Annotated in this window: 45 protein-coding genes and 1 pseudogene (1 of these 46 cut by a window edge); 20 read left to right on the forward strand and 26 right to left on the reverse strand. The window is 73.8% G+C overall.

Annotated features, from left to right (window positions below):
• Nucleotides 1–542 (reverse strand): annotated as a pseudogene (locus O4J56_RS11605) (HNH endonuclease); the annotation flags it as partial.
• 1561 nt (nucleotides 543–2103) lie between these two features.
• On the opposite strand from O4J56_RS11605, the gene O4J56_RS11610 reads away from it, so the two are divergent.
• Complete coding sequence (locus O4J56_RS11610; RefSeq protein ID WP_270685787.1) at nucleotides 2104–4137, forward strand: FUSC family protein; 2034 nt, start codon at nucleotides 2104–2106, stop codon at nucleotides 4135–4137.
• A 39-nt stretch (nucleotides 4138–4176) separates the two neighbouring features.
• On the opposite strand, the gene O4J56_RS11615 is transcribed toward O4J56_RS11610, so the two are convergent.
• Nucleotides 4177–4842 (reverse strand): cyclase family protein, encoded by a 666-nt coding sequence (locus tag O4J56_RS11615; RefSeq protein ID WP_270685737.1) that lies wholly within the window; start codon nucleotides 4840–4842, stop codon nucleotides 4177–4179.
• Nucleotides 4843–5096: 254 nt separating this feature from the next.
• On the opposite strand from O4J56_RS11615, the gene O4J56_RS11620 reads away from it, so the two are divergent.
• The 4 genes from O4J56_RS11620 (at nucleotide 5097) to O4J56_RS11635 (ending at nucleotide 11570) form a co-directional block, all read left to right on the forward strand.
• Nucleotides 5097–5852 carry a lysophospholipid acyltransferase family protein gene (locus O4J56_RS11620; protein ID WP_270685738.1) on the forward strand — a complete coding sequence of 252 codons (756 nt, stop codon included), beginning with the start codon at nucleotides 5097–5099 and terminating at the stop codon, nucleotides 5850–5852.
• A 170-nt stretch (nucleotides 5853–6022) separates the two neighbouring features.
• Nucleotides 6023–6601: a hypothetical protein gene (locus O4J56_RS11625; RefSeq protein ID WP_270685739.1), complete on the forward strand. Its 579-nt coding sequence runs from the start codon at nucleotides 6023–6025 to the stop codon at nucleotides 6599–6601.
• A gap of 284 nt (nucleotides 6602–6885) precedes the next feature.
• Nucleotides 6886–8235 carry an FAD-dependent oxidoreductase gene (locus tag O4J56_RS11630; RefSeq protein ID WP_270685788.1) on the forward strand — a complete coding sequence of 450 codons (1350 nt, stop codon included), beginning with the start codon at nucleotides 6886–6888 and terminating at the stop codon, nucleotides 8233–8235.
• Between the two features lie 662 nt (nucleotides 8236–8897).
• Complete coding sequence (locus O4J56_RS11635) at nucleotides 8898–11570, forward strand: penicillin-binding transpeptidase domain-containing protein (protein WP_270685740.1); 2673 nt, start codon at nucleotides 8898–8900, stop codon at nucleotides 11568–11570.
• 86 nt (nucleotides 11571–11656) lie between these two features.
• Here the strand turns inward: O4J56_RS11635 and O4J56_RS11640 are convergent, their stop codons facing one another.
• Both O4J56_RS11640 and O4J56_RS11645 read right to left on the reverse strand, forming a co-directional pair.
• A complete protein-coding gene (locus tag O4J56_RS11640) occupies nucleotides 11657–11989 on the reverse strand; it encodes a DUF3040 domain-containing protein (RefSeq protein WP_270685741.1) in 333 nt (110 codons plus the stop codon).
• Nucleotides 11990–12154: 165 nt separating this feature from the next.
• Nucleotides 12155–13777, reverse strand: coding sequence for a glycoside hydrolase family 10 protein (locus O4J56_RS11645; RefSeq protein WP_270685742.1), 1623 nt, complete (start codon nucleotides 13775–13777; stop codon nucleotides 12155–12157).
• A gap of 141 nt (nucleotides 13778–13918) precedes the next feature.
• Between O4J56_RS11645 and O4J56_RS11650 the strand changes: the two genes are divergently transcribed.
• Nucleotides 13919–15190, forward strand: a complete 1272-nt coding sequence (locus tag O4J56_RS11650) for an isochorismate synthase (RefSeq protein ID WP_270685743.1) — start codon at nucleotides 13919–13921, stop codon at nucleotides 15188–15190.
• 31 nt (nucleotides 15191–15221) lie between these two features.
• On the opposite strand, the gene O4J56_RS11655 is transcribed toward O4J56_RS11650, so the two are convergent.
• Nucleotides 15222–16004, reverse strand: coding sequence for a cupin domain-containing protein (locus O4J56_RS11655; protein WP_270685744.1), 783 nt, complete (start codon nucleotides 16002–16004; stop codon nucleotides 15222–15224).
• Nucleotides 16005–16212: 208 nt separating this feature from the next.
• Between O4J56_RS11655 and lpdA the strand changes: the two genes are divergently transcribed.
• Nucleotides 16213–17613 (forward strand): dihydrolipoyl dehydrogenase, encoded by a 1401-nt coding sequence (gene lpdA, locus O4J56_RS11660; RefSeq protein ID WP_270685745.1) that lies wholly within the window; start codon nucleotides 16213–16215, stop codon nucleotides 17611–17613.
• 29 nt (nucleotides 17614–17642) lie between these two features.
• Here lpdA and O4J56_RS11665 read toward each other — a convergent pair whose 3' ends face one another.
• The 4 genes from O4J56_RS11665 to menB all read right to left on the reverse strand — a co-directional run bounded on the left by O4J56_RS11665 (nucleotide 17643) and on the right by menB (nucleotide 22379).
• A complete protein-coding gene (locus O4J56_RS11665) occupies nucleotides 17643–18548 on the reverse strand; it encodes a tetratricopeptide repeat protein (protein WP_270685746.1) in 906 nt (301 codons plus the stop codon).
• 36 nt (nucleotides 18549–18584) lie between these two features.
• Nucleotides 18585–20255, reverse strand: a complete 1671-nt coding sequence (menD, locus tag O4J56_RS11670; protein ID WP_270685747.1) for a 2-succinyl-5-enolpyruvyl-6-hydroxy-3-cyclohexene-1-carboxylic-acid synthase — start codon at nucleotides 20253–20255, stop codon at nucleotides 18585–18587.
• Nucleotides 20256–20560: 305 nt separating this feature from the next.
• The gene (locus O4J56_RS11675; protein ID WP_270685748.1) at nucleotides 20561–21514 is read right to left on the reverse strand and encodes an o-succinylbenzoate synthase; all 954 of its coding nucleotides are present in this window, start codon (nucleotides 21512–21514) and stop codon (nucleotides 20561–20563) included.
• Nucleotides 21515–21539: 25 nt separating this feature from the next.
• The gene (gene menB / locus O4J56_RS11680) at nucleotides 21540–22379 is read right to left on the reverse strand and encodes a 1,4-dihydroxy-2-naphthoyl-CoA synthase (protein WP_026123462.1); all 840 of its coding nucleotides are present in this window, start codon (nucleotides 22377–22379) and stop codon (nucleotides 21540–21542) included.
• A gap of 145 nt (nucleotides 22380–22524) precedes the next feature.
• Between menB and O4J56_RS11685 the strand changes: the two genes are divergently transcribed.
• The 4 genes from O4J56_RS11685 (at nucleotide 22525) to O4J56_RS11700 (ending at nucleotide 26721) form a co-directional block, all read left to right on the forward strand.
• Complete coding sequence (locus O4J56_RS11685; protein ID WP_270685749.1) at nucleotides 22525–23721, forward strand: AMP-binding protein; 1197 nt, start codon at nucleotides 22525–22527, stop codon at nucleotides 23719–23721.
• Nucleotides 23722–24113: 392 nt separating this feature from the next.
• Complete coding sequence (locus O4J56_RS11690; RefSeq protein ID WP_270685750.1) at nucleotides 24114–25436, forward strand: RNA polymerase sigma factor; 1323 nt, start codon at nucleotides 24114–24116, stop codon at nucleotides 25434–25436.
• A gap of 177 nt (nucleotides 25437–25613) precedes the next feature.
• A complete protein-coding gene (locus tag O4J56_RS11695; protein ID WP_270685751.1) occupies nucleotides 25614–25988 on the forward strand; it encodes a hypothetical protein in 375 nt (124 codons plus the stop codon).
• A gap of 100 nt (nucleotides 25989–26088) precedes the next feature.
• On the forward strand, nucleotides 26089–26721 hold the full coding sequence (locus O4J56_RS11700; RefSeq protein ID WP_270685752.1) for a TetR/AcrR family transcriptional regulator: 633 nt from the start codon (nucleotides 26089–26091) through the stop codon (nucleotides 26719–26721).
• A 30-nt stretch (nucleotides 26722–26751) separates the two neighbouring features.
• On the opposite strand, the gene O4J56_RS11705 is transcribed toward O4J56_RS11700, so the two are convergent.
• Nucleotides 26752–27141, reverse strand: coding sequence for a GntR family transcriptional regulator (locus tag O4J56_RS11705; protein ID WP_270685753.1), 390 nt, complete (start codon nucleotides 27139–27141; stop codon nucleotides 26752–26754).
• Between the two features lie 137 nt (nucleotides 27142–27278).
• Nucleotides 27279–27674, reverse strand: a complete 396-nt coding sequence (locus O4J56_RS11710) for a hypothetical protein (protein WP_270685754.1) — start codon at nucleotides 27672–27674, stop codon at nucleotides 27279–27281.
• Nucleotides 27675–27790: 116 nt separating this feature from the next.
• Between O4J56_RS11710 and O4J56_RS11715 the strand changes: the two genes are divergently transcribed.
• Nucleotides 27791–28492, forward strand: a complete 702-nt coding sequence (locus O4J56_RS11715; protein ID WP_270685755.1) for a TetR/AcrR family transcriptional regulator — start codon at nucleotides 27791–27793, stop codon at nucleotides 28490–28492.
• Between the two features lie 427 nt (nucleotides 28493–28919).
• Here the strand turns inward: O4J56_RS11715 and O4J56_RS11720 are convergent, their stop codons facing one another.
• Complete coding sequence (locus tag O4J56_RS11720; RefSeq protein ID WP_270685756.1) at nucleotides 28920–29591, reverse strand: response regulator; 672 nt, start codon at nucleotides 29589–29591, stop codon at nucleotides 28920–28922.
• Complete coding sequence (locus O4J56_RS11725; protein ID WP_270685757.1) at nucleotides 29588–30910, reverse strand: sensor histidine kinase; 1323 nt, start codon at nucleotides 30908–30910, stop codon at nucleotides 29588–29590. The genes O4J56_RS11720 and O4J56_RS11725 overlap by 4 nt, the downstream gene beginning before the upstream one ends.
• Before the next feature lie 132 nt (nucleotides 30911–31042).
• On the opposite strand from O4J56_RS11725, the gene O4J56_RS11730 reads away from it, so the two are divergent.
• The gene (locus O4J56_RS11730) at nucleotides 31043–31876 is read left to right on the forward strand and encodes a hypothetical protein (protein ID WP_270685758.1); all 834 of its coding nucleotides are present in this window, start codon (nucleotides 31043–31045) and stop codon (nucleotides 31874–31876) included.
• A 26-nt stretch (nucleotides 31877–31902) separates the two neighbouring features.
• Here the strand turns inward: O4J56_RS11730 and O4J56_RS11735 are convergent, their stop codons facing one another.
• The 6 genes from O4J56_RS11735 to O4J56_RS11760 form a co-directional block, all read right to left on the reverse strand.
• Nucleotides 31903–33765, reverse strand: a complete 1863-nt coding sequence (locus O4J56_RS11735; RefSeq protein WP_270685759.1) for an ABC transporter ATP-binding protein — start codon at nucleotides 33763–33765, stop codon at nucleotides 31903–31905.
• Nucleotides 33766–33838: 73 nt separating this feature from the next.
• Nucleotides 33839–34852, reverse strand: coding sequence for an ABC transporter permease (locus tag O4J56_RS11740; RefSeq protein ID WP_270685760.1), 1014 nt, complete (start codon nucleotides 34850–34852; stop codon nucleotides 33839–33841).
• A 104-nt stretch (nucleotides 34853–34956) separates the two neighbouring features.
• Nucleotides 34957–36711 (reverse strand): ABC transporter substrate-binding protein, encoded by a 1755-nt coding sequence (locus O4J56_RS11745; RefSeq protein ID WP_270685761.1) that lies wholly within the window; start codon nucleotides 36709–36711, stop codon nucleotides 34957–34959.
• A gap of 74 nt (nucleotides 36712–36785) precedes the next feature.
• Nucleotides 36786–37817, reverse strand: a complete 1032-nt coding sequence (locus O4J56_RS11750) for an ABC transporter permease (protein ID WP_270685762.1) — start codon at nucleotides 37815–37817, stop codon at nucleotides 36786–36788.
• A gap of 569 nt (nucleotides 37818–38386) precedes the next feature.
• Nucleotides 38387–38830 carry a cellulose synthase gene (locus O4J56_RS11755; RefSeq protein WP_270685789.1) on the reverse strand — a complete coding sequence of 148 codons (444 nt, stop codon included), beginning with the start codon at nucleotides 38828–38830 and terminating at the stop codon, nucleotides 38387–38389.
• Between the two features lie 152 nt (nucleotides 38831–38982).
• Complete coding sequence (locus O4J56_RS11760) at nucleotides 38983–40752, reverse strand: ABC transporter substrate-binding protein (protein ID WP_270685763.1); 1770 nt, start codon at nucleotides 40750–40752, stop codon at nucleotides 38983–38985.
• A gap of 410 nt (nucleotides 40753–41162) precedes the next feature.
• On the opposite strand from O4J56_RS11760, the gene O4J56_RS11765 reads away from it, so the two are divergent.
• The 5 genes from O4J56_RS11765 to O4J56_RS11785 all read left to right on the forward strand — a co-directional run bounded on the left by O4J56_RS11765 (nucleotide 41163) and on the right by O4J56_RS11785 (nucleotide 45032).
• On the forward strand, nucleotides 41163–41960 hold the full coding sequence (locus O4J56_RS11765) for an SDR family oxidoreductase (protein WP_270685764.1): 798 nt from the start codon (nucleotides 41163–41165) through the stop codon (nucleotides 41958–41960).
• Between the two features lie 83 nt (nucleotides 41961–42043).
• Nucleotides 42044–42445 (forward strand): MerR family transcriptional regulator, encoded by a 402-nt coding sequence (locus tag O4J56_RS11770; RefSeq protein WP_270685765.1) that lies wholly within the window; start codon nucleotides 42044–42046, stop codon nucleotides 42443–42445.
• Between the two features lie 100 nt (nucleotides 42446–42545).
• A complete protein-coding gene (locus O4J56_RS11775) occupies nucleotides 42546–43520 on the forward strand; it encodes a TIGR03557 family F420-dependent LLM class oxidoreductase (RefSeq protein WP_270685766.1) in 975 nt (324 codons plus the stop codon).
• Between the two features lie 192 nt (nucleotides 43521–43712).
• A complete protein-coding gene (locus tag O4J56_RS11780) occupies nucleotides 43713–44564 on the forward strand; it encodes a metallophosphoesterase family protein (protein WP_270685767.1) in 852 nt (283 codons plus the stop codon).
• A gap of 237 nt (nucleotides 44565–44801) precedes the next feature.
• Complete coding sequence (locus tag O4J56_RS11785; RefSeq protein ID WP_270685768.1) at nucleotides 44802–45032, forward strand: hypothetical protein; 231 nt, start codon at nucleotides 44802–44804, stop codon at nucleotides 45030–45032.
• A gap of 112 nt (nucleotides 45033–45144) precedes the next feature.
• On the opposite strand, the gene O4J56_RS11790 is transcribed toward O4J56_RS11785, so the two are convergent.
• Together O4J56_RS11790 and metH are read right to left on the reverse strand one after the other, a co-directional pair.
• Nucleotides 45145–45840 (reverse strand): HAD family hydrolase, encoded by a 696-nt coding sequence (locus O4J56_RS11790; protein WP_270685769.1) that lies wholly within the window; start codon nucleotides 45838–45840, stop codon nucleotides 45145–45147.
• A gap of 85 nt (nucleotides 45841–45925) precedes the next feature.
• Entirely contained in the window at nucleotides 45926–49399 is a 3474-nt protein-coding gene (gene metH / locus O4J56_RS11795) for a methionine synthase (RefSeq protein ID WP_270685770.1), read from the reverse strand.
• Nucleotides 49400–49657: 258 nt separating this feature from the next.
• On the opposite strand from metH, the gene O4J56_RS11800 reads away from it, so the two are divergent.
• Nucleotides 49658–50500 carry a PAC2 family protein gene (locus tag O4J56_RS11800; RefSeq protein WP_270685771.1) on the forward strand — a complete coding sequence of 281 codons (843 nt, stop codon included), beginning with the start codon at nucleotides 49658–49660 and terminating at the stop codon, nucleotides 50498–50500.
• Nucleotides 50501–50521: 21 nt separating this feature from the next.
• Here O4J56_RS11800 and O4J56_RS11805 read toward each other — a convergent pair whose 3' ends face one another.
• From O4J56_RS11805 to O4J56_RS11820, 4 genes are all read right to left on the reverse strand, one after another.
• On the reverse strand, nucleotides 50522–50935 hold the full coding sequence (locus O4J56_RS11805) for an ABATE domain-containing protein (RefSeq protein ID WP_270685772.1): 414 nt from the start codon (nucleotides 50933–50935) through the stop codon (nucleotides 50522–50524).
• 186 nt (nucleotides 50936–51121) lie between these two features.
• Nucleotides 51122–52348 (reverse strand): cysteine--1-D-myo-inosityl 2-amino-2-deoxy-alpha-D-glucopyranoside ligase, encoded by a 1227-nt coding sequence (gene mshC / locus O4J56_RS11810; RefSeq protein WP_270685773.1) that lies wholly within the window; start codon nucleotides 52346–52348, stop codon nucleotides 51122–51124.
• A gap of 91 nt (nucleotides 52349–52439) precedes the next feature.
• Nucleotides 52440–52727 carry a hypothetical protein gene (locus O4J56_RS11815; protein WP_270685774.1) on the reverse strand — a complete coding sequence of 96 codons (288 nt, stop codon included), beginning with the start codon at nucleotides 52725–52727 and terminating at the stop codon, nucleotides 52440–52442.
• Nucleotides 52728–52853: 126 nt separating this feature from the next.
• Entirely contained in the window at nucleotides 52854–53672 is an 819-nt protein-coding gene (locus O4J56_RS11820; RefSeq protein ID WP_270685775.1) for an NRDE family protein, read from the reverse strand.
• 225 nt (nucleotides 53673–53897) lie between these two features.
• Here O4J56_RS11820 and O4J56_RS11825 point away from each other — a divergent pair, with 225 nt between their 5' ends.
• Nucleotides 53898–56390, forward strand: a complete 2493-nt coding sequence (locus O4J56_RS11825) for an HAD-IC family P-type ATPase (protein ID WP_270685776.1) — start codon at nucleotides 53898–53900, stop codon at nucleotides 56388–56390.
• Here O4J56_RS11825 and O4J56_RS11830 read toward each other — a convergent pair.
• A protein-coding gene (locus O4J56_RS11830; protein WP_270685777.1) for a cytochrome P450 crosses the window boundary here: on the reverse strand, nucleotides 56380–57388 show its 3' portion. It continues 191 nt past the right edge of the window; the window shows 1009 of its 1200 coding nt (coding positions 192–1200); the start codon falls outside the window, past its right edge; it ends in the stop codon at nucleotides 56380–56382. The two genes, O4J56_RS11825 and O4J56_RS11830, sit on opposite strands and share 11 nt — an antisense overlap.

The raw sequence follows: 57388 nt of genomic DNA on the forward strand, positions 1-57388 counted from the left end.
TCGATGGCGGTGCGGATGATCTCCTCGGACGCCGCATCGCCCCAGGCCTGGAAGGTGAACCCGAAGGCGGACGAGGCGATCTCGGCGCCCCGGTCGGCGTAGGCCTCGCGGTGGCGCTCCTCGTGCCCGGCGAGGTCCAGGCGCTGGGGAAGCTCCCTGCCGATCCGCTTGAGAGCACGGTCGGCCACACCGGACTGGGCGGCGGTGACCATGATGTGCTCGGCCCGGCCCCGGTAGTCGGCCGCGTCCGGGTGCCGGTCGGCATCGCGCCCGGCCACGGCCTTCTCGACCATTTCCATGATCTGGGCGAGCTGGGCGAAGCCGATGCGCCCCTCCTCGGCCGCCGCGACGGCGTCGGGGTAGTCGTCCAGGTGGTCGGCCACGGTCATGATGGCGGCGGCCTGGGCGGTGGAGCGGCCGTGCTCGCGCAGGAGCCCGGCCACGGTGGCGTGGCCGGTCCCGGCGAGGGCGCCGGTGGTGCGGATGCGGGCGGCCAGGCGGGCCAGGGCCAGGTCGAGGGCGCCGAGCCCGGCGGCCAGCACCGCGAGCAGGTCGCACAGCAGGTGCTGGGCCCCGGAGGGGAAGTCCTCGGCAAGGGCCCCGCGGGCCTTCTCAGCACGCCGGCCAGGCCGGCCTGGATGCGCTGGGCGCGCGATCCGGGCGGGGGCCCGCTGGTGTGCTCCTGGCTTGCCATACCACCAACGTTAGAACAGGGGTACGACAATTCGGGGGTTGTTTTCGAGCCTGTGGGAAAACCTCGTAACCCCAGGCCATGGGCGCCAAGATCATCCCGGGGCGAGGCGCGGGGAGGCGGCCGGGGAGGCGGCCCGGGTGGTGGCGCGGGGCCCTCACACCACCCAGGGCCCCGCCCCGCCCCCGCCCGCTGCCTTCCGGGCCCGGCCCTGGGCTCGGGGCCTCCGGGAGCAATCCTGCGTGGTGAAATCGACGCCCGATCTGCCTGAAAGCGTCGATTCCACGACGCGGGTTGCCCGGACCCTTCTCCGGCTGTCCGGTATGTCCCCCTTCGCGATGATCTCGGGGAAGTCGGGGTTATCGTGTCCGGTTCAACCCCGACTTCCCCGAGATCAACACCGGCGCGCCCCGCACCGCCGTTCCCTTGTTGATCTCGGGGGAATGGACGCTAAAACCGGCCCGGTAGCGTCGTTTTCCCCGAGATCATCGCGAAGGGGGCACCGGGTCGGTGGCCGCCGCGAACACGGGCGGCCACCCGCCCACCGAGCCGCGCCGCCCTCCCAAACCGCGAGGAGCCCGCCGCCCGGCAGGCAGGGCCGGGGAACCACCCGGCTTGCTCCGTCGCCGCCATCGACGGCGACCACGCACACGCGCCGCGGCCGACAGCGCTGCGACGAGGGCCGCCGACCTGTCCTCGTCGCTGCTCTCCTCGCCACACTCCGGCGGTCCGCCGCCCGGCTGGGGCCCTGAAGCGGGGTACCAGCCCAGCCGCCCCGCTGGCCCCGACCGCGAGGGGCCCACCGCTCGGCTGGCGGGGCCGGGGAACCGCCCCGCTCGCTCCGTCGCCGCCCGCTCCGGTGACCATGCACGCGCCGGACGGCCGACAGCGCTGCCGCAAGGGCTGCCGACCTCTTCTCGTTGCCGCCCTCCACCCCACACCCCGGCGGCCCTCTGCCCGGCCGGGGCCATGTAGCGGGGTACCAGCCCAGCCGCCGCCCACCCGCACCACCAGGACGTCCCTCTCCTCCTACTCGCGGTATCTGATGATCACGGCGGTCGGTGAATGCTGTTGGAGTGCGGTACCCATCACCTCGGGGGGTGGTCCGTGCCTCGTTGTCCAGTTCACTCTCCGCAAGGCCTCCGGTGGTGTGTGCTCGCGGATGAAGCGGCGCTTCACCTGGGCGGTCATGGCCGACCCCGACCGGGGCCCGGTGGCGGAGCGGCGCTGCCACCGCCCGCCGCACCCGGCCCCGGCACCCGCCCCCACCGGCCGCTCCCCGGTGTCCGCTCGCGAAACGTCCCCGCATCGCTCTTAACATTGGTTGCGTGACGGACCAGGGGACTTCGGGCAGCGATACGGCCGATCCGGCGTCGGAGGCCGACGGCGCCGACTGGAATCCCCCCGCCCGGATGCGCGCACAGGTGTCGGCGCGCCCGCGGCCGCGGGTCGACCTCACCGCCCTCTTCGGGTTCGCCTCGGGCGGCTGGGCCTGGACGACGGCGGCCAAGGCCGCCATCGCCATGTCCTCCTCCTTCGCCCTCGCGACCCTCCTTCTGGGCCCCCAGGTCGGCACGCTCGCCGCCCTGGGGTCGATGACCGTCCTCTACGAGAAGAACACCCCCTACGCCTACCGGGCCGTCGCCCTGGGCATGGTGGGGCTCGGGTTCGTCGCCGCCGTCGCCGCCGGCTCGCTGGCCTCCCTCAACGCCTACGCCTCCGCCCTGGCCATCGGCGCCGTCGCCGGGGTCGCCACCTGGCTCTGCCAGGCCCTGCGGGTCGACAAGCCCGGCCCGCTCTTCTTCGTGCTGGTGTGCGCCATCTCCACGATCGCCCCCGGCGGGCTCGCCGAGGTGCCCCTGCACGCCGGGGTCGCCGCGCTCGGCGCCGCCGTGGGGTGGGCCGTGTCCATGGCCGGCGCCCCCGTCCGCAGCCGCCACCCCGAGAACCGCGCCGTGGCCGACGCCTTCCGGCAGCTCGCCGCGCTGCTGCGGGCCGTGGGGACGCGGGAGCTCGACCACGTCCAGCACGAGGCCTCACTGGCCGTCGCCGAGGCCTGGCGCATCGTCCTGCTGGGGCAGACGCGCGGCTACCGGGACACCGCCCAGGCCGCCCGTCTGCGCGCGCTGCTGCGCTGGGTGTCCGACATCCACCTCGCCGCCACCGACGTCTGCCTGGCCCGCACCGACCCCCTCCCCGAGGAGGCCGCGCGGTTCGCCGACCGGATCGCCGACGCCGTCGGCAGGCCCGAGCTCTGCCCTTCCCCCGCCGAACTCGACGAGGTGCGCAAGGGCCTGCGCCCGCGCTCCCTGGAATCGCGCCTGTACTCGCGCCTCGCGCGCGCCGCCCAGGCCGCCCGCAAGCCCACCCACGAGGACGACAGCCGCGGCCTCGAGCTCTACGACCAGCGCCACCCGCCGCTGCACAGCCTGCTGCGCTCCAGCCTCGACAAGGACTCGCTGATCGTCCCGACCGCGCTGCGCATGGGCATCACCGTCGCCGTCGTGGGCCTGGCAGCCCTGCTCATGGGCTTCGACCGGTTCTACTGGGTCTCCATCACCGCCACCTCGGTGCTGCAGGCGGGCAACGTCGTCCTGACGGTGAACCGCGGCATGCAGCGCGCGCTGGGGACCCTGATCGGCGTCGTCATCGCGATCGGCATCCTGCTGCTCGACCCGTCCCTGCCGGTCGTCATCGCCCTGGCCGCACTGTTCCAGGGGCTCACGCAGCTCGTGGTGGCGCGCAACTTCTTCTACGCCAGCATCCTGCTCACCCCCATGGCCCTCCTGCTGGCGCACACGGCCGCCCCCCATCCGGTGGACGAGCTGGCGCAGGCGCGGGTCGTCGACACCGTCCTGGGCGCGGTCGCCGGGATGCTGGGGTCGGTGCTGCTGTGGCGGAAGGCCTCGGCGTCGCGCCTGCCCCAGATGATCGTCGACGTGCTCGACCAGACCCGCGCCTCGGTACTGGCCGTGCTCGACCCCGACGTGCGCATCACCCCCGAGCGCCGCTACGAGCTCCGCCGGGACCTGCGCGCCGCGCTGATCGGCCTGCGCGGCGTCTACGACAGCGCCATCGGGGACGTCCCCCGCGCGACCACCACACAACCCCTGTGGCCGGTGGTGGTGGCCGCCCAGCGCGCGGGCTACCTCGCGCTGTCCACGCTCGCCCTGGAGAACCCGCCGACGGCCTCGCAGATCACCCTGCAGCGGCTGGACCTGGCGTTCAACGAGCTGATGGCCGCGATGCGCGAGCGGCGCACCCCGCGCCTGGGCGCCCTGCCCCGGCTGGTCGACTACCCGCGCATCAACATGGAGCTGCGCATGCTGTCCTCGTCCATGCGCACCGCCGTGGCCGAGGACGAGCGCGCCGCCGAACAGGAGCAGGAGCGCCGCGCCCAGCGCGAGCACCGCCGCGCGCGCGAGGAGGCCGACGCCGATCTCTAGCGCGGCCTCCCCGGATGCGCGCCGCCGACTCCGCCGCGGCTAGCCGTCGATGATGGCGAACGCCCGCACCGGGAAGGTCCCCATGCCGCGGACCTTGGCCGGGACCGCGAAGAAGCGGAAGCCCTCGGCGGGCAGCCGGTTGAGCATGCACATGTGCTCCACCACCGGCACGCCCGCGGCCAGCAGCACCGAGTGGGCCGGGCGCGCCCCCTGGGCCGCCTCGGAGGTGTCGTCGATGTTGACCGAGTCGATGCCGACCATGCGCGCCCCCTGGTCGGCCAGCAGCCGCGCCCCCTCCTCGGTCAGGAACGGGTGCTCGGGGTCCCCGTACTTGTCCGTGCGCCAGTGGCGGTCCCAGCCGGTGCGGATGAGCACCGCCCTGCCCTGCACCGGGACGTCCGCGAAGGCCTCGGGCCCGACCTCGCGCGCGGGCGCGTCGACGACCGTCCCGGGCACGTCGGCGACCTTCTCCAGGTCCAGGTCGGCCAGGTCGGCGCCGTCCCGGTAGCGGTGGGCGGGCATGTCGATGTAGGTGCCGGTGTTGGCGACCATGGAGATGCGGGTGATGCTGAACTCGGTCCCCGGGGCGTAGCTGCGCTGCGAGGCGTCGAAGGTGACGTGGTCCTCGATCTGCGGGCCCGGCAGCCCGGGATAGGTGGTCATGTCGTGGGTGATCTGGTGGCTGACGTCGACGAACCGTCCCATGTACGCCCTCTTCCCTCGGTCTGCGGCCGGGGCGGCCCGGCCGGGTCGTGACCGCTCCCTACCCCGGGCCACCGCGCCCGCCTCATAGGTCTAGACCAACACTAGCGCCCGGGGCCGCCCGGCGCCCGGCGGTCCTCCCGGTGCGCGCCCCGCCCCGCGGCGCCGTTAAGGTTCCATATCGTCCGTACCGGCGCCGACCGGCCCGGACACCCGCCGTTCCCGCCCGCACCGACGACCAAGAGAGGGGCACCCGAGTGTCGCTGTACGGGGCCGCCAAGGCGGTCATCGCCCCCGCCACACGGACCCTGTGGCCGATCGAGACCGAAGGGGTCGACCACATCCCCGCCCGGGGCCCGGTCATCCTGGCCTCCAACCACCTGTCCAACATCGACCCCCTGTTCATCGGGGTCGCCGTTCCCCGGCCGGTGGTCTTCATCGCCAAGGAGGAGCTGTTCGCCGAGGGCAACGCGGCGCAGCGCACCTTCACGCGCGCGCTGCGCGCGATCGGCCAGCTGTCGGTGGACCGCAAGCCGGGCCAGAGCTCGCAGGAGGCGATGGAGAACAGCCTCGACGTGCTCCGCGAAGGCAGCGTGTTCGGCATCTTCCCGGAGGGCACCCGCTCCCCTGACGGGCGCCTGTACCGCGGCCAGACGGGTCTGGCGTGGCTGGCGCTGTCGTCGGGCGCCCCGGTGGTCCCGGTCGCCCTGTACGGCACCGACCGCATCCTGCCGCACGGCCGCACCGTGCCCGTCCTGCGCAGGGTCGGCATGCGCTTCGGTGCGCCGGTCGACCTGTCCCCCTGGGAGGGCGAGGCGGCCAAGGCGCGCTCCCGGCGCGCGGCGACCGACGCCATCATGGCCGCGATCCAGCGCCTGTCCGGCCAGGAGCAGGTGCCGCGCTTCGCCGCCACGGTCAAGGCCGAGCTCCAGGAGCAGCAGGAGCGCACGCGCGCGGAGTCCGCGGGCCGCCCCGCCCTGAAGGACCGCCTCCGGCTCGGGCGGCGGGGCTGAGGCCGGGCCTCAGCAGGGGGATTCGCCCGTTCCGCCCACGCACACGCGTGCTCCGGTCTAGAGTGTGGCCACAGAAGACCGGTCCCCTCGCTCTTCCGGTCGCAGCGGGCCCGGCCGCGTCGTGCGGCCGGTTCGGCGGTTGCACGCGTGAGCGCGGAGGTGGATCGAAGGTGGCCCGGTTGAGCCGTTCGCTCTTCCCTGTCCTGCCCGAGGACGGCGTGTTCCGTGTCTACGGCCAGGGCGCCCGGCCCGACGCGCCCGGCACCCCCGCACCGCCGGGCGGGGAGCTCCTCGCCTGCGGGGACGACCACATGGAGCTGCGCACCCTGCAGGGGCGCGTCCCGGTCGGCGTGACCGTCGAGGAGTGGGACGGCCCACCGCGCTCCGACGTGCTGGACGCCGACGAGGGCGGCCCCTGGGAGGAGCGCGCGCTGGGTTCACTGCTGTTGCGCGGCCAGATCTCGGTGCGGGGCGGCGTCAACGGCAGCCCGGTGCGGATCCGCCTGGCCGGGGGCTCCGGCAGGTACGCGGCCGAGGTGCGGGCCCGCCACCGGCGGTCGGTCGCCGAGGACTGCGTGCGGCTGCTGCGCCGCCATCCCGACCCGCGCTGTGAGGGCTTCCTGGCCGCGGCGCGTATGCTCGGCGGTCGGGAGGCGTTCCTGATCCGCCTGTGGCCGCTGTCGGCCGCTGCGGACCAGCGCGCTTCGCGCGCGGTGGCGGTGAGGTACCCCACAGTCGTTTCGGGCTGAGTCCCGCCCCGTCGGCGCGTTCTTTCGTGCAGGGGCCGCGTGCGCGCCGCTGACGTGCGCCGACGCCCCGCGCTCCGGTCGCCGGACCCCGAGCGGCCGAGCGGAGAGGGCAATGCCTATCTTGGAGATAGGGTTTATAGGAAACCGATCCCTCCTATAAATTAGGTTAGCCTCGCCTGATTCACCGCGCCCTGGGGGCGTGGACGGCGGCCCGCGCGCCCGGCGGGACCGCGGACGACCCGGCGCGACGAATGGAGAAGGAACAGATGACGCGACCACTGCGCGTGGGAATCGTGGGGGCCGGCCCCGCGGGGATCTACGCGGCGGACCTGCTCACCAAGGACGAGACCCTCGCCGCGGCCGGGGTCGAGGTCAGCATCGACGTGCTCGACCGGCTGCCCGCGCCCTACGGCCTGGTCCGCTACGGCGTCGCCCCCGACCACCCCCGCATCAAGCAGATCCAGTCGGCCCTGCACAAGATCCTCGACAAGCCGCAGGTCCGCTTCCTGGGCAACGTCGCCTACGGGATCGACCTCAAGCTCGAGGACCTGCACCGGCACTACGACGCCGTCATCTTCGCCACCGGCTCCGACCGCGACCGCCCCCTGGACGTCCCCGGCATCGACCTGCCCGGCAGCCACGGCGCCGCCGACTTCGTCTTCTGGTACGACAGCCACCCCGACGTCGCGCCGCAGTGGCGGGTCGAGGGCTCCAGCATCGCCGTGATCGGCGCCGGGAACGTCGCGGTCGACGTCGCCCGCATCCTCGCCAAGGACGCCGACGACCTGCTGTCCACCGACATCACCGACAACGTGCACCAGGGCCTGCGGGCCAAGGGCGTCACCGACGTGCACGTGTTCGCCCGGCGCGGCATCGCCCAGGCCAAGTTCACCCCCATGGAGCTGCGCGAGCTGGACAAGCAGCCCGGCGTCGAGGTGATCGTCTACCCCGAGGACTTCGAGATGTGCGACGCCTCCGTCGCCGCCGCCGAGGAGTCCAACCAGGTCAAGACCAACGTCAAGGTCCTGCAGAACTGGGCCATCCGGGACCCCCGCGGCGAGCCGCGCCGCCTGCACCTGCACTTCCTGCACCGCCCCGCCGAGGTGCTCGGCGAGGACCGCGTCACCGGCCTGCGCACCGAGCGCATGGAGCTGACCGGCGACGGCGGCGTCCGCGGCACCGGCGAGTTCGTCGACCACGAGGTGCAGGCCGTCTACCGCGCGGTGGGCTACCTCGGGTCGCCGCTGGCCGACCTGCCCTTCGACGAGGAGCGCGGCACCGTCCCGAACGCCGGCGGCCGGGTGCTCGACATGGACGAGCGGCACATGCCCGGCGTCTACGCGACCGGCTGGATCAAGCGCGGCCCGGTCGGCCTCATCGGCCACACCAAGGGCGACGCCCTGGAGACCGTCACCAACCTGGTGGAGGACCGGTCCTCGCTGCCCGAGGCCGAGGCGCCCGAGCCGGAGGCCTTCGTGCGGCTGCTCGAGGAGCGCGGTGTGCCCTACACCACGTTCGAGGGGTGGAAGCGCCTGGAGACGCACGAGGAGTCCCTGGGCGAGGCCGAGGGCCGCAAGCGCGTCAAGGTGCGCGAGCGCGACGCCATGACCCGCATCGCCCGCGGGGAGGACTAGGGCGGTCCCCGGGCCGGACCGCCTTCGACACGGCCGCCGCCCCCTGCTGCGCCGACTCCGCCATGTCGGCACGGTAGGGGCGGCGGCCGTTCGCCGTCGTGTTGCGTAAGTCACGCCCCGCCATGCGGCCTCAGAGCACCTCTCCGACCCGTTCGGCCGATGGCGGCCACGGCCCGCCCACCTCGTGCCCCGGATCCCGGACACCGCCCCTTCCACCGGCCGCTATCGTCGTTGATGGCTCAGACACACACGGCGAGGCGATCGGCCGGACCGGATCGCGCGGGCGGCGGTGGCCGTCGGCTCCGCGCACCCGGCACAGCCCGCTCCCCCTTCGGCGCCGATGCCGAGCCGTGACCCCTGCGCGCGCGGGGGCGGCGCACCCCGGGAAGGACGAATCAGGCGTGGACGACAGGTGGACACCGGGAGAGGACGACGACGCGTTCCCCCGGCGCGACCAGGAGAGCGGTGAAGGAGGGGCCCCTCCCCCGCCGCCCGCCGGCGCACGGGAGGAGGCGGAGTCCGCCCAGGCCCGCAACCCCTATGTTCTGCCGACGGCACCCGCTGGAGGGGACGGGGCGGGGCCGCCCGGCGGAGGCATCGACTGGAAGGCGCCGCCGCGCCCGTCCGGTGAGGGTGCCCCCCGGGTGCCTCAGGCTCCTGAGGTGCCTCAGGCGGCCGAGGAGCGCCCGTTCCCCGAAAGGGCCGCCTCCGACCCCCAGGCGTCCGCCGCTCCCGCTTCTCAGCCGTCTGAGGCCCCCGAGGCCCCGGCGGCGGACCAGACCATCCCCACCGCTCAGGGCGGCGGCTTCGGCGATGAGGCGGGCCACGTGTCCGCCGCCGAGCAGACCCTCCCCACCGGTGAAGGCCTGCCCTGGCGGACGGACGGTACCGACCGGTCCGGCCCCCCTGGCGCCGACGCGCCGGGAGACCACGGGTTCTCGTGGCAGACGCCTTCGGCTCCTGCGGACAACCCCTTCGAGGACCAGCCCCCGCAGGCCTCCGACCCGACCTCTGAGCCGGGGGCGTCCGACCGCCGGGCCCCCTGGGGGGCGTCCGCCTTCGACCTCCAGGACTCCGGGCCGCAGGAGCCCTACGGGGCTCATGGGGCCGAGCGCCCCGGCATGCCCGGGTCGGACGGGTCGGCCATGGGAGCCCCGCACACGCCTGAAGGCGCGCCCGTGCCTCCGGGCCCCTCGGAGCCGTCGGAGACCATCGCCCACCGGTTCGACACCCCGAACGGCCCTGACACCGGCGGCGCCCCCTCCACCCCGCCCGGCGGGTTCGGCGCGGCTCCGGCGGGGCTGTCCTACCTGGACGAGACCTCCAACCCGGCCTTCCCGAACGCCGAGCGCTCGCCGTTCCCCGAGTCCGACGAGATCCCTGCGGAAGCGCCCTCAGGCGGCGACGCCGGTCCCGGCACACAGACCTTCGCCGTGCCCTCCGACCTGTCCGCGGCGTCCTCCGACCCGTCCGGTCCGGCAGGAGGCGCGGACGATCCGGCCGGGCACGGCGACTCCGGAGGGTTCCCGCCTCCGCCGGTCCCGCCCGGCTCCGGGGGCGCCCCGAACGCGTTCGGTCCCGACTGGCAGCGCGGCTCCGCAGCGTCCGGCGGGGCCGGGGGCTACGGCGGGCCTGGTGGGCCCGGCGGGCCGAACGGCCCCTTCGGCGACGACCCGGCGCCGAAGCCGAAGAAGCGGTCCCGCAAGGGCCTGTTCATCGGCATCGCCGCCGCCGTGCTGGCGGTCGTCCTCGGCGGCGGCGTCACCGCCTGGTTCGTGCTCGGCCGGGGGGCGGGCCCCGAGGGTGCCGCCGACTCCTACACCGCCGCGTGGGCCGAGCGGGACTACGCGGCCATGGCCGGTCTGACCACCGGCGGCGACGCCGAGAAGGTGCTCACCGCCATCGACGAGAACCTCGGCGTGGAGAAGGCCGCGGTGGAGCTCGGCGAGGTCGCCGAGGGCGACGGCGGAACCGCCACCGCGCCCTTCACCGCCACGCTCACCCTGAGCGGGGTCGGCGACTGGTCCTATGAGGGCCAGTTGCCGCTGGTGCAGCAGGACGGGGAGTGGAAGGTCGACTTCAGCCCCTCCGCGGTGCACCCCGAGCTCGAGGAGGGCACCACGCTCGTCCGCGCCAACGTGCGCGGGGAGCGCGGGAAGATCCTCGCCGCCGACGGCTCGCGGCTGGACACCGACGACGCCTCCGGCTCCATCAAGATGCTGACCGGGGCCGTGGGCGCCGCCACCGCCGAGGACGTGGAGCGGCTCGGCGCCGGGTACAAGGAGGGCGACCCGGTCGGCCAGGGCGGCATCCAGCAGGAGTACGAGGAGCGCTTGGCCGGCGCGTCGTCCGCCTCCATCCGCATCGCCGAGGACGGCAAGGAGGAGGAGACGATCGAGGACCCCGACGCCCCCGTGGTGGCCACCATCGAGGGCGAGGGCGGCCAGGACGTCACCACCGCCATCGACCCGGCCATGCAGGACGCCGCCGCGGCGGCGGTGACCTCCCAGGGCAAGCCGACGTCGCTGGTGGCGGTGCGCGCGTCCACCGGCGAGGTGCTGGCCGTCGCCAACAACGCGGCCGGGTTCAACCGCGCCTTCGACGGGCAGTACGCCCCCGGGTCCTCGCTGAAGATCATCAGTTACGAGTCGCTGCTGGAGAACGGCATGGCGACCACGGACCAGTTCAACTGCCCGAAGGAGGCGCTCGGCTTCAAGAACGCCGGGGACGCCGCCTACGGCGCCCAGACGATGAGCGAGGCGTTCGCGACCTCCTGCAACACCGCGCTGGTGCAGGAGGTGGTGCAGCGGCTCAGCGGTGAGCAGCTCACCGCCACGGCCGAGGAGTTCGGCATGAACGCCGAACTCAACGTCGGCATCCCGGCGCGCAAGCCGTCGTTCCCGCAGCCCGACGGCGAGGGCATGCTGGCCGCGCAGAGCATCGGCCAGGGGCAGGTCATCTCCACGCCGCTGCACATGGCGACGGTCCCCGCCGCCATCGCGGACGGGTCGTGGCGGTCCCCGTCGCTGGTGACCGAACCGGCGCTGGAGGACAAGCCCGAGCCCAAGCCGATCGCGCACGCCGAGCAGATCCGCCCGATGATGCGGGCGGTCGTCACCGACGGCACGGCGAAGAACTCCGGGTTCGAGGGCGAGGTCTACGCCAAGACCGGCTCGGCCGAGTTCGGCACCGCCAGCGGCGACGAGGAACTGGAGACCCACGCGTGGGTCGTCGGCTACAAGGGCGACGTCGCCTTCGCCGCGGTGGTCGAGGGCGGCGGAGGCGGCGGCTCGGTCGCCGGCCCGGTCGCGGCGAAGTTCGCCAACGCGATCTAGAAGACCGAGGACGAGACGCCGAGGGCCGCCCGGACACGATCCCGGGCGGCCCTTCGCCACGTCGGCGGCAGGACGCGCCCGCCTTCTCAGACGCTCGGGCGGTCCATGGCGGTGGCGGTGGTGTCCTGCCCGTCGCCCGTCCGGTCGACCTGTTCCTGCTCGGGGGCCATCTCCCCGGACGGGGCCTCGGCAGGGGGCGCCAGGAGGATCAGGGCCAGCATCACCAGCAGCACCATCGATCCCACGATCGCGCAGACCAGCCACGCCCGCCACCGGACGTCGCCGTCGGCGGGCGCGTCCGAGAGCCCGGGGTCGCACTCGCCGAACGACTGGAGGCGCCCCGCCAGGACCGGATCGTCCTCGGTGAGGCGGTGCTCGATCGCGGCCAGGATCCGCTCCTCGTACTCGCGCAGAGCCATGGCGCCACCTTTCGCATCGGCACAGGGGGCGCGGAGACATATACGGCGGTCCCGCCCCCGATACCCGCCTTTCTATCCGGGCAGAGGGGCGCTGTCATCCGGTTCCGGAAATTCGCTCCCACGCCGGACGCGCCGGACGCCCTCAGGCCCGGCGGCGGGGGTGCCTCAGTCCTCCCGGAGGTCGACCTCCGTCCCCTCCCCCGGTGCGCCCTCGGTGCGGTAGCGGTCCAACGCGGTGACGAAGTACCGGGGCCACGCGCCGTCGCCGTCCTTGCCCACGTCCTCACCCGTACCGCTGTCACTGAACGACGGCTCGTCCTCCGCGCCCACGACGCCGACCAGGTTCTCCCGCCCGCCCAGCGCACACGGGTCGTCGGCCTCCTCCTCGGACACCCGGTAGACGGCGTAGGACCGCGCCCCTTCGACGGGGTCCCACGACACCCGCACCTCGCCGCCCTTGCCGAGCGCGGCCTGCAGCCCCCCGACCGGGTCGGGGCGCCCCTCCCCGCCCTGGGCCTCCGGCGGCAGGGCCGGAAGGGCGTAGTGGTCCTCCCGGAGCCGCTCCATCGCCCCTTCGGCGCGCCCGCGCATGTCCTGCATGGAGAAGAACACGTCGCCGCCCACCTCGGGCAGCTCCCCGCTGTAGTCGAGCTGGCGGGCGAGGACGCCGTCACCCTTCCAGGCCTTCTCCCCGTCCTCGCCGACCCGGTAGGCGGCCTGCCCGATGTACAGGTCGACGCCGGTGCCGCGCACCTCCTCGGCCCACCACGGCGCCAGCACCTCGTAGTCGGCGGTGGAGAACCCGCGCTCCCAGTACAGCTGCGGCACGAGGTAGTCGACGGAGCCCTCGCGGATCCACTCACGGGTGTCGGCGTACTGGGCGGAGTACGACTCCAGCCCCTCGGTGTCCGACCCGTCGGCGTCGCTGTCGCTGTTGCGCCAGATCCCGAACGGGCTCACCCCGAAGCGCACCCACGGCTTCGACTCGCCGATCGCCGTGTGCACGTCGGCGATGAGCGCGTCGACGTTGGACCGCCGCCAGGCGTCGCGGCTGTCGGCGTCGCCGCCGTGCTCCTTCCAGCTCGCGTCGTCGTCGAACTCCTCGCCGTCGGCCGGGTAGGGGTAGAAGTAGTCGTCGAAGTGCACCCCGTCCACGTCGTAGCGGTCGACGACGTCCATGACCACCCCGGTGACCCATTCGCGCACCTCGGGCAGACCGGGGTCGAGCCACCCCTGGTCGTCGTACTCCACCAGCCAGTCCGGGTGCTCCACGGCGGGGTGGTCGTCGGCCAGCCCCTCCAGGTCGGGGTCGTCCCAGCCGACGCGGTAGGGGTTGAACCAGGCGTGCAGCTCCAGCCCGCGGGCGTGCGCCTCCTCGACGGCGAACTCCAGCGGGTCGTACCCGGGGTCGCCGCCCTGCTCGCCGGTGAGGTAGCGGGCCCAGGGCTCCTTGTCTGAGGCGTAGACGGCGTCGGCGGTGGGCCGCACGTGGAAGAAGACCGCGTTGAGGCCCAGGTCCCGGGCGTCGTCGAGCTGCGCGCGCAGCTCGTCCCTCTGCTCCTCGGCGTCCAGGCCCGGCTCGGACGGCCAGTCGATGTTGCGGACGGTGGTGAGCCACACCCCGCGCATCTGCCGCTTGGGCACGTCGGCGGTCTCCTCGCACTCGGCGGGGATGGGGCGGGCGTCCGCCGCGCCCGTGTCGGGCTCGGCGCCGTCCTGGGCCCCCGTGCAGGCCGCCAGGACCGGAAGGATCGCGGCCGTCGCCGCCCAACTCAGCAGCCTCCGCATGTCCCCCGTGTCCGCCTTTCCCGCGTATGTCCCGCATCGCCGCCGATTCCCGGGACAGCCTAGCGGCGCCCGCGCGGCGCCCGCGCACGGTTCCGCGCGCTTGGGCACGCCGCCCCCGCCGACTCCCTAGACTCGAATGTCGTGAGTGTCGCCTTTGCTTCTCCGCCCCGTCTGGCCGTGCGCACCGTCGAGCTGCGCGACCGGCGCCCGCTGCTGTCCCACCTGCCCGCCGCCGCGCCCCTGTGCTGGCTCCGCGGCGGCGACGGACTGGTCGCCTGGGGCGAGGCCGCCCGTGTGGAGCTGCCCGCGGAGGAGGACCCCCAGGGGGCGCGGCGCTTCTCCGAGGCCGCGCGCCTGCTGCGCGACCTGTTCGCCGACGCCGAGGTGGACGACGCGGTGGACCTGCCGGGCACCGGCCCGGTGGCCTTCGCCTCCTTCACCTTCGACGCGCGCTCGAACGGGTCCGTGCTGGTGGTGCCCAGCGTGGTGGCCGGCCGCCGCGGCGGGCGCACCTGGCTGACCACGATCGGCGGCCACCGCCCGGGGTCCCACCCGGGCGCGCTCACCGTCCCGGGGGCGCCGCTGCGCCCGGTGGGGCCGCTGACGTGGGGGCCGGGCTCGCTGACCGCCGAGCAGTGGTGCGGGGCGGTCGGCGCCGCGGTCGACCGGATCCGGGGCGGCGGCCTGGCCAAGGCGGTGCTGGCACGCGACGCGTTCGCCGACGCCGAGCGGGCCATCGACCCGCGCACGCTGCTGGGGCGGCTCGCCGCCGCCCACCCCGAGTGCTACACCTTCGCCGTCGACGGCCTGCTGGGCGCCACCCCGGAGCTGCTGCTGCGCCGCGACGGCGACCGGGTGGAGTCGCTGGTGCTGGCGGGCACCCGCCGCCGGGGCGCCACCGAGGAGGAGGACGCCGCGCTGGCCGAGGACCTGCTCTCCTCGGACAAGGACGGCGAGGAGCACCGGTACGCCGTCGAGTCGCTGCGCGCGGCGCTGGGCCCGCTGGCGACGGAGGTGGCGGCGCCGCCCGAGCCCGAGCTGCTGCGCCTGGCCAACGTCCAGCACCTGGCGTCCCCGGCCTCGGCGGGGCTGCGCCCGGGGGTGTCGACGCTGGACGCGGTGGCGGCGCTGCACCCGACGGCCGCGGTCGGGGGCACCCCCACGGCGGAGGCGGTGGAGCTCATCCGTGAGCTGGAGGGGATGGACCGGGGGCGCTACGCGGGCCCGGTCGGCTGGATCGACGCGCAGGGGCGCGGTGAGTGGGCGATCGCCCTGCGCTGCGCGCACGTGTCGGGGTCGCGGGCGCGGCTGTTCGCCGGATGCGGCATCGTGGCCGGCTCCGACCCGCAGGAGGAGCTGGCCGAGGCCGACTCCAAGTTCCGGGTGATGACCGAGGCCCTGACCGACCGCTGAGGCCCGGCGCCGCCCCCGGCCCGCGGCCGGGTCAGTCCGGCAGCGCCTCGAAGTCCTCGAACTCGAAGCCCGGGGCCACGATGCAGCTCACCAGCGCCTCCTCGCCGACCAGCGGGCGCGCCGTCTGCCAGGTGCCCGCCGGGACGAGGATCTGCAGGTTCTCGCCCGCCTCCACGTACGGCCCCAGGACCAGCGGCCGCTCCTCCTCCGGCCGCTCACCGGTGCCGCCCAGGACCAAGCGCAGCGGCCCGCCCCGGTTGAACACCCACAGCTCGTCGGAGCGCACCCGGTGCCAGCGCGACTCCTCCCCCGGGCACAGCAGGAAGTGGATGGCGGTGGCCGCGTGGCGCGGGCCGGGGTACCCCTCGGGCCGGGAGCTGACCGGCGAGCGCCACGTCTGCCGGTACCACCCGCCCTCCGGGTGCGGCAGCAGGTCCAGCGCCTCGGCGGTGGGGCTGCGCCGCACCACGCCGGTGTACCGGCCCCACGGGTCGCGGCGCAGGTAGCGCACACCGACCACGGCGGAGCGCGGGATGGGCCCGAACACGTGCGGGAAGAGCACGTCCGGGTCGGCCCCGGGCGGCGGCTCCGGCGAGGGCTCCTCCCACCGCACCTCGGCGCCGACCATCCCACTGTCCACGACCAGGGCCACCATCTGCTCCTCGGCCCGCCGGTAGAAGGCGTTGGCCACCGCCAGGAGGGTGCCCTCGTCCGGGGAGGCGTGCACGAACCCCTCGGTCCGCAAGGAGTCGGCGCCGATGTCGCCGCCCGCCTCCCACCGGGAGTGCTCGGTCATGTGGAGGATGTAGCCCATGGGGGGACCGTACCAAGCCTGTGACCGGCGACACCCCGCGACTCCCGGCCTTCACCCGGGGCGGGGCGGAGCACTAGCCTTCGATGAGCGGCACTGGTGGGACCTTTGAGCCGGCCCTCCGGACGCCGCACAGCCACACGGCGCGGGCCCCCCGCGCCCCCGCCCGCTCCGGCGGGTGGACGAGAACGCATAGGCAGGGAGCCGACCTATGGCACAGCATTTCGACGTCGTCGTCCTGGGCGCGGGCCCCGGCGGCTATGTGGCGGCGATCCGCGCCGCCCAGCTCGGCCTGAAGACGGCGGTCGTGGAGGAGAAGTACTGGGGCGGCGTCTGCCTCAACGTCGGCTGCATCCCCTCCAAGGCGCTGCTGCGCAACGCGGAGCTGGCCTACACGCTCTCCCGTGAGGCCGACACCTTCGGCATCGAGTTCGGCGGGAAGGTGTCCTTCGACTACGGCAAGGCCTACCGGCGCAGCCGCGACGTGGCCGAGGGCCGCGTCAAGGGCGTGCACTTCCTGATGAAGAAGAACAGGATCACCGAGCTCAACGGGCGCGGCACCTTCACCGGCCCCACGAGCCTGGAGGTCTCCGGCCCCGACGGCACCGAGCAGGTCACCTTCGACAACGCGATCATCGCGGCCGGGGCCTCGCCGAGGCTGCTGCCCGGAACGTCGCGGTCGGAGCGGGTGGTCACCTACGAGGAGCAGATCCTCGCCGACGAGGTGCCCGGCAGCATCATCATCGCCGGGGCCGGGGCGATCGGCCTGGAGTTCGCCTACGTCCTGCGCAACTACGGGGTCGAGGTCACCCTGGTGGAGTTCCTCGACCGCATCGCGCCGACCGAGGACGAGGAGGTCTCCGCCGAGCTGGCCCGCCACTTCAAGCGCCTGGGGGTGGAGGTGCTCACCTCCACCCGCGTGGACACGGTGGAGGAGTCCGGCGGCAGGGTCCGCGCCGCGGTGACCGGGGCCGACGGGGCCCAGAAGACCCTGGAGGCGGACAAGCTGCTGCAGGCCATCGGCTTCGCGCCGAACACCGAGGGCTACGGCCTGGAGGCGGCCGGGGTCCAGTTGACCGACCGGGGCGCCGTGGCGGTGGACGCGCGCGGGCGCACCAACGTGCCGGGCGTGTACGCGATCGGCGACGTCACGGCGAAGCTGATGCTGGCGCACACCGCCGAGGCGATGGGCATCATCGCCGCCGAGACCATCGCCGGCGCGGAGACCCAGGAGATCGACTTCCGGATGATCCCCCGGGCCACGTACTGCCAGCCGCAGGTCGCCTCGTTCGGCTACACCGAGGCCCAGGCCCGGGAGGCCGGGTTCGACGTCCAGGTCGCCAAGTTCCCGATCATGGCCAACGGCAAGGCGCACGGCCTGGGCGACACCCGCGGCTTCGTGAAGGTGCTGGCCGACGGCAAGTACGGCGAGCTGCTGGGCGCGCACATGGTCGGCCCGGAGGTGACCGAGCTGCTGCCGGAGCTGACCCTGGCCCAGCAGTGGGACCTGACCGTGCACGAGGTGTCCCGCAACGTGCACGCCCACCCGTCCCTGAGCGAGGCGGTGAAGGAGGCCGTGCACGGCCTGGCCGGGCACATGATCAACCTCTGACGGCTCCGCCGCCGCATGGGGCCGGCGGCTCAGAAGCAGAGCAGGCTCCCGACGCGCACCGGCCTCCCCGGCGGGATCGGGGGCGTCAGGGGTTCGTCCAGGGGGACGCCGGACCAGTCGATCCGGAAGGGGCCCTCCTGCGGCTCGGTCGGGACCCGTCCCGTCAAGTCGAAGGCGGCGACCGGCCGACCGGGGCGGTGCACGTCCACCTGCAGCCTCACGAAGTCGTCGAGGTCGTCGCGGGTGATGTCGCCGGTGTCGCGCAGGCCCGCCTCGGCGGCCTCCCGGAGGGCGGCGGGCGTCCCGAACACGCGGCCGGCGGTGATCCACTCGGAGTTGGCGATCCGCGCCTCCTCGCGCAGGAGGGCGAACGCATACGGGCGCGGGGGCGGAGACGGGCGCGGGTCCGCCTCCCGGGCGTCCGCCGGACCGTTCCCGGCGCCGAGCACTTCGAGGCAGGCGTCCGCCTGGTCGTCGAACGGGTCGCGGCGCAGCGCCTCGCGGTAGGCGGCGACCGCCCCGTCGCGGTCGCCGAGCCAGGCCAGCGCGTGGCCGAGGTGCACCGGCACGAGCGGGTCCTGGGGGTCGGCGTCCATAGCCGCCCGCGCGGCCTCGGCGGCGCGGACGGCGACGGGGCGGCTCACCCCGTCCTCGTCGTCCTCCTCCACACCGTTGAGCGGTGGACCGTCCCAGTCGAAGTCCCAGCCGGAGTTGAGGTCGTTCTCGACGTCTATGCACAGGCGCAGCTCGAACTCGGCGATGAGGGAGCGGCCGATCGCCACCGTCGCGCCGTCGGCAGCGGCGTCGGCGGTCTCCGCGGCGTCGTAGCAGGCGCCCGCCTCGGCGAGCAGCGCACCTATCCCGTCGGTCCCGTGGCCTTCCCAGAAGCGGTGGGCGCACTGGGCGAGCAGGCCGGAGGCGCGTTCGACGTACATCCGGGAATCATGCCATCTCCGGGCCGGGTCCGGTGGTCAGCCCTCCAGGGCCCGGTCGACCGCCTGCTGCATGCGCGCGCGCAGGGCCGCCGAGTCGGACCGGCCGGTGCGCACCTCGATGAGCCGCAGCCCCTCCCCGAGCAGCGCCTTGGGCAGGTCGCTCGCCCACTCCAGGCGCGTGTACCCCACGTCGGCCATGGCCGCCACCCGCTCCATCGACACGCCGTGGGGCGTGCCGAAGACCCGCTCGAAGTCCGGGTGGCCCGCCTGCTCCAGGCCCGAGAAGATACCGCCGCCGTCGTTGTTGACCACCATGACCGCCAGGTCCGGTCTCGGCTCCCCCGGGCCGATCACCAGGCCGTTCTGGTCGTGCAGCACCGCCAGGTCCCCCAGCAGGGCATAGGCGGGCCCGCCGCCGTCGGCCTGGTGGGCCAGCGCCGCGCCCACGGCCGTGGAGACCGTGCCGTCGATGCCGCTCACCCCGCGGTTGCCGATGATGCGGGCGCCGCAGCGCGCGTCCATCGCGCCGTCGAGGTCGCGGATCGGCATGCTCGACCCGGCGAACAGCAGCGACCCGTTGGGCAGCTGCGCGGCCAGGTCCCGGGCCAGCCGGGGCTCGCTGAGCGCCTCCTCGGCGTCGAGCACCCGGTCGACCGCCTCCCGCGCCGCCGCGTCGGCCCTCCTCCAGGACTCCGCCCACGCGGTACCGGGTTCGGCCCCCTCGGGCGCGGCGAGCGCCGGGACGACCCGGGAGGCGGTGCGCACCGGGTCGGCGAAGTGGCGTGGGTCCCCCACCGCGATGTGGTTCCGGGCGGTGCGCAGGTAGGACATGAGCTGCCGGGACAGCCCCGGGCGCCCGACGCTGACCACCAGGTCGGGGACGTGCTCGCGGGCGAAGGCCGGGTTGGCCAGCAGCTCGCGGTAGGAGGAGACGGCCTCGGCGCGGCGCGCGTTGGAGGTGGGCTCGGCCAGCAGCGGCCACCCGGTGCGCGCCGAGAGGGCGAGGTAGGGGATCGGGTCGTAGTCACCGTCCCCGCACACGATCACTCCGCGCTCCACGGCGGGGGCGCGGACCGGTTCGGGTTCGCACGGCACGGCCGGGCCCACGAACCACGGCGCCCCCTCCCCCCGGCCGTCCAGCGGCTCGGGCCAGGCCGGGGCGCCGGGCCCGTCGTCGGGCACCAGGGGGTCGCGGAAGGCCAGGTTGAGGTGGACGGGCCCGGGGTGGCCGGGTCCGGTGGCCGCCCAGGCGCGGCAGGCCAGCGACCGCCAGTAGGCGACCATCCCCGGCACCGGCTCGGGCACCCCGGCCTCGGCGAAGAACCGCACCGCGGGCCCGTAGAGGCGGATCTGGTCCACCGTCTGGTTGGCGCCGGTGCCGCGCAGCTCCGGGGGCCGGTCGGCGGTGAGCACGAGCAGCGGCACCCCGGCGTGGTCGGCCTCCATCACCGCGGGGTGGAAGTTGGCCGCCGCCGTGCCCGAGGTGCACACCAGCGCGACCGCGCGGCGCGAGGCGCGCGCCAGGCCCAGCGCGCAGAAGCCCGCCGACCGCTCGTCGATGCGCACGTGCACGCGCACCCGGGGGTGGGCGACCAGGGCCAGCGCCAGGGGGGTCGAGCGCGACCCCGGGGCGACGACCGCCTCGGCCAGCCCGCAGCGGGCGAGCTCATCGACGAGGACCCGCGCCATCGCGGTCGAAGGATTCATGCAGCACAGCTCTCACGTAGTCGTCTTCAGGCCAGTATCGGCGGAGCACCCGCCGAACCCCCCACCGGGTGCAACGGATCGCCGGGCCCGTACGGTCCCGCAACGGGTGCGAGACTCCCCACGTCCCCGCGGCCTGCGGCCCCGTCTGCACACGCGGCCCGTGGTCTCCGCCCTGCTGCGGCACTCGTCGCTCCCCCTTGCTCCGATGCGCCGGCGCACCAGAAGTGCGGGCGTGTCCACGCCCCTTCCCTCCCGCGGGGCCGCCACACCCCCGAACCGCTCCGGACCGCGCCCGGGTACGGCGCTCACCCCGCCGCCGCGCGCGCGGCGGCCATGCGGTCCCTCCACCCCTCAGGGGCGATCTCCACGGCCTCCAGCAGGTCCGGGGCGACCTGCGGCCTGCGCACGGGGAGCGCCCCGTCCACCGGCAGCATGGGGTCGTCGCACACGTCCGCGGTGAGCAGCTGCACCGTGGCCAGCCCGCACGCGTAGGGCAGCTCCGGCAGCGCCGCCGCCAGGGCGACACCGGCGGCGATGCCCACCGACGTCTCCACGGCGCTGGAGACCACGGCGGGCAGCCCGCACGCCTCGGCCACCCTGAGGGCGGGGCGCACCCCGCCGAGCGGCTGCACCTTCAGCACCACGATGTCGGCGGCCTCGGCGGCGCGCACCCGAAGCGGGTCCTCGGCCTTGCGGATCGACTCGTCGGCCGCCACCGGGACGTCCGTGCGCCGCCGCACCTGCGCCAGCCCCTCCAGCGTCGGGCACGGCTGCTCGGCGTACTCCAGGTCGAACCGGTCCAGTGCGCGCAGCATCCGCACCGCCGTGTCGGCGTCCCAGCCGCCGTTGGCGTCCACCCGCACCCTGCCCGAGGGGCCGAGCGCGCCGCGGACCGCCTCCACGCGCTCCAGGTCCTCGGAGGGGTCCTGCCCGCGCTCGGCCACCTTCACCTTGGCGGTGCGGCAGCCGCCCGCGGCGACGATGCGCGCGGCCTCCTCGGGCCCCACGGCCGGCACCGTCACGTTCACCGGGACGCTGCGGCGCACCGGCTCGGGCCAGCCCTCCTCGGCGGCCTCACGGCAGGCGGCCCACCACCGCGCGCACTCCGCGGGCCCGTACTCGGCGAAGGGGGAGAACTCCCCCCACCCCGCCGGCCCGCGCACCAGCAGCCCCTCCCGGCTGCGGACACCGCGGAAGCGCGTCCTCATCGGAATCGAGAACGCCCGCCCCGCCGCGTCCCGTCCGGCCGTCCCGGCCATCGCGGCCCCTTCCCCTCGCCCCGGCTCAGGGACGGCGCGGGAAGCGCTCGAACTCCGGACGCCGCTTCTCCTTGAAGGCGTCCCGGCCCTCCTGAGCCTCCTCGCTCATGTAGTAGAGCATGGTCGCGTCCCCGGCGAACTGCTGCATGCCCGCCGCGCCGTCGCTGACCGCGTTGATCGCGCCCTTGAGCATGCGCAGCGCCAGCGGGGACTTCTCCAGCATCTCCCGGGCCCAGGCGACGGTCTCCTCCTCCAGGCGCTCCAGCGGCACCACGGTGTTGACCAGGCCCATGTCCTGGGCCTCCTGGGCGCCGTACTGGCGGCACAGGTACCAGATCTCGCGCGCCTTCTTCAGGCCCACGGTCTCGGCCAGCAGCCAGGCGCCGTATCCGCCGTCGAACGACCCGACCTTGGGGCCGGTCTGGCCGAAGCGGGCGTTGTCGGCGGCGATGGTCAGGTCGCAGCACACGTGCAGGACGTGGCCGCCGCCGATGGCGTACCCCGCGACCATGGCGACCACGGGCTTGGGCAGGCGGCGGATCTGCACCTGCAGGTCGAGCACGTTGAGCCGCCCGATGCCCTGCCGGGCGACGGCGTCGTCGCCCATGTAGCCGTCCTCGCCGCGGATCTTCTGGTCGCCGCCGGAGCAGAAGGCCTTGTCGCCGGCGCCGGTGAGGATGATGACACCGACCTCGGAGTCGTCCCGGGCGGCGTTGAAGGCGTCCTGCAGCTCGAAGAGGGTCTGCGGCCGGAAGGCGTTGTGCACCTCCGGCCGGTTGATCGTGATCTTGGCGATGCCCTCGGCGGTCTCATAGATGATGTCGGAGTACTCGCCCGACCGCTGCCACTTCACGCCACTCACGATCCCGTCATCTCCTCAAGCCAGACGTCGGCCATTGCGCCGTACCGCTCCCCGGGCGGCGCCCGGTACCGGTCGGTACGTCGGACGAGCTTAGTAGCCCGCGAGGGCGCGGCCGCACGCCCGCCACGGTGGGATACCCTCGGGGGACGTGCCGGAACGACCATTGCACGCGCTCCTGGGCCCCGAGCCCGCGCGTCTGAGCGAACACCTGGCCGCCGCGCTCGACGGGAGCGGACCGGCCCTGCTGCCGATCGACCCCGCCCTGCCCGAGCCGCGTGTGCGGGCCCTGCTGGAGTCCATGCGCCCGGCCGCCCTGCACACCCCCGACGGCGTGCACGCGCTCGACGGCGCCGAGCCCGTCCCCGACGGCACCGCCCTGGTCATCGCCACCTCCGGGTCGACCGGCACGCCCAAGGGCACGGTGCTGTCCGCCTCCGCCCTGCTGCACTCGGCGCGCGCCTCCACCGACCGCATCGGCGCCCGGCCCGGGGACCGGTGGCTGTGCACCCTGCCCACCGCCCACATCTCCGGCCTGCAGGTGGTGCTGCGCGCCCTGCACGGGGGCACCGAGCCGCTGCACGTGCCCTTCGCCGCCGACGCCGTCATGGCCGCGGCGGCCGAGCACCGGCCGCACGTGTCCCTGGTCCCCACCCAGCTGCGCCGCCTGCTCGCCGCCGGCGCCGACCTGTCCCTGTTCGGCACCGTGCTGCTGGGCGGCGCCGCCGCCGAGGGGCCGCTGCTCCGGGCCGCCCGCGAGGCCGGGGCGCGCGTGGTGACCACCTACGGCATGAGCGAGACCTGCGGCGGGTGCGTCTACGACGGCCGCCCGCTGGACGGGGTGCGGGTGCGCACCGACGGCGAGGGCCGCATCCTGCTGTCCGGGCCGGTGCTGTTCTCCGGGTACCGGGGGGCCGCCGCCCCGGCCGGCGGCGGGCTGGTCCGCGACGACCGGGGCCGTTCCTGGCTGCGCACCGGGGACCTGGGCGCCCTGGGCGACGACGGGGTGCTGCGGGTGCGCGGCCGCGCCGACGACGTCATCAACACCGGCGGGCACAAGGTCGTCGCCGGGGAGGTGGCCGGGGTCCTGTCCGCCCTGGAGAGCGTCGCCGAGGCCGCCGTGGTCGGCCGGCCCGACGCCGAGTGGGGCGAGCGCGTCACCGCCGTCGTGGTGCCCGCCGACCCGGCCGCGCCGCCCGCCCTGGAGGAGCTGCGCGCCGCCGTCCGGTCCCGCCTGGCCCCCTACGCCGCGCCCCGCGAACTCGACCTGCGCACCCGGATGCCGCTCCTGGCCTCGGGAAAGCCCGATCTGGCCGCCCTGCGGACACCGCCGAACGGCCGCGATTGACGCGCCCGCGCACGGGCAGCATGATCATGAGCGGTGTCCGATGCCGGACGGATCCGGCGAATCGGGGGAACTGATCGCGCCCCGCGGGCGTCTACACGGCAGACCGCTCTGTTCGGCGCCCCAGGGCCGCCGCCGGTGCGGGGATCCGGATCCGTCCCCGGGGGGAAGTGGTACCCGCCGTCTCCAGGGGCTCGGCCGCGGCCGGGGCAGCCCCGTCCGCCGCCGGACCCGCCGTGCGCAACACCCCAGGCCGTGACCTGAACCACGACCGGCGATATCCAATCGAGACCGGGAACATTTGACTCTCTGACACGTTAGACATATTGGCGCGCCAAGACGGCGGATCCAGGCCGCCGCGTGCCACAGGTCTTGGAAGGGAGGGAGGTGCCTTCATGACGCGCACTGCCCTAGCCACTTCTCCCACGGTGGCGGACACCGCGGACGGCAACGCGGCCGCGTCCGCGGCTCTGGACGAGCTCATCACCCGGGGGCGCTCCCAGGGACACCTGTCCCTGTCGGAGCTGCGCGCCGCGTTCACCGAGGCCGGGATCAGCCCGGCCGACGGCCGCTCCATCCTCCGGGAGCTCACCGACTCCGGGGTGCGGCTCGCCAACGGGGGCGAAGAGGGCGGCACGGTGGAGGCGGCCGACGGCGTCGTCGAGGCCGTCGACGCCGACACCGAGGACGAGGCGCTCGAGGACGCCCTCGACACCGCCAGGACCGCGGCGCGCGGAAAGGGCACCGAGGCGGCCGCCGAGGTCGAGGCCGACCTCGACGACCAGTCCCCCGCCATGGGCGACTCGGTGCACACCTACCTCAAGGCCATCGGGCGGCGCCAACTGCTGACGGCCGAGCAGGAGGTGGACCTGTCCAAGCGCATCGAGGCGGGCCTGTACGCAGAGTACCGCCTGGGGGTGCTGCCCGAGGCGCCCGAGCCGGCCGCGATGTCGGCGGCCGAGCGCGAGGAGCTGGAGTGGGTGGCCGAGGACGGCCGCCAGGCCAAGCAGCACATGCTGGAGGCCAACCTGCGGCTGGTGGTCTCGGTCGCCAAGAAGTACAGCGACCGCGGCATGTCCCTGCTGGACGTGGTCCAGGAGGGCAACCTCGGGCTGATCCGCGCGGTGGAGAAGTTCGACTACGCCAAGGGCTACAAGTTCTCCACCTACGCCATGTGGTGGATCCGGCAGGCGATACAGCGCGGCTTCGCGGACTCGGCCCGCACCATCCGGCTGCCCGTGCACGTGCTGGAGCTGCTCAGCAAGGTCAGCCGTCTGGAGCGGGACATGCACCAGACGCTGGGCCGCGAGCCCACCCCCGAGGAGCTGGCCCACGAGCTGGACAAGACGCCCGCGCAGATCGAGGAGCTGCTGCGGGTCACCCGCCAGCCGATCAGCCTGGACTCGACCATCGGCGAGGACGGGGAGACCCGGATCGGCGACCTGATCGAGGACATCGACGCCTCGGAGGCCTCCGAGGTGGTCGACCGCCAGCTCATGGCCGACCAGCTGCGCCGCGCGCTGGACGACCTGGAGCCGCGCGAGGCCACCATCATGTCGCTGCGGTTCGGCCTGATGGACGGCCGCCCGCGCACCCTCGACGAGATCGGAAAGCACCTCGGCCTGACCCGGGAGCGGATCCGCCAGCTCGAGAAGCAGTCGCTGTCCAAGCTGCGGCACCCCAGCCGCGCGCAGCAGCTGCTGGACTTCGCGAGCTGACCCGGACCCGCACGGTCCCGCAACCGCATACAAGGCCCCGCGCCCGCCCACCGGCGGGCGCGGGGCCTTTCCGCGCCCCCTCCCCTCGGGCCGCGCGCTCAGGGTCTTCCCTGATTCCTCCCTGGGACCGCGCCCGCTCCCTCCCCCCGCGGCCCCGCTCTCGGGAACAATCGGGGTATGACTGCGCAGAACACCGGTGGCCCCCCTCCCCGCGCCGCCAGGGACGAGGTGGCGGCCGCGCTGCAGACCAGCCGGGAGCTCGGGCCCGAGTACGACGACGCCGTGGCCGCCTCGCTGGCCGAGAAGCTCGACTCGGCCATCGAGGCGCGCGTGCGCGAGCACGTGGCGGCCGCCCAGGCGCCCGCGGCGCGGCTCACGCCGCAGGAGCAGTGGAAGAGCCCCCGGCTGATCATGGGCATCATCACCATGGGGGTCTCGATCCCGCTGACCGCCATCAGCGCCGGGATGATGGGCAGCGGCGGGGTGGTGCTGGCCTGGATGGGGCTGCTCGCGCTGTACCTCATCTCCGTCATCGGCCTGAACCGCCGCTGAGCCCGCGCCGCCGGCCGCCCGTCCCCGTGCCCTGTTACCGCTATCGTTGGTCCGTACGACGGCACGGGGGCGACGGTGCCCCCAGCACCCCGGGGAGACCGTGAGCGCCCAGCCCGCCGAACAGAACGTCAGCGCCCGCGAACGCAACGAGCGGCGCCGCCGCGGACGCATCCTCCGTGCCGCGGCCGCCCTCGCCGCCCGCGGCGGGCTGGAGAACGTGCACATGCGCGACGTGGCCGACCGCGCCGACGTCGCGCTGGCCACGCTGTACCGCTACTACCCGTCCAAGACGCACCTGATGGTGGCGGTGCTGGCGGCCGAGATCGCCTCCCTGGACGAGTCCATCCGGCGGCGCCCCCTGGTGGGCGAGGGCCCCGGCGAGCGCGCGGCGGCGGTGCTCGTCCGCACGGCCCGGTGGATCATGCGCGAACCCGATCTGGCCGACGCGATGCTGCGCGCCGCCAACTCCGCCGACGCCTCCGTGGTGGACTGGCGGTCGTCCGTGCAGGACCGCCTCACCTCGGTCGTGCTGTACAGCGCCTACGGCCCGGACGCCGCCGAGGAGCCCGGCGCGCGGTCCCGCCTCCTCGCCCGGGCGCTGCACGAGGTGTGGACGCAGGAGCTGGTCCTGCTGCTGCACGGCTCCACGACCCTGGACGAGCTGGAGACCACCATCAACGAAGTGGCGCCCCGGCTCCTCGACGACCGCCCCGCCGACGCCCGGGCCCGGTAGGGCGCGGGGCGCGGGGCGCGGCGCCCGCCCTCAGCCGGCGGTCTCGGCCTGCCGCAGCGCCGCGGCCACGATGTCCAGGGCCTCCTCGCGGTCCAGACCCAGGCGGGAGACCGCCTCGGCGTACACGCGCGCGGCCGCCACCGCCTCCTCCCGCTGGGCGTCGCCCCCGGCCGCCACGAAGGTGCCCGAGCGGCCGCGGGTCTCCAGCACGCCCGCCTGCTCCAGCTCCCGGTAGGCGCGCGCCACGGTGTTCACGGCCACCGACAGCCCGCCCGCCAGGGCGCGCACCGTGGGCAGCTTGTGCCCGACGGGGATCTCCCCCTCGGCCGCGGCGTTCGCGATCGCGGCGCGGATCTGCTCGTAGGGAGGGACCCGGGAGTCCGGGTCGATGTCGATGAAGTCCGGGACTTCGGTCGCCACTGCCAGTCCTGCCGTCCTCGGTCCGGTCCGCCCCGCGCTCGCGGGGGCCTGTCGCGGCCCGTGTGGGCCGCCGGGGCGGCCGGCCCCGCGGCCCGCCCCCTCCCCCGATCCTGCCATCGGGGAGGGGGCGGCGCACCTCAGACCCCGGCGGGGCGGCGCGGAACCCGCTCCACGCCCTGCAGGCGGTGCCGCTCCCGGGCGGTGAGCAGGCGCTCGGCGCGCTCGGTGGCCACGCGCACCTCGGGGCGGGCCAGGCGCTTGCGCCGGTAGATGCGGTCGGAGTAGCCGCGCTCGCCGACCAGCACCCGCTCCTGGGCGTAGGCCGCGCGCACGGCGTCGGTCAGGGCCGTGTCCAGCGCCTTGCCCAACCGGTTGAGCTCCTCGACGCCGAGCCCCTCCCCGTGGGCGGCGACGAGCGCCGCCTCGGCCTCGGCGACCGCCTCCATCAGCTCCGGCAGCCGGTCCGCGTGCTCGCGGTCCTCGGCCAGGCGGCGCCGGTCGTCCTCGTCGCCCCTGCGACCGAACAGGCCCATGCTCACTCTCCATCGTCATCGCACTCGTGCCGACCGCCCCACACTCTAGTGTGCCGGGGATCACGGCGGCGAGGCGGCCGCGTTCCGATGGCGCCGCTTTACCCGGTAGATCTAGAGTGGCGCCTGTGACCCGATCGAGCCGAAACAACGCCGGCCTGAGCACCGAGCGCATCATCGTCGAGGCCCTGCGGATCATCGACGGCCAGGGGCTGCGGCGGCTGACCATGCGCCGCCTCGGCGACGCCATGGAGGTGGAGGCCATGGCGGTCTACCACCACTTCCCGCTCGGCAAGGAGCAGCTCTTCGAGGCCATCGCCGAGTACGTCACCGACGTGCACCGCGCCCGCGCCGAGACGGCGGAGGAGGCGCTCGGCGAGGAGGAGGGCGACCCGCAGGGCGACCCGGACGAGGGGGCCGAGGAGGAGCCCGACGACCGCCCCTGGGACGAGCGGCTGCGCTCCTGGGCCCACGACTACCGGGCGGCGCTGCTGAAGCACTCCGGGGCGCTTCCGCTGCTGATCAACCGGCGCCCCGACACCGAGGCCGCGGTGCGCTCGCTGGAACTGCAGTACGCCGCCTTCAGCGAGGCGGGGCTGGAGGGGCGGGACGTGGTGAACGCGGCGGCGGCGCTGGAGTCGTACGTGACGGGCGCGGTGGTCCACGAGGTGCGCGCGGGCGGTCTGGAGAGCCCGCACCCCACGCGCCTGGACGGCCGGTTCCCCACCGTGACCGGCCTGCGGCACACGGAGCTCGACCACGGTCAGGCCTTCGCCGAGGGCCTGGAGAAGCTGCTGAAGGCGCTCGTCCCCGGCGGCTAGGCACGGCGATGGTGTCCCGCCGAGTGGTGTGGCTCTCGTCGTCCGCGACCTCCTCCGGCGGGCGGCCCTTTGCGACCAAAACCGCCTGGGCGGATGGACATCTCACCACTCCGACGGACGCGGCCGGACCCGGCGTCCGGGTGCGGCAGGCGGAGGGGCGGCCCAGCGGGACGGCGCGTTCGTTGCGGCCCGGGGCGCGCCGCCTACGATGCCCTGACCAGCGACCCGCTGTTCGGCGGGCGGGCGGCCCTTCGACTGCCGCCGACGGCCGCACCTCTCCGCACGTCATCAGGGCTTGCCAGGGTGGTGCTTTCACCACCCGATCACCTCTGAACGGTCCCTTTCGCCACGCTCGATGCTTATGGGGCCCGCGACCGATCGTTGTCGGGGCGAGCGCGCTCGATGCCGACGCGGCCCGCCCCGGGCCTCACCGCTCTCCGAGCGCCTCCTGGGCGACGATGGCCGCCTGGACCCTGCTCCTCAGGTCGAGCTTGGTCAGGATGCGGCTCACGTGCGTCTTGGCCGTCGTCTCCGTGATGCCCAGCCTGCGGGCGATCTGGCGGTTCGACAGGCCCTCGCCCACGCAGCGCAGCACCTCCCTCTCGCGGGCGGTCAGCTGCTCCAGGGCCTCGGCCGCCGCCTGAGGGCGGGCGGGCCGTCCGGAGTGCTGCGCACGCCCGTCGCCCGGACCGGCGAACTCGGCGATCAGCCTCCGCGTCACCCCCGGCGCGATCATGCCCTCCCCCCGGGCCACCACCCGCACCGCCTCGACCAGGTCATCGGCCTCGATGTTCTTGAGCAGGAACCCGGCCGCCCCGGCACGCAGCGCGCCGAAGACGTACTCGTCCAGGTCGAAGGTGGTCAGCACCAGCACGTCGGTGCCCGAGCCCGCCAGCTCGCGGGTGGCGGCGATGCCGTCCTTGCGGGGCATGCGCACGTCCATCAGCGCCACGTCCGGGCGGGTGCGCCGCACCGCGGCCACCGCCTCCTCGCCGTCGGCGGCCTCGGCCACCACCGTGATGTCCGGCGCCCCGTCCAGGATCATCACCAGCCCGGACCGGACCGCCCATTGGTCCTCCGCGACCACGACCCGGATCACTGCTCCGCCTCCGCTCCGCCGCGGGCCGCGGCCCCGTCGGACGGCTCCAGCACCGCGCACGGCAGTTCGGCCCGCACCCGCCACACGCGGCCGTCCGCGGTGGGCCCCGCGGTGAAGCGCCCGCCCAGCAGGACCGCCCGCTCGCGCATGCCCGCCAGGCCCATCCCCGCCCCCAGCGGGTCCGGCGCGGCGGCTCCCCCGTCGGGCAGCGGGTTCTCCACGGTCACCACGAGCGTCCCCGCCTCCCCGGCCGGCGGGTACGCCAGGCCGATCTCCACCCGGCGCGGATCCGCGTAGCGCTGGGCGTTGGTCAGCGACTCCTGCATGATCCGGTAGGCGGCCGCGTCGACCTGGGGCGGAAGCGGGCCCGGCTCCCCGTGCTCGCGGACCTCGACCCGCATCCCCGCCTCGCGGGCCGTGCGCACGAGCAGGTCCGTCTCGTCGACGCGGGGGGTCACCCGCTCCTCGGCGGGCCGCTCCCCCGCCCTGAGAACCCCGATCATCCTGCGCATCTCCTCCAGTCCTTGCACGCTGTTGTCCCGGACGACCTCCAGCACGCGGCGGGTCAGCTCCGGGTCGGGGGTCCTTCTCGAGAGCGCCGCCGTGGACTGCACCGCCACCGCGCTCATGTGGTTGGCGATCACGTCGTGCAGCTCGCGCGCCACCCGCGTGCGCTCCTCGGCCACCGCCCGGGCGCGGTCGAGCTCGGCCATGCGGATCCGCTCCTCGGCCCGCTCGCGCTCCAGGTCGGCCCGGCCGCGGTGCTCGCGCACGCTCCACCCGGTGACCACCGGCAGCGCGAACACCATCACGTACAACCCGATCAGCTGCAGGTATCCCAGGGCCCCGTCGACGTACCCGGCCGCGTACGCCCACAGGCCGGCCCCCATGACGGCCACGGCCCCGGCGACGGCACCGAGCAGTGCGGCCAGCGCGCTGCGCCTGCCGCCCCACACGCTCGCCGCGTACAGCAGGTCGCCATAGGCCAGGTACACCCCACTCGACGGCCCGAACACGGTGTCGACCACGAGCACCGCGGTCCCGGCGGCGAGCGCGGTCCCGGGGGCGGTACGGCGCAGCAGCATCAGCGCGCACAGCGCCGTCACCGTCACCAGCAGCACGCCCGGCCCGACGCCGTCGCGGTAGAAGTAGGCGCCCAGCGCCCAGAGCAGCACGCCCAGCGACAGGTGCACCGCGGCCCACAGGGCGCTGCCCGCGTACACCCACCCGCCCAGGAACGCCCGGTTCCGGTCGATGGCGCCGAAGAACGCGCCCCTGCCCGCCAGGGCGCTGCGGAGTCCACTGATCACGGCCACCATCCCAGCATGAACGGCACCCCGGCACGTACTCCGAAGGTCGTAGGCCGATCTCGTCCCGGCGCCGATGCGCCCGGCGGGCGCCCCCGGCGATGCTCGTCCCGGCACATCGGACGACTCTGAAGGCTCTCCGCGATGATCGTGGCATTCATCCTCGCCTGCGAGGCGATGTTCTGGGTCCTGCTGCTCGGCGGGCTCGCAGCGCGCTACCTGCTGCGCAGCCGCGGGCTCAGCACGGTGCTCCTGCTCCTCGTGCCGGTGCTGGACGTGGTCCTGCTGGCGGCGATCTCGCTGCACCTGGCCTCGGGGGCCGACGCCGAGGCGGGGCACGGCCTCGGCGCGCTCTACCTGGGCTTCACCGTGGCCTGGGGGCACCCGCTGATCCGCTGGGCCGACGCGCGGTTCGCCCACCGGTTCGCGGGAGGGCCTCGGCCGCCCAAGCCCTCGAAGGCGGGGCTCGCGGGGGTGCGCCACGAGGCGGTCGCCTGGCTGCGCACCACGGCCGGGTGCGTGATCGGCGCGGCCGTCCTCGGCGGGCTGATCTGGCTGGCGGGCGACCCGGAGCGCACGCAGGCGCTCAACGGCTACTTCGCCCCGCTCGGCATCGTCATGTTCTGGAACACGGTGATCGGCGTATGGGGCGCGGTCGCGGCGGTCGCCGCGAAGGACCGCGGCCCGCGGGCCGGCGTGTCCGCAGCCGTCCCTGGCGGGGCCCCGCCCTCCCCTGAGCGCGCTCCGGACGCGCCCCAGACCGCCTCTAAGGCCGCTGCGGGCCGGGGCCCGGCCTCCTCCTGGGACCTGTGGGTCGGCGCCGTCCTGGGCGCCGTCGGCGGCCTGGCCCTGGGCTACCACTACATCGGCGCGCTCATCGAGGGCGTCCCGGCCGGCCCGCCTCCACTGCACTCCCTCATCCAGCTCGGCGCCGGGGCCGCGCTGGTCGGCTGGAACATCGTCGGCCGCCTCCGGTAGGACGGGCCGGTCGGGGGCGGGGGCCGTCAGGCGGCCTCTTCGCCCTCGGCGCGCAGGCGGACGCGCTCGGCGCGGTGCTCGCGGGCCTCGTCCGGGTCGAGGACCGGGGCCGCGTTCAGCAGCGAGCGGGTGTACTCGTCCTGCGGGTCCTCGTACACCGAGTCGCTGTCGCTCAGCTCGACGACCCTGCCCTTCTTCATGACCGCGACGCGGTCGCTGACCTGGCGCACCACCGCCAGGTCGTGCGCCACGAAGATGTAGGTCAGGTCGAAGTCGTCCTGCAGCTCCGACAGCAGCCGCAGGACCTGGTCCTGGGTCGACACGTCCAGCGCCGAGACCGGCTCGTCGCAGATGACCAGCTTGGGCCGCAGGATCAGCGCCCGCGCGATCGCGATCCGCTGGCGCTGGCCGCCCGAGAAGGCGTGCGGGAAGCGGTTGTAGTGCAGCGGCTCCAGGCCGACGCGCTCCAGCAGCTCCTGCACGCGCCGTTTGATGAGCTTGCCGTCGGTCTCGCCCTGCACCCGCAGCGCGGTGCCGATGCTGTCGCCGATGGTGAGCCGCGGGTTCAGCGACGAGTAGGGGTTCTGGAAGATCATCTGCACGTCGCGGCGCAGCGGGCGCAGGCTGCGCTCGGAGATGTGCGTGATGTCGCGCCCCTCGAAGACGACCTTGCCCTCGGTGGGCTCCAGAAGGCGCATGACCATGCGCGACAGGGTCGACTTGCCGGAGCCGGACTCGCCGACGACGCCCAGCGTCTCGCCCTTGTGGAGGTCGAAGGAGACCCCGTCCACGGCGTAGAAGTCGGTGCTCTTGCCCATCATGCCGCCGCGCACGCGGAAGCGCATGCGCACGTTGTCCACCGACAGCAGCGGGTCCCGGTCGGGGTCCCAGGCGGCGTCGGCCTCGGGCAGGGCGGTGGCGCCGGTGCGCTCGAGGGCGGGCGCCGCGGCGGCCTCGGCGGCCCCGGCCTCCTGCCGCTCGCCCTTGGCGACGGCGGCCTCGGCGGCCTCCGAGCCCTCGCGGGCGGCGCGGTCGGCGCGGACCTCGGCGCGGCGCTGGGCCCGGGAGACCTCCACCCGGGGCACGGCCCCCAGCAGGGCCTTGGTGTAGGGGTGCTCGGGGGCCGACAGGACCCTGCGCACCTCGCCGTGCTCGACCGCCTTGCCCTTCTGCATGACCAGGACCTCGTCCACGGACCCGGCGACGACCGCCAGGTCGTGGCTGACCAGGATCAGCGCCATGCCCAGGTCGCGGCGCAGGTCGTCGAGCAGGTCGAGGATCTGCGCCTGGACGGTGACGTCCAGGGCCGTGGTCGGCTCGTCGGCCAGCAGCACCTTGGGGTCGCACATCAGCGCCATGGCGATGATGACGCGCTGGCGCATGCCGCCGGAGAACTCGTGCGGGTAGGAGTTGACCCGCCGCGACGGCTCGGGGATGCCCACCCGGTCCAGGGCCTCGACGGCACGCGCCTTGGCCTCCGCGCGCGTGGCCTTGGGGCGGTGGGTGCGGTAGGCCTCGATGAGCTGGTTGCCGATGGTGTACTGCGGGTGCAGCGAGGACATCGGGTCCTGGAAGACCATGGCGATGTCGTTGCCGCGCATCTGCCGGATGCGGGCGTTGGAGGCCGACACGATGTCGGTCCCGGCCACCGCGATCTCCCCGGTGATGCGGGCGCGGGTGCCCCGGTGCAGGCCCATCAGCGCCAGCGAGGTGGCGCTCTTGCCGGAGCCCGACTCGCCGACGATGCCCAGGGCGCCGCCGGGGGCCACCTCGAAGGAGAGGCCGTCGACGGCGTGGACGTCGCCGTCCATCGTCGGGAAGGTGATGGAGAGGTCCTGGACGAGCACCGCCGGACCGGCGGCGTCCTGTCCTGTGCCCGTGGTCGTCATTGCCGGTGTTTCCTTCGGATCGGGCCCCGGCCGCCGGGGCGGCGCGGGGAGCGGGAGTTCGTTGTCCAGGCCCTCAGCCGGCCACGCGCACGCGGGGGTCCACCCAGGCGTAGAGCAGGTCGACGATGAGGTTGGCGACCACCACGAAGAAGGCGCCGAACAGGGTGACGCCCAGGATGACGGGGAGGTCCTGGGAGATGATCGCCTGCACCGCGTAGCGGCCGATGCCGTTGAGCGAGAACACGGTCTCGGTGAGCACCGCGCCGCCCAGCACCAGGCCCAGGTCCAGACCGAAGATGGTGACGATCGGGGTCAGGGTGGGGCGCAGCCCGTGCTTGAGGATCACCTTCCACTCGGGCAGGCCCTTGGCCCGCGCCGTGCGGATGTAGTCCTCGCCCATCGTCTCGAGCATGCCCGCCCGGGTCTGCCGCGCGTACTGGGCGGCGTGCAGGAACGCCAGGGTGATCCAGGGCAGGAACAGCGCGGTCGCCCAGGCGACCGGGTCCTCGAAGAAGGGGGTGTAGCGCGGGGTGTCGAACAGCTCCCAGGAGTGCACCAGGAAGGCCAGCGACAGCAGGCCGGTGAAGAAGACCGGCAGGGAGACGCCCGCCAGGGCCAGGCCCATGCTGACGCGGTCGAAGACCGAGCCCTTCTTGATGGCCGAGATGACGCCCACGGACACGCCGCCGACCAGCCAGATGACGCCGGCGCCGATGGCCATGGAGAAGGTGACCGGGAGCCGGGCCACGATCTCGGGGAAGACCTCGGTGTAGTTCTGGAAGGAGTAGCCGAAGCACGGCGCGGAGCACACGACCTCGCGCCCGCCGAAGTTGTAGGTGGCGCCGACGAAGATGCCCTTGATGAACTCCCAGAACTGCAACGCGATGGGCTGGTCCAGGTTGAGCCGGTCGATGGTGGCCTGGATGGCCTCCTCGGTGGGCGCCTTGCCCACGTACATCGTGGCCAGCTGCTGGACCGTCTGCCCGGCCATCCGGGGCACCACGTAGAAGATCAGGAAGGTCACCAGGGTGACGATGGCGAGCAGCAGGACGCCGGCGCCGAGGCGACGAAGAAGATAAGTGACCAACGTATCCGGCCGCGAAGGCCGGCCGGGCCCGGTGCGGGCCCGGCCGCCCCCGCGGCCTTCACCTGCCTAACTCTCAGGTCGAAGGGTCGGGGTTCCGGGTGCCGCTAGGTGTTCGTCGTACCGAGCGGCATGTAGTCGTACATCGCGTACCCGGCGCTGAACCGGACGTTCGTCAGGCTCTCGGGCCGGTACAGCACCGACTTCTCGAAGACGATCGGCAGGATGGCGCCGGTCTCCATGATCCGGCGGTCCACCTCCTGGTAGAGGCGCTCCTGCTCGCTGGCGTCCTCCGTGGCGACGGCGTCGGTCAGCATCTCGTTGATCTCCTCGTCGTCCAGCTCGGAGATGTTGGAGTTGCCGGCCTTCTTGATGTTGTCGCCGTGGGCGATGTAGCTGAGGAACCCGTAGCCGGTGGGCCAGTCCGGGATCCAGCCGTAGATGTTCAGCCCCAGCTCGTTCTCGTGGACGAAGTCCGGCGAGCCGGCCTGGGTGTTGGTGAAGGTGTCCGACGGGTACTGCTTGATGTCGACCTTGATGCCGACCCGGTCCAGGCTGGCCTGCAGCGCCTCGGCCGCGGCGACCTCGGTGGGCCGGTCGCTGCGCACGCCCAGGTTGGTGGAGAAGCCGTCCTCCTGGCCGCACTCCTCCAGCTTGGCCTTGGCCTTCTCGACGTCGCCCTTGTCGCCCTCGGAGGGGTACAGGTCGAGCTTGGGGTCGTGCCCGGCGATGGCCGGCGGGATGACGTCGTTGGGGATCTCCCCGCCGGCGGCGCCGCCCCAGGCCCGCTGGAGCGAGTTGTGGTCGGCCGCGTACATCACGGCCTGCCGGCAGGCCTCGTTGTCGAGCGGCTCGACGACGGTGTTGACCGCGACGTAGCGCAGCGACCCGTTCTCCGGGTTGTCCGCGTTGGCCTTGGCCTCCTCGTCGGTGAGGACCTCGCCCTTCTTGGCCGGGCCCAGGCCGGTGCCGCCCAGGTCGACGTCGAGCTCGCCGTTGACCAGGCGCTGGTCGATCTCGTTCTGGTCGACGCCCTCCTCGACGGTGATCTTGTCGGGCAGCGCCGGGCGCACCGGGTCGGAGTCGGGGTCCCACTCCTCGTTGCGCACGAGGGTCAGGCCGTTGCCGGGGCTCCAGTCGCCCTCGAACTTGTAGGGGCCGGAGGAGACGACGTGCTCCTGGTACTGCTGGCCCTTGTCGGCGTCGGCCGGGACCGGCGCGGTCTGCGGCTGCACCAGCACGTACGGGAAGTCCGCGAAGGCCTTCTTGAGGTGGAACACCAGGGTCGTGTCGTCCGGCGTCTCGATGCCGTCGAACCCGGCCAGCGGGTCGGAGGGGTTGGCGTTGACGCCCTCGTAGTCGTCGCTGTCGGCCAGCAGCTCCTTGAAGTAGCGCGGGCCGTTGGGCAGCGCGTCGTCGCCGTAGTTGCTCCGCGCGATGCCGTACTTGATGTCCTCGCTGGTGACCTCCGAGCCGTCCTCGAAGGTGATCCCGTCGCGCAGCTTGACGGTGTAGGTCTTGCCGTCGTCGCTGACCTTGGGCATCTCGGCGGCCATGTCCGGGACCGTCTCGGTGGTCTTGCCCGGCTCGGCGCTGTAGGTGAGCAGCGTCCGCGCGTAGTAGCGGCTGAAGTTCCAGACGTACCCGTAGTAGGTGTTGCCCGGGTCGGTGCTCTCGATGTTCGCCGAGATGGCGTAGCGCAGGGTGCCGCCCTGCTCCTCCGAGGCGTTGACGACCTCGGTGGTGCCCTGGTCGAAGGAGCCCGACGCCCCGCTGTCGGAGCCGCCACCGCCGCCGCACGCGCTCAGCAGCAGCACGGACGACACCCCCAGCGCGGCCAGCCCCAGTGATGACTTGCTCAATTCCCTGCCTTTCTCGGTATGCGTGATCGTGCGCCGCGGCCCCCGGCCCGCCCCGGGCGGCCGCCCCCGTGCGCTCAGTCGGACGAGCGGGGGTCGAAGGCGTCCCGGAGGCCGTCACCGAACAGGTTGAACGCGAGAACGGTGATGAAGATGGCCAGGCCCGGGATGATCACGTAATGGGGCGACGTGGTGTAGAAGTCCAGCGAGTTGGACAGCATGCCGCCCCAGCTCGGGGTGGGGGGGTTGATCCCGACGCCGAGGAAGGAGAGGGAGGCCTCGAAGATGATGTTCGTCGGGATGAGCAGCGTCGAGTAGACGAGGATCGGCGTGATGAGGTTGGGCAGCAGCTCGCGGAAGAGGATGTGCCCGCTTCCGGCGCCGAGGCTGCGCGCCGCCTCCACGAACTCGCGCTCCTTGAGGGTGAGGGTCTGCCCCCGCACGATGCGGCCGATGTAGGGCCAGTTGAAGAAGCCGATGATGAAGATCAGCAGGCCGACCCGCAGCGCGTTGCCCTGCAGCCCGAAGGCGCCGTCGGGGACGACGCCGGCCAGGGCGATGGCGAACAGCAGCAGCGGGAAGGCCAGGAAGATGTCCATGGCCCGGCTGATGATGGTGTCGGTGATCCCGCCGAAGTACCCGGCGACGATGCCCAGGACCGTTCCGATGACCACGCACAGCACGGTGGCGCCGAAGGCGACCAGCAGGGAGATCTGCGCGCCGTAGACGATGCGGCTGAACATGTCGCGGCCGGTGACCGGCTCCAGCCCCAGCAGGTGCTCCGAGGACATGCCGCCCCAGGGGTCGATGCCCGAGGCCGGGTCGGCCGGGTCGTTGAGGGCGCCGCCGGTGAGCGGGTCCATCAGGCTCTGGTGGAACTCGTTGGGCGGGAACCCGAAGAGCCTGGTGAGGAGCGGGGCCAGCAGCGCCATGGCGATGAGCAGCACCACGACGACGGCGCCGCCCATGGCGACCTTGTCGCGGCGGAAGCGCTGCCAGGCGATCTGGCGGAGGGACCGCTCGGCGGCCGCGGGCGCCCCGGAGGCGGCCCCGGCCGCTGCGCCGCTTTCCTCCACCTGCTTCTCAGGTGCGTCCGAAGGCGCGCTCATGGCACCACTACTCCCCCACTACTTCCGCTTGGTGTCGCGGCTTCGGCACCGGCCGCGGGCCGGTGATGGGTCGACCGCCGGCGCGGGTCCGGCCGGTGGGCCGGCCCGGGCCGGCCGGTCGTGTCCCGCGGCGCCCCGGGGGGGCCGCCGCCGGATCTGCCAGCCCGCCCGTCGGCTTAACACCGAAGCTCGACGTGGCTAACAGGATTCGTGCAGATCGGTTTGCACCGCGATCAATGTACGCCCGCTCACATCGCGGACCGTCCAAATCACACTCTTGTGGCTGAATCGTGACTGCTCACCAACGAATCCGTCATGTCACGACACGTCGGCAGGCACTCACCGGACGCCACCCAGTCTGCCCGAAAACGGGGCCGCCGCCCCGGACGGCGCGCCCGCACCGGGGCGCGGCGGGGCGGCCGCTCCATGGCGGACATCATACGACAAGAAAAGGTATAAACCAGCATGAAGCGGACATTAAGCCGCGCGCCCCGGAGGCACCGGGACGCGCGTCCTCTGAGCGGCCGGCCCCCGCCGGGGGCGCCGCGCGCGGGGGGGCTCGGCCCCGCCTACTCGATCCCGTGCTTGCGCAGCAGGTCCTCGATATCGCCCATGTCGTCGTCGCCGGCCCCGGCCTTCTTGCCGCGGCCGCCCTCGAGGCCGGGGGCCGCGCCGCCCTCGGCGGCCTTCTTCCCGGGCTTCTGCTCGCCGCCGCCCCGGCCCGGGCGCACGCCCCTGCCCTTGGCGCGCATGACGCCGGAGACCACGAACAGCACCGCGGCCAGCGCGGCGACCGCGACACCGGCCCACACCATCGGGTTGAACAGCAGCCCGGCGAGGATCCCGACGATGTCGGCCACCGCCCGCCACACCGTGGCCATCAGCCCCAGCAGACCGGCGGCCAGCGGGACCAGCGACCAGGCCACGCCGCGCAGCCCCGCCGCCGCGCCCCGGCGGCGCCAGACCACCCACGAGATCAGCAGCCCCACGATCGTGATGGCCGCCCCGAGCATCGGACCTGCGATCGGCAATGTTTCCGGCATGCCCCCAGTCTCGCACCGGGGCCCGCGGCGCGCATCGGGGTCGGTCCCTAGGGACGTTCCCGGACAGCGAAGGAGGCGGTGGGCCCGGTCGGGGCCCACCGCCTCAGGCGCCGGTGTCGGGATCAGCCGGTTTCGGTGGTCCCGAGGGTGGCGTAGTCGTACATCTTCCAGCTGGGGTTGAAGAAGACGTTGGTGACGTTGTCGGGCCGGTAGAGCACGGCCTTGCTGTACACCATCGGGACGATGACGGCCTGCTCCATGGCGAGCTTGTCGATCTCCTTCGACATCTCGTCGCGCTCGGCGGGGTCCTCGATCTTGGTGACCTCGTCGAGGAGCTCGTTGACCTCGTCGTCGTCGAGCTCGGAGATGTTGGAGTTGCCCGCGTCCTTGATGGCGCCGCCGTCGAGGATCTGGCTCATGTAGCCGTAGCCGGTGTTCCAGTCGGGCAGCCAGCCGTAGATGTTCAGGCCCAGCTCCTCCTTGTGCACGAAGCTGGGGGAGCCCGCCTGGGTGTTGGTGAACGTGTCCGAGGGGTACTGCTTGATGTTCACCTTGATGCCGACCTTGTCCAGGCTCTGCTGGATGGCCTCGGCCGCGGAGACCTCGGCCGGGCGGTCGCTGCGCACGCCCAGGTTGGTCTCGATGCCGTCCTCGCCGCACTCCTCGAGCATGGCCTCGGCCTCGTCCGGGTTGCCCTGCTGGGCCTCCGGGTCGGCGGCCGGGTAGATGTCGCTCTCGGGGTCGTGGCCGGGGACCACGGGCGGCAGGATCGTGTTGGCGATGTCGCCGCCGGCCGAGCCGCCCCAGGCGCGGTGCACGGCGCTCTTGTCGACCGCGTACTCGACGGCCTGGCGGCACTCCAGCTTGTCGAACGGCTCGACCTGGGTGTTGACGGTCAGGTAGTAGTGCCCGCCGTTGGTCGGGTTGTCGATGCGCGCCTTGGCGTCCTCGTCCTGGAGCAGCTCGCCCTTCTTGGCCGGGCCCAGCCCGGTGCCGCCCAGGTCGACGTCGAGGTCGCCGCTCTCCAGGCGCTGGTCGACCTCGTTCTGCTCCACGCCCTCCTCGACCGTGATCTGGTCCGGAAGGGCGGTGCGGACCGGGTCGGACTCCTGGTCCCACTGGTCGTTGCGGGTCAGCTTCAGGCCGCTGCCCGGCGTGTAGTCGCCGTCGAACTTGTAGGGCCCAGAGGAGAGCACGTGCTGCTGGTACTGCTCGCCCTTGTCCTTGTCGGCCGGGACCGGCGCGGACTGCGGCTGCACGAGCACGTACTGGAAGTCGTAGAACGGCTCCTTGAGGTGGAACACCAGGGTGGTGTCGTCCGGGGTCTCGATGCCGTCGAAGCCCTTGAGCGGGTCGTCGGTGTCCTCGTAGGGGCCCTCGTAGTCGTCGGAGTCGGCGAGGTGCTCCTTGTAGTACTTCGGGCCGTTCGGCAGGGCGTCAGGGCCGAAGTTGCTCCGGGCGATGGCGTACTTGACGTCCTCGGCGACGATGTCCGAGCCGTCCTCGTACTTCAGGCCCTCCTTGAGCTTGACCGTCCAGGTCTTGCCGTCCTCGCTCACCTCGGGCTCGCCCTCGGCGAGGTCCGGGACGACCTCCTGGCCCGCCTCGCCCGGCTGCGCGTCATAGGTATAGAGGGTGCGCGCGTACAGGCGGGAGAAGTTCCACATGTACCCGTAGTACATGTTGCCCGGGTCCGCGTTCTCCATGTTGGCCGAGATGGCGAACCGGAGGGTGCCGCCCTTCTCCTCGGAGGCGTTGACGATCTCTGTCTGCCCCTGGTCGAACTCCGCGTCGGAGGCGTCCGTCCCGCCGCCTCCGCCACCGCCGCAGGCCGACAGCAGGAGGGCCGTCGCGGCTGTGGCCGCGACCGTGCCCAGCGCTGTTCTCTTCAATGTCCCGCCTCTCTCGAAAACAAGGGTCGTACGCATCAGCGAGCGGCACCCACCCTGCGGAGCCGCGCCCGATCAGGGCATCGGCCACTCGACAGGCGTGGGCAGGTTTCGGCCTCTGATGCACGCTGCGGCCAATTTAGGAGGAGTTAAATCACAGTTCGTCTAAGAACAGGTAACTACTACGCCCCACCACGGGTGGTGACCCCCTGCATTCACGGCGGCTTCAGGGGTGACCATAGCCCCGCTTCACTCCCGCGGCGGCGCCGCCACGCCCCGGTGTGCCAGGTCACACGCCCCTCCGTTTGACCTCGAGCGCACTTGAGGCCACAGGATCGGGGGCGGCCGCGGGCGCCCGGCGGGGGCGGCGCGGCCCTCTCCCACCGCACCGCCCCGCCGCGTTGGAGGCACGCATGATCCTGGTGACCGGAGCGACGGGGAACATCGGGCGCCCCCTGGTCCGGACCCTCCTCCGGGAAGGTGCGCCCGTGCGCGCCCTGACCCGGGACGCCGCCCGCGCCGCCGCCGGCGGCTCCGTCCCCCACCCCGCCGTCGCCGTCGAGGGCGACCTCGAACGGCCCACGACACTGCCGGACGCGCTCGACGGGGTCCGCACCCTGTTCCTCCTCCCCACGGGGCGGGAGGACGCGGCCGGGGTGCTGCGGGCGGCGGCCGACGCGGGCGTGGAACGGGTGGTCGCGGTGTCGTCCCTGCTGGCCGCCACCCATCCGTCCTCGGCGATGGGGCGCGCGGCCCTGCACGGTGAGCGGGCGGTGCTCGCAAGCGGCCTGGCCTGGACCGTGCTGCGCCCCTGGGAGTTCGCCTCGAACACCCTCGCGTGGGCCCCGGCGGTGCGGACGGCCGGGGTGGTGGCCGCGCCGACGGCGGGGGTGCCCTCCCCGGTGGTGGACCCGGCCGACATCGCGGCGGTGGCCGCCCGGGCGCTGACCGAGGAGGGGCATGAGGGCCGGTACTACCCGCTCACCGGGCCCGAGGCGGTGACGCCCTACGACAAGGCGCGAGCGATCGGCGAGGCCGTGGGCAGGGAGGTCAAGTTCGACGCCACCGGCGAGGAGCGCGGCGGGCGCACCCCGCACGGGGTGTGCGGGTACGACGCGCCCGCCCCTTCGGCGACCGTGCGGGAGGTGGCCGGGAGGCCCGCGCGGACGTTCGCGGAGTGGGCCCGGGAGCACGCGGACGCGTTCCGCTGAAGGCGGGGCCGCGCCGGACTCCCCCGGCCGCATGGCAGACTCTCCAGGACGGACAGCGGCCACGGGTACAGGGGAGGGCTCCGATGGGCGACGCGCTCATGCGCATCGGCGAGGTCGCCGAGCGCACGGGGTTGTCGCTGCGCACGATCCGCCACTATGACGACGTGGGCGTGGTGCGCCCCTCGGCGCGGTCGCAGGGCGGCTTCCGCCTGTACACGGAGGCGGACGTGGCCAGGCTCCTGCTCATCAAGCGGATGAAGCCGCTGGACTTCTCCCTGGAGGAGATCAAGGACCTCCTGTCCGTCCTGGACGAGCTCGACGCCGCCCCTGAGGACGAGCGCGCGCGGGCCGAACTGCTGCGGCGCCTGGACGAGTACTACACGTCGGCGACGGAGCGCAGCGCCGACCTGCGCAAGAAGCTGATGGCCGCCGAAGAGTTCGCCGAACGCCTGGGCGAACAGCGGGCCCAGTACCGCTCCCCCTGAGGCGCACAGGGCCCCGCCCGATCCGAAACCCCGTACGCCCCACGTGTCCGCCCGGGGCACGGCGGGTAGCGCGATCGGCGACCGTACGGAGGGGGGAGCCATGCAGATCGGCTACAAGCTCTTCGCCGAGGGCTACGGGCCCGGGGAGCTGGTGCGGCAGGCGGTCGCCGCCGAGGCCGCCGGGTTCGACTTCGTTGAGGTGAGCGACCACTACCACCCCTGGCTGAGCGACCACGGGCATTCGGCGTTCGTGTGGACGGTGCTCGGCGCGATCGCCGCGCGCACCGAGCGGATCGGGCTGGCGACCGGGGTCACCTGCCCCACGCGCCGGTACCACCCCGCGATCGTCGCCCAGGCCGCGGCCACGACGGGGGTGCTGTCCGGGGGCCGCTTCACCCTGGGCGTCGGATCGGGCGAGCGGCTCAACGAACACGTGGTCGGCGGCGGCTGGCCGGCGACCTCGGTGCGCCAGGAGATGCTCCGCGAGGCCCTGGAGATCATCCGGCTGCTGTGGCGCGGCGGCTACCGCTCCTACTGCGGCCGCCACCTGAACCTCGCCGACGCGCGCGTGTTCGACCTGCCGGACCCGCCTCCCCCGATCGCCGTGGCGGCGGGCGGCCCGGCAGCGGCGCGGCTTGCGGGCGAGCTGGGCGACGCCCTGTTCGCCACCGAGCCGCGCGGGGACCTGGTGGAGGCCTTCAAGGAGGCGGGAGGGAACGGGCCCGCCTACGGCGAGGTGCCGCTGGCCTGGGCACGGGACGACGACGCCGCCCTGGACTCGGCCCGGCGGATGTTCCGGTTCGGGGTGACCGGCTGGAAGGTGATGGCCGAGCTGCCCAATCCGGCCAATTTCGACGCGGCCACGGAGGCCGTCGGCAAGGAGGACATGGCCGAGGCGTTCGGCTACGGCCCCGACCCGGAGCGCCACCTGGCCGCGGCACGCCGGTTCACCGACGCGGGATTCGACCGCTTGGCCCTGGTCAACGCGGGACCGGACCCCGACGGCTTCTTCGCCTTCTTCCGGGACGAACTGCAGGAGCCACTGCGCGCCCTGGAACCGGCGCCGACGGGATGAGGGAGCGGGCGGGGGCCACCCCGTGGGCCCCGGGCTGCGGACCCGGGGCGGTACCGGGTTGAATGGGGGCCACTGCGACAGGACCCCGCGGGAAGGGCGGCCCTCCACGATGACGACCAGCCGCGGCGGCGGAGCGACCGGCCTCCGCCGTCCCTCTCCTCCGTCGGCCGGCGACCGCGTGGGAGGCCGGGCATGACCGGCTCCCTGCTCGCGGTGAGCGACCTGCACGCCGCCCACCCCGACAACCGTGCGCTCGTCGAGGGGCTGCGGCCCGAGTCCCCCGAGGACTGGCTGATCGTCGCCGGGGACGTCGCCGAGTCCGCCGACCGCATCGCCTGGGCGCTCGAGGTGCTCAGGGAGCGGTTCGCCAAGGTGCTCTGGACCCCGGGCAACCACGAGCTGTGGACGTCCAAGCGCGACACGGTGGACCTGCGCGGCGTGGAGCGCTACGAGCACCTGGTCAAGGTCTGCCGCGAGCTGGACGTGCTCACGCCCGAGGACCCCTACCCGGTCTGGGAGGGGCCCAGGGGTCCCGTGGTGGTGGCCCCGCTCTTCCTGCTGTACGACTACTCGTTCCGCGCCCCGGGGACGGAGACGAAGGAGGAGTCGCTCAAGGTCGCCTACGACACCGGGATCATCTGCACGGACGAGCACCTGCTCTTCCCGGACCCCTACCCGGACCGCGAGTCCTGGTGCGCGGCGCGCGTGGAGGAGACCGAGCGCCGCTTGGAAGAGATCCCCGAGGACCTGCCGACGGTCCTGGTCAACCACTGGCCGCTGGTGCGGACGCCGACCGACATCCTGCGCTACCCGCAGTTCGCCCAGTGGTGCGGCACCGACCGCACGGCCGACTGGCACGTGCGCTTCCGCGCGGAGTGCGTGGTCTACGGCCACCTGCACATCCCGAGGACGACGTGGTACGACGGCGTCCGCTTCGAGGAGGTGTCGATCGGCTACCCCCGCGAGTGGAAACGCCCCCGCCACCCGGAGGTGGGCCTACGCCACATCCTTCCCCCCGACCCCGACCGGGGGGAATGGGGCTGAGCGCCGGAACCTCCGCGTTCATCCACCCCGGCGCGACGAGAAGCCGTAGAGTGGACGCCGTCGATCGGGGACCATGGCGGCCGATGCGGAATCCACGCAGTTGGGAGCAGGGCCATGACCGAGCACCACATCGGCGCTGAGAGACCGCTCATCCCCATGCCCCCCATCACCCCTGCCGCTCTGAGGACCGCAGTGGCCCAGATCGCTCCGTCACGGCTGCGTGACTTCAATGCCCACTTGGACCAGGCCGCAGAGCAGGCGGCTCTGCAGAGCTCGGTCGCCCCGCTCCGCGGCTTCCTCCAGTACTGGGGGGAGTTCATCGCCGTTCAGCGGATTCCTGAACGCGCCGCCCGTGTACGGGAGCTGGAGGACGCCGCGCAGAGCGCGGTCGACGTGTACGAGCTGACCGGTGTGTCGGAGGAGCTGCGGGAGATCCTGGAGACGGCCCGCAGCGAGGTCGCTCCATGAGCGATACGTGGACCCGGCACGACTACCTCCCTGTGGAAGGCCTACGTGTCATCTCGATCGTCCGGGTCATGTGGATGGGCTGACCCGGCGGTCGGGCTCGGGGCGGGTGCTGTCAGACCCCCGCGGAGCGGGCCGTGTGGCGTTGGATGACCTCGGCCAGCCAGTCCAGGTCGACGCCCTCCAGGGTGTCGATCACCGTCAGGCCCTCCGCGGGCTCGATCGGGACCATCATCGGCACCGCGACCGTGGCGCAGCCCGCGGCCATGGCCGAGGCGACCCCCACCACCGAGTCCTCCACCGCGACGCACCGCGCCGGGTCGACCCCCAGCAGGCGGGCGGCCTTCAGGTACGGCTCCGGGTGCGGCTTGTTGGCGTCGACCTCGTCGCCGCCGACCGACAGGTCGAACGACTCCAGCCCGATGGCGCCGATCGCGGTGTCGATCAGGTGCCGCTCGGTGGAGGTGACCAGCGCCGAGCGGACCGGCGAGGCCGCCACCGCGGCCACCAGCTCCTTGGCCCCGGGCCGCGGGTCGGCCCCCTCGGCCAGGCGGCGCCCGAACGCCTCCTGCATCCGGGTGATCACCTCCCGGGGCTCGGCCCGCACCCCGGGCAGGCCGGCGACGTAGCGGCCCACCTTGTCCGCGGACCCGCCCACGTTGCGGCGGTGGTCCTCCTCGGTCCAGACGCCGCCCAGCTCGGCGACGACCTCGGCCTCGGCCTCGGCCCACAGCCCCTCGCTGTCGATGAGGGTGCCGTCCATGTCGAACAGGACGGCGTCGGGCAGGACGCGGGTCGGTGTGCTGCTCATCGCGGTGGGGCGCCCGCCCCCGCGCATGCGGGGGCGGGCGCCCTTCCTCCTTCGGTCGTCGGGTGCCTGCGGGCCCCGGTGCCCGTCAGACGTTGAAGTACTTGGCCTCCGGGTGGTGGATCACGATCGCGTCGGTGGCCTGCTCGGGAACGAGCTGGAACTCCTCCGACAGGGTGACGCCGACGCGCTCGGGCTCCAGCAGCTTCATGATCTTGGCCCGGTCCTCCAGGTCGGGGCAGGCCCCGTAGCCCAGGGAGAACCGCGCGCCCCGGTAGCCGAGCTTGAAGAACTGCTCGATGTCGGCCGGGTCCTCGCCCGCGAAACCCAGCTCCGAGCGGATCCGGGTGTGCCAGTACTCCGCGAGCGCCTCGGTGAGCTGCACCGACAGGCCGTGCAGTTCGAGGTAGTCGCGGTAGGCGTCCTTCTCGAACAGGGCCTGGGTGGCCTTGGAGATGCCGCCGCCGACGGTGACCACCTGGAAGGAGACCACGTCGGTCTCGCCGGACTCCTTCGGGCGGAAGAAGTCCGACAGGCACAGGTGCCGGTCGCGGCGCTGGCGCGGGAAGGTGAACCGGGTCCGCTCGCCCCCGTCCTCGTCGAGGACGACCAGGTCGTCGCCCTCGCTGTAGCAGGGGAAGTGGCCGTAGACCACCGCGGCCTCCAGCCAGCCCTCGGTCTGGATGCGGTCCAGCCACATCCGCATGCGCGGCCGGCCCTCGGTCTCCACCAGCTCCTCGTAGCTGGGCCCCTCCTTGCCGCGGGAGCCCTTGAGCCCCCACTGGCCCATGAAGGTGGCCCGCTCGTCCAGGTAGGCGGTGTAGTCGGCCAGCGGGATGCCCTTGCTGATCCGGTCGCCCCAGAACGGCGGCACCGGCACCGGGTTGTCGGTGGCCACGTCGCTGCGGGCGGGCATGTCCTCGGGCGCGGTCACCTTGAGCTTGGCGCCGCCCTTGACCCGGCGGGTGCGCAGCGCGGGCAGCTCGGCGCCCTCCTCGCCGCGCTTGACCGCCATGAAGGCGTCCATCAGGCGCAGGCCCTCGAAGGCGTCCTTGGCGTAGCGGACCTCGCCGCGGTACAGCTCGGCCAGGTCCTCCTCGACGAAGGAGCGGGTGAGCGCGGCCCCGCCCAGCAGCACCGGGAACTTCTCGGAGATGCCCCGGGAGTTCATCTCCTCGAGGTTCTCCTTCATGATCACGGTCGACTTCACCAGCAGGCCGGACATGCCGATCATGTCGGCCCTGTTCTCCTCGGCGGCCTCCAGGATGGCCGACACCGGCTGCTTGATGCCGATGTTGACCACGTCGTAGCCGTTGTTGGACAGGATGATGTCCACGAGGTTCTTGCCGATGTCGTGCACGTCGCCCTTGACCGTCGCCAGCACGATGCGGCCCTTGCCGTCGTCGTCCTCGGCCTTCTCCATGTGCGGCTCGAGGAAGGCCACCGCGGCCTTCATCACCTCGGCCGACTTGAGCACGAACGGCAGCTGCATCTGGCCGGACCCGAACAGGTCGCCCACGACCTTCATCCCGGCGAGCAGGTCGTCGTTGACGATGTCCAGCGCCTTCTTCTCGGCCAGGGCGGCGGTCAGGTCGTCCTCCATGCCGACCTGCTCGCCGTCGATGATCCGGCGCTGCAGCCGCTCCCAGAGCGGCAGCGCGGCCAGGGCCTCGGCGCGGGAGGCCTTCATCTCCTTGGCGTCCACGCCCTCGAAGAGCTCCATGAACGCGGCCAGCGGGTCGAAGTCGCCCTCGCGCCGGTCGTAGATCAGGTCGAGGGCGGCCTTGCGCTGCTCCTCGGGGATCTGGTTCATCGGCAGGATCTTGGAGGCGTGCACGATCGCCGAGTCCAGCCCCGCCTCGACCGCCTCGGCCAGGTACACCGAGTTGAGCACGATGCGCCCGGCCGGGTTGAGGCCGAAGGACAGGTTGGACAGGCCCAGCGTGGTCTGCACGTCGGGGTAGCGCCGCTTGAGCTCCTTGATGGCCTCGAGCGTCTCGATGCCGTCGCGGCGCGTCTCCTCCTGCCCGGTGGTGATCGGGAAGGTCAGGCAGTCGATGACGATGTCGCCGACCCTCATGCCCCAGTTGTCCACCAGGTCGTCGATGAGCCGGGAGGCCACCCGGACCTTCCAGTCGGCGGTGCGGGCCTGGCCGTCCTCGTCGATGCACAGCCCGACCACCGCGGCGCCGTGCTCCTTGACCAGGCGCATGATGCGGGCGAACCGCGAGTCCGGGCCGTCGCCGTCCTCGTAGTTGACCGAGTTGATCACCGCGCGGCCGCCGACCAGCTCCAGGCCGGCCTCCAGCACCCCCGGCTCGGTGGAGTCGAGCATCAGCGGCAGGGTGGAGGCGGTGGCCAGGCGCGAGGCCAGCTCGCGCATGTCCTGGCTGCCGTCGCGGCCCACGTAGTCCACGTTCAGGTCGAGCAGGTGGGCGCCGTCGCTGATCTGCTCGCGGGCGATCTCGACGCAGTCGTCGTAGCGCTCCTCGATCATCGCCTCGCGGAACTTCTTTGATCCGTTGGCGTTGGTGCGCTCGCCGACCGCGAGGTAGCTGGCGTCCTGGCGGAAGGGCACGCTCTGGTAGAGCGAGGCGGCCGAGGGGTGGCTGACCGGCTTGCGGTCCTTGACGCCGCGGCCCTGCACCCGCTCGACCACCTGGCGCAGGTGCTCGGGGGTGGTGCCGCAGCAGCCGCCGGCCATGGACAGGCCGAACTCGGTGGTGAAGCCGTCGTGGGCGTCGGCCAGCTCGGAGGGCTGGAGGGGGTAGACCGCGCCGTCGGCGCCCAGCTCGGGCAGGCCGGCGTTGGGCATGCAGGAGATCGGCACGGTGGCGTGCTGCGACAGGTAGCGCAGGTGCTCGCTCATCTCCGCCGGACCGGTGGCGCAGTTGAGCCCGATCATGTCGATGCCCAGCGGCTCCAGCGCGGTGACCGCGGCGCCGATCTCCGAGCCCATCAGCATGGTGCCGGTGGTCTCGATGGTGACCTGGGCGATGACCGTGATGTCGCTGCCCAGGGCGCGGCGGGCGCGCATGGCGGCGATCACCGCGGCCTTGGTCTGCAGCAGGTCCTGGCAGGTCTCGATGAGGATGGCGTCGGCGCCGCCCTCGATCAGGCCCCGGTGGCACTGCTCGTAGTAGTCGCGGAGGAGGGCGAAGGGCGCATGGCCCAGGGAGGGGAGCTTGGTGCCCGGACCCACCGAGCCCAGGACGTATCGGGGGTGGTCGGCGGTGGAGTACTCGTCGGCGACCTCGCGCGCGATGCGGGCGCCGGCCTCGGCCAGCTCGTAGGTGCGGTCGACGATGTCGTACTCGCCCAGGTTGCCGAAGTTGGCGCCGAAGGTGTTGGTCTCGACGCAGTCCACACCGACGTCGAAGAACCCCTCGTGGGTCGAGCGCACCACGTCGGGGCGGGTGACGTTGAGGATCTCGTTGCAGCCTTCGTGGCCTTCGAAGTCGTCGAGGCCGAGATCGTGGCCTTGCAGCATGGTGCCCATCGCGCCATCGGCGACGATGACGCGGCGGGCGAGGGCATCCCGGAAGGAGAGTCGAGAGCTCATGACCCTTTACTGTAGTGACGACCGGGCGGCAGTTGAGCATACGGGGGCAGCCGACTGTCACTTTCCCGCGTTATTGCAGGTCAGACAGCCGGGACACCGTCGTCCGGAATGGTTCTGTGCGCGCTACGCGTTCCGCTGGACGGAACGATACCCTACGGCGTTCCCCCGCGCGGCCGGGACCCCGTAGGGTTGTGCGTGTCCGTGCGAGGAGTAAGCGATGGGCCCGCCCGGACGGCGGGCGCGGTGAGGAGGCAGCCTGTGCCTGAGCTCGACGACGGTGCCCCCGAACTCGTCGAGCCCGTCCTGGTGGCCGCCTTCGAGGGCTGGAACGACGCCGGAGAGGCCGCCAGCGCCGCGCTGGAGCACCTGGCCTCGGCCTGGGACGCCGAGGACCTGACCCGCCTGGACACCGACGACTACTACGACTTCCAGGTCTCCCGGCCCCGGATCACGGTGGCCGACGGCAGGCACGCGGGGTTGGAGTGGCCCGCGACCCGGGTGCGCACGGCCCGCGCGGGCGGCGTGGACGTGGTGCTGGTGAGCGGCACGGAGCCGAACATGCGCTGGCGCGGCTTCTGCGCCGACCTGCTGGCGATCGCCCGGGAGCTGGGCGTGCGCCGCGCGGTGATGCTGGGGGCGCTGCTGGCCGACTCCCCGCACACCCGGCCGGTCCCGGTGACCGGTGTGGCCTCCCCTCCGGAGCTGGGCACCGACCTGGGCCTGGAGCCGACCGAGTACGAGGGCCCCACGGGGATCGTGGGCGTGCTGCACGACGTGTTCGCCGAGGCCGGGATCGAGACGGTGTCGCTGTGGGCGGCGGTGCCGCACTACGTGGCCCAGCCGCCGAGCCCCAAGGCGGCGCTGGCGCTGCTGCGGCGGGTGGAGGACGTGCTGGACCGCCCGGTGCCCATGGGCGAGCTGCCCGAGGACGCCCGCGCATGGGAGACCGGCGTGGACGAGCTGGCCTCGGAGGACGAGGACATCGCCGGGTACGTGCGCAGCCTGGAGGAGGCCAAGGACGCCGCCGAGCTGCCGGAGGCCAGCGGCGAGGCGATCGCCCGCGAGTTCCAGCGCTACCTGCGCCGCCGCGACCACGGCTGAGCAGCGGAGGGCGCGGCGCGCTCAGAGGTCGATGCCGCGCCACTCCCCCGTGAGGGCGACGGACGCCCAGGCGCCCGCGATGCGGGCCAGGCCGCGCCGGACCTCGTCGACGACCGCCGGGGCCAGCACGCCCTGCTCCTCCCGCGGGTCGAGCCGGACCGTGACCCGCAGGCCGTCCAGCACCCGCTGCCCGCGCGCGAGGGCGTCCTCGTCGGTGGCGCGGCCGGCGGCCTGGAAGAGCAGGGCGCGGATGCCGTCGCGCAGGGAGAGGGCCTCGTCGAAGTCGGCCAGCGTGATGGGGATGGCGCCGGCGCTCACCAGCCCGTGCTCGCGCAGGAAGCGGGCGAGGTCGGCGCGGTCGGCCAGGTCGCCGCGGGGCCCGGCGAAGGCGGACACGAGTTCGGCGGCGGAGGTCGGTCGGGTCGTGGTCGTCATGGAGCCATCCCACCACGGAATGCCATCGCACAGTGGCGTTCCGCAGGTTCCCGACCACAATCGGCCGTTTGTCACGTAGGGGAACATCCTCCCCTTATTCTCCGCCGCGCCCCTTGAACGAGGCGACTGAACGACGCGAGGGCGGGCACCCCCGCAGGGTGCCCGCCCTCGCCTCCTACGGCTCCGCTACAGCTCCACGCCCAGCAGGGCGTCCACCGTGTCGCGCACCAGGGCCGGGGCCGCCGGGTCCTCGCCCGTGCCCGCGTTCGCCTTCTCGGCCCACGCGTCGACGGCCGCGAGCGCGGCCGGGGCGTCCAGGTCGTCCGCGAGCGCCCGGCGCACCTCGGCCAGCACGGGGGCGGCGTCCGGCCCCGCCTCCCGCGCGGCGGCCGAGCGCCAGAGCGCCAGCCGCTCACGGGCCCGCTCGAGCCCCTCGGGGGTCCACTCCCAGTCGGTGCGGTAGTGGTGCGGCAGCATCGCCAGGCGCACCGCCATCGGGTCGGCCCCCTCCTCCCGGAGCCGGGAGACGAACACCAGGTTGCCGAGCGACTTGGACATCTTCTCGCCGTCGAGCCCGACCATGCCGACGTGCATGTAGTTCTGCGCGTGCGGGTGCGCCCCGGTCGCCTTGACGGCCTCGGCGGCCCCCATCTCGTGGTGCGGGAAGACCAGGTCGCTCCCGCCGCCGTTGAGGTCGAAGCCCATCCCCAGCTCGTGCAGGGAGATGGCGCTGCACTCCACGTGCCACCCGGGGCGGCCCCGCCCCAGCGGGCTCTCCCAGGCGGGCTCGCCCGGGCGCTCGGCCCGCCACAGCAGCCAGTCCAGGGGGTCCTTCTTGCCGGGCCGGTCCGGGTCCCCTCCGCGCTCGCCGAACAGGCGCAGCATCTCGGCGCGGTCCATCCCGCCGATCTCGCCGAAGCGGTCGGCCGCCTCGACCGCGAAGTAGACGTCGCCCTCCAGCTCGTAGGCGGCGCCCGCGGCGCGCAGCCGCTCCACGAAGGCGGAGATCAGGTCGATCGATTCCACGACGCCCACGTAGGCGCGGGGCGGCAGCACCCGCAGCGCCTCCATGTCCTCGCGGAACACCTGGATCTCGCGGGCCGCCAGGTCCCGCCAGCCCTCGCCGGTGGCCTCCGCCCGCTCCAGCAGCGGGTCGTCCACGTCCGTGGTGTTCTGCACGTAGTCCACGGCGTGCCCGGCGTCCCGCCACACCCGGTTCACCAGGTCGAAGGTCAGGTAGGTGAAGGCGTGGCCGATGTGCGCGGCGTCGTAGGGGGTGATCCCGCAGACGTACATGCGGGCCGTCGGCCCGGGGGCGGTGGCCCGCCGTCCCCCCGTGACGGTGTCGTGGATGCGGAGCGGTCCGCCGCTGCCGGGCAGGCGGACGATGTCGGGCGCAGACCAAGAACGCATGACACCGAGATTATCCGGCCAACTACGGCGAAACCTCCCGGCCCCGGGGCGCGCCGGACGAGATCATTCGCCGATCCCGTGCGGGAATAACTCAGACCGAACGTTGTTCGGGCCCACCGCCCTGCCGTGCGCCTCCGGATGAGCGCACGATGGCCGTCACGGCGGCGGCCGCCGCCAGGGCGCACACGACGGCGGTCAGGGTGTTGTCCGCGTTCCAGTGCGTCAGGGCCGCCGCGAGCGCCACCACGTACAGCAGCCAGTACGAGGCCCGCTCGGTGCGTGTGGAGGGCCGCGCGGCGGCGGGCCCGCGCTGCCCGGTGGTCCACCCGCGCAGCTCGCGCAGGCGGGTCAGTGTCCGCCGGAGGCAATGGCGGTTCATACGGCCTTCCCGTTCCCGATCTCGCCCGGGGGCGTCAGCCCCTCCGTCCCCTTTCAGACGTTGAGCACGGATTCGGGGTTGACACGGTGTGGCCCGCCCCTCGCCCGGCGCGCACCCCGCACCCTCTCAGCGCACCTCGTCGACCATCCGCCACGCCTCCGGGGTGCCCGGCTCGGCGCTGAACGCCATCCGCGCCCCCTCCCGCGCCACGGCCGCCAGCGCCATGGACGAGGTCGCCCACACGCGGTCGGGCCCCAGCTCGACGCGGGCCGCCAGGGACGCCGGGTCGTCCTTCCCCGCGCCGTATCCGCCCGTGCGGGCGGGGCCGCGCACCCCCGCGTCGAGCAGGCGCGGCCACGCGCCCCACACCTCCTCCGGTTCGCGGGCGGCCTCCAGGTCCCCGGCCCCGGGGGCCGGCCGGGAGGCGCCGAAGGCCGGCGCGTGCCGGACCGCGCGCGGCGCACGCGCGTCCAGCCCGGAGTTGGTCACCACGCTCACCCCGGCGGGCAGCGGTTCCCTCCTGAGCTCCCGGCCGTCCCAGGTGAGCACGGCCCCGCCCGACGGGTCGGCGACGACCAGGTGGAACGGCTCGTAGCGGGCCAGGTCCTCCCCCGCGGCCGCGTCGGCCCCGCCGTCGGCGCCGAGCAGCGGGAGGCGGCCGCGGCTCAACCGGGCCTCGGGCGGGACCGTCCTCACCGGCGGCTCGTCCTCCGAACCGCCGCGCGGGGCCGCGTTGAGCACCGCGCACACCCGGGCCCCGGCGCCGGTGCCCACCGCGAGCCAGGTGCCGCCCGCCTCGGTGTCGCGCCCGCCCACCAGGCCGGGGTGGTCGGGCCAGTGCCGCGCGGGCGGCTCCCAGGGCCGCAGCAGCAGCTCGTCGCGGACCGCCGCCAGCACCAGCGGTACCGGCGCCGACGGGTCGAATCCGGTGATGACCGTGCACATCGGCGCCTCCCGCAGGCCGTTCGTGGCGCCGTCGTGCCTCCTGCGGCGGCGCTGCCACCACTATGGCGCCCCGGCCGCCCCGCGGCGGCGGCGGGGTGCGGGCACCACCCGCGCCCGGCGGGCCTGCCCGACCGCGCCGTGCCCCGGACGTCCCCTAAGCTCTGCTACGGCGCGCCCGGCCCACGTGGGCCCCGGCCGCCCCGCGACCGACCGACTGGAGCGTGCATGACCGCCCCCCGCGATCAGCAGGACCCGCCCCTCCCCCTGCCCGACGACGACGGGCGGGGGCTGACCGCGGCCGAGGTCGCCGCGCGGGTGGCCGACGGGCGGACCAACGACGTCCCGGTGCGGGCCAGCCGCAGCGTCGGCGCGATCATCCGCGGCAACGTGCTCACCCGGATCAACGCCATGGTGGCGGTGCTGTTCGCGATCATCGCGGTGATCGGCCCGGTCCAGGACGGCCTGTTCGCGATGGTGATCGTGGTGAACACGCTCATCGGCATCGCGCAGGAGCTGCGCGCCAAGCGCACGCTGGACAGGCTGGCGATCGTGAGCGCGGCGCGCCCGCGCGTGGTGCGCGACGGCGCCGCCGTCCCGGTCACCGCCCAGGAGATCGTGCTGGACGACGTGGTCGAGTGCGCCCCGGGCGACCAGGTCGTGGTGGACGGGGCCGTGGTCGCCGCCGAGGCGCTGGAGGTCGACGAGTCGCTGCTGACCGGTGAGGCCGACCCCGTGGTCAAGCGGCCCGGGGACACGGTCATGTCGGGCAGCTTCATCGTCGCGGGCACGGGACGCTACCGCGCCTCCAAGGTCGGGCGGCACGCCTACGCCGCCCGCCTGGCCGAGGAGGCGAGCCGGTTCAGCCTGGTCCACTCCGAGCTGCGCTCGGGCATCGACCGCATCCTGCGGTTCATCACCTGGGCCCTGTTCCCCATCGGCGGGCTGCTGGTGTTCAGCCAGCTCGCCCTCAACAACCAGGTCACCGTGGACGGCGCGATCGGTGAGGGGCAGATCGGCGGGCCGCTGGCGGACGCGCTGCGCGGCATGGTGGCCGCCCTGGTGTCGATGGTGCCCGAAGGGCTGGTGCTGCTGGTGAGCATCGCCTTCGCGGTGGGGGTCGTGCGGCTGGGGCGGCACCGCTGCCTGGTGCAGGAGCTGCCCGCCATCGAGGGGCTGGCCCGGGTGGACGTGGTGTGCACCGACAAGACCGGCACCCTGACCGAGAACGGCATGCGGCTGGCCGAGGTGCGCGAGATGGGCGGGGCCGGGGACGCCCCGGCGCGGGAGGCCCTGGCGGCCCTGGCCGGGGCCGACCCCCGCCCCAACCCCAGCGTCGCGGCGGTCGCCGAGGCCCTGGGGGCGCCGCCGGAGGGCTGGACGGTCGTGGCGCGGGCCGCGTTCTCCTCGGCCCGCAAGTGGAGCGGGGCCTCGTTCGCCACCCCGGACGGCGAGGAGCACTGGGTGCTCGGCGCCCCCGACGTGCTGGCGCCCGCGGGCGGCCCGGAGGCGGCCGAGGCCGAGCGGATCGGCGGCACCGGGCTGCGGGTGCTGCTGCTGGGGCGGGCCGCCGAGCGGGTGGACGCGCCGGGGGCGCCGGGGCCGGTGCGGCCGGTGGCGCTGGTCGTGCTGGACCAGCGGCTGCGCGACGACGCCAAGGACACCCTGGACTTCTTCGCCGGGCAGGACGTGCGGGTCAAGATCGTCTCCGGCGACAACGCGGTGTCGGTGGGCGCGGTGGCCCGGGCGGTGGAGCTCCCAGGCGCCGACGAGCCCCGGGACGCGCGCGAGCTGCCCGTCGACCCGGACGGGTTCGCCGAGGAGGCCGACCGCGCCTCGGTGTTCGGCCGGGTCACCCCCGAGCAGAAGCGGGACCTGGTGCGGGGGCTGCGGGCGCGCGGCCGCACGGTCGCGATGACCGGCGACGGCGTCAACGACGTGCTGGCGCTCAAGGAGGCCGACATCGGGGTGGCCATGGGGGCGGGCAGCCCGGCCTCCCGCGCGGTGGCGCAGATCGTGCTGCTGGGCGACCGCTTCTCGGCGCTGCCGGCGGTGGTGGCCGAGGGGCGGCGGGTCATCGGCAACATCGAGCGGGTGGCCAACCTGTTCCTGACCAAGACCGTGTACTCGATGACGATGGCCACGATGGTCAGCGTGCTGTCGGTGGCCTACCCGTTCTTCCCGCGGCACGCGACGCTGATCAACGCGGTGACGTTCGGCATCCCGTCGTTCTTCCTGGCGCTGGCGCCCAACACCGAGCGGGCGCGGCCGGGGTTCGTGCGGCGGACGCTGCGGCTGGCGGTCCCCTCGGGGCTGATCGCCGGGGCGGCGGCGGTGACGACCTACCTGCTGGTGCTGGGCGGCCGGTCGGTGCCGGACCCGGCGGACCGCACGGCGGTGGTGGTGACGCTGTGCGCGACCACGCTGTGGGTGCTGCTGCTGGTGGCCAAGCCGTACGTGTGGTGGAAGACGGTGCTGGTCGGGGCGATGGTGGGGCTGCTGCTGACGGCGATGCTGACGCCGGTGGGGCAGGCGTTCTTCGCCTTGGACGTGAGCGAGCCGGGCAAGCTCTGGACCGGGCTGGCCGTGGCGGCCGCGGCGATGGCGCTGATCACCGCGGTCCGGCTGGTCGACGACCGCCTGATGGCCCGGGAGGAGGCCCGCCCGGAGGGCGCGGCCGGAGAGGTCGGGGAGCCGCCCCGGGAGTGCGTCACCAGGTGACGGGCAGCGAGGTCAGGCCCGTCACGAGGACGTCCCGGTCGAGCGGGAGGTCTTCGGCCGGCACCGCTAGGCGCATCCCCGGGAACCGGGACACGAGTGCGGTCAGGGCCTCGTGCAGCTCGATCCTGGCCAGAGGCGCCCCGATGCAGTACCGGGCGCCGTGTCCGAAGGACAGGTGGGCCCCTTCGCGGCGGGCGGGGTCGAACCGGTCGGGGTCGGTGAACACCGCCGGGTCGTGGTTGGCGGCACCGGTGTCCAGGAGGACGAGGTCGCCCGCGCGCACGTGGGCCCCGGCGATGTCGAGGTCGGTGCGGGCGTACCGGGGGATGCCGCCGCTTCCCCTGGCCGGGGCCCTGAGCACCTCCTCGACCGCGGGGGCCGCGAGGTCGGGGGCCTCCCGCAGCCGCCGCCAGTGGACGGGCCGGTCCAACAGCAGCAGCACGCCCAGCCCGAGGGCGGCGGTGGTGGTCTCGTACCCGGCGAACAGCAGGGACATGGCCAGCATCGCCGCCTCGTCGCCGCTGACGCCCTCGGTGGCCGCCAGGCGGGAGAGGACGTCGTCGCCGGGCTCGGAGCGCTTGCGCTCGACCAGTTCGCGCCCGTAGCCGAAGAGGTCGGCCAGGCCCTGTTCGGAGCGGGCGCGGTCGGTCACGTCGGCGGCGGCCCGGGCCCAGGCGCCGAAGCGGTCCCGGTCGGCCCCGGGCACCCCCAGCAGCTCGCAGATCACGGTGACGGGCAGCGGCAGCGCCAGGGCGGTGACCAGGTCGGCGGGCGGGTCGCGGCGGGCCAGGCCGTCGAGCAGCCCGGCGGTGATCTCCGCGATCCGCGGGCGCAGGGCCCGCATGCGCCCGGGGGTGAAGTGCGGCCGCAGCAGGGCGCGCATGCGCGCGTGGTCGGCGTCCTCGGTGGCGGGGTCGCCGACCGGGCCGCCGAAGAGCGCCGAGGCGCCGGTCCGGGCCGCGTTGTCGGGGTCGGGGTGGGAGCGTCCCAGGCGCGCG

The sequence above is a fragment of the Nocardiopsis endophytica genome (assembly GCF_027706725.1).
Taxonomy (GTDB): domain Bacteria; phylum Actinomycetota; class Actinomycetes; order Streptosporangiales; family Streptosporangiaceae; genus Nocardiopsis_A; species Nocardiopsis_A endophytica.

Bases quoted from the DNA above. Each gene is read 5' to 3' on its own strand.
- O4J56_RS11610 (WP_270685787.1), top strand. From the start codon at position 2,104: ATGCGCGCACAGGTGTCGGCGCGCCCGCGGCCGCGGGTCGACCTCACC.
- O4J56_RS11615 (WP_270685737.1), bottom strand. From the start codon at position 4,842: ATGGGACGGTTCGTCGACGTCAGCCACCAGATCACCCACGACATGACC.
- O4J56_RS11640 (WP_270685741.1), bottom strand. From the start codon at position 11,989: ATGGCTCTGCGCGAGTACGAGGAGCGGATCCTGGCCGCGATCGAGCAC.
- O4J56_RS11645 (WP_270685742.1), bottom strand. From the start codon at position 13,777: ATGCGGAGGCTGCTGAGTTGGGCGGCGACGGCCGCGATCCTTCCGGTC.
- O4J56_RS11655 (WP_270685744.1), bottom strand. From the start codon at position 16,004: ATGGGCTACATCCTCCACATGACCGAGCACTCCCGGTGGGAGGCGGGC.
- lpdA (WP_270685745.1), top strand. From the start codon at position 16,213: ATGGCACAGCATTTCGACGTCGTCGTCCTGGGCGCGGGCCCCGGCGGC.
- O4J56_RS11665 (WP_270685746.1), bottom strand. From the start codon at position 18,548: ATGTACGTCGAACGCGCCTCCGGCCTGCTCGCCCAGTGCGCCCACCGC.
- menD (WP_270685747.1), bottom strand. From the start codon at position 20,255: ATGAATCCTTCGACCGCGATGGCGCGGGTCCTCGTCGATGAGCTCGCC.
- O4J56_RS11675 (WP_270685748.1), bottom strand. From the start codon at position 21,514: ATGGCCGGGACGGCCGGACGGGACGCGGCGGGGCGGGCGTTCTCGATT.
- O4J56_RS11690 (WP_270685750.1), top strand. From the start codon at position 24,114: ATGACGCGCACTGCCCTAGCCACTTCTCCCACGGTGGCGGACACCGCG.
- O4J56_RS11695 (WP_270685751.1), top strand. From the start codon at position 25,614: ATGACTGCGCAGAACACCGGTGGCCCCCCTCCCCGCGCCGCCAGGGAC.
- O4J56_RS11710 (WP_270685754.1), bottom strand. From the start codon at position 27,674: ATGGGCCTGTTCGGTCGCAGGGGCGACGAGGACGACCGGCGCCGCCTG.
- O4J56_RS11725 (WP_270685757.1), bottom strand. From the start codon at position 30,910: ATGGTGGCCGTGATCAGTGGACTCCGCAGCGCCCTGGCGGGCAGGGGC.
- O4J56_RS11730 (WP_270685758.1), top strand. From the start codon at position 31,043: ATGATCGTGGCATTCATCCTCGCCTGCGAGGCGATGTTCTGGGTCCTG.
- O4J56_RS11735 (WP_270685759.1), bottom strand. From the start codon at position 33,765: ATGACGACCACGGGCACAGGACAGGACGCCGCCGGTCCGGCGGTGCTC.
- O4J56_RS11750 (WP_270685762.1), bottom strand. From the start codon at position 37,817: ATGAGCGCGCCTTCGGACGCACCTGAGAAGCAGGTGGAGGAAAGCGGC.
- O4J56_RS11755 (WP_270685789.1), bottom strand. From the start codon at position 38,830: ATGCTCGGGGCGGCCATCACGATCGTGGGGCTGCTGATCTCGTGGGTG.
- O4J56_RS11765 (WP_270685764.1), top strand. From the start codon at position 41,163: ATGATCCTGGTGACCGGAGCGACGGGGAACATCGGGCGCCCCCTGGTC.
- O4J56_RS11770 (WP_270685765.1), top strand. From the start codon at position 42,044: ATGGGCGACGCGCTCATGCGCATCGGCGAGGTCGCCGAGCGCACGGGG.
- O4J56_RS11775 (WP_270685766.1), top strand. From the start codon at position 42,546: ATGCAGATCGGCTACAAGCTCTTCGCCGAGGGCTACGGGCCCGGGGAG.
- O4J56_RS11780 (WP_270685767.1), top strand. From the start codon at position 43,713: ATGACCGGCTCCCTGCTCGCGGTGAGCGACCTGCACGCCGCCCACCCC.
- O4J56_RS11790 (WP_270685769.1), bottom strand. From the start codon at position 45,840: ATGAGCAGCACACCGACCCGCGTCCTGCCCGACGCCGTCCTGTTCGAC.
- metH (WP_270685770.1), bottom strand. From the start codon at position 49,399: ATGAGCTCTCGACTCTCCTTCCGGGATGCCCTCGCCCGCCGCGTCATC.
- O4J56_RS11805 (WP_270685772.1), bottom strand. From the start codon at position 50,935: ATGACGACCACGACCCGACCGACCTCCGCCGCCGAACTCGTGTCCGCC.
- mshC (WP_270685773.1), bottom strand. From the start codon at position 52,348: ATGCGTTCTTGGTCTGCGCCCGACATCGTCCGCCTGCCCGGCAGCGGC.
- O4J56_RS11815 (WP_270685774.1), bottom strand. From the start codon at position 52,727: ATGAACCGCCATTGCCTCCGGCGGACACTGACCCGCCTGCGCGAGCTG.
- O4J56_RS11820 (WP_270685775.1), bottom strand. From the start codon at position 53,672: ATGTGCACGGTCATCACCGGATTCGACCCGTCGGCGCCGGTACCGCTG.
- O4J56_RS11825 (WP_270685776.1), top strand. From the start codon at position 53,898: ATGACCGCCCCCCGCGATCAGCAGGACCCGCCCCTCCCCCTGCCCGAC.